51 protein-coding genes (1 of these 51 only partly in view) are annotated in these 57051 nt (G+C 66.7%); 20 read left to right on the top strand and 31 right to left on the bottom strand.

Annotated features, from left to right (window positions below):
- Together ACMX2H_RS11145 and ACMX2H_RS11140 are read left to right on the top strand one after the other, a co-directional pair.
- On the top strand, positions 1 to 952 hold the 3' portion of the coding sequence (locus tag ACMX2H_RS11145) for an ABC transporter ATP-binding protein (protein ID WP_414960559.1). Its footprint begins 146 nt before the window's first position; 952 of the gene's 1098 nt are visible here — the last part of the coding sequence; its start codon lies off the left edge, out of view; its stop codon occupies positions 950 to 952.
- On the top strand, positions 949 to 1671 hold the full coding sequence (locus ACMX2H_RS11140; protein WP_414960558.1) for a sulfite exporter TauE/SafE family protein: 723 nt from the start codon (positions 949 to 951) through the stop codon (positions 1669 to 1671). The genes ACMX2H_RS11145 and ACMX2H_RS11140 overlap by 4 nt, the downstream gene beginning before the upstream one ends.
- Positions 1672 to 1701: 30 nt before the next feature.
- Here the strand turns inward: ACMX2H_RS11140 and ACMX2H_RS11135 are convergent, their stop codons facing one another.
- Both ACMX2H_RS11135 and ACMX2H_RS11130 read right to left on the bottom strand, forming a co-directional pair.
- The gene (locus ACMX2H_RS11135) at positions 1702 to 2727 is read right to left on the bottom strand and encodes a 2-hydroxyacid dehydrogenase (protein WP_414960557.1); all 1026 of its coding nucleotides are present in this window, start codon (positions 2725 to 2727) and stop codon (positions 1702 to 1704) included.
- The gene (locus ACMX2H_RS11130; protein ID WP_414960556.1) at positions 2721 to 4043 is read right to left on the bottom strand and encodes a glucarate dehydratase family protein; all 1323 of its coding nucleotides are present in this window, start codon (positions 4041 to 4043) and stop codon (positions 2721 to 2723) included. Before ACMX2H_RS11130 ends, ACMX2H_RS11135 begins: the two co-directional genes overlap by 7 nt.
- A 108-nt stretch (positions 4044 to 4151) precedes the next feature.
- On the opposite strand from ACMX2H_RS11130, the gene ACMX2H_RS11125 reads away from it, so the two are divergent.
- Positions 4152 to 5072, top strand: a complete 921-nt coding sequence (locus ACMX2H_RS11125; RefSeq protein ID WP_414960555.1) for a LysR substrate-binding domain-containing protein — start codon at positions 4152 to 4154, stop codon at positions 5070 to 5072.
- Here ACMX2H_RS11125 and ACMX2H_RS11120 read toward each other — a convergent pair.
- Together ACMX2H_RS11120 and ACMX2H_RS11115 are read right to left on the bottom strand one after the other, a co-directional pair.
- Positions 5045 to 5308, bottom strand: coding sequence for a PLDc N-terminal domain-containing protein (locus tag ACMX2H_RS11120; RefSeq protein ID WP_414960554.1), 264 nt, complete (start codon positions 5306 to 5308; stop codon positions 5045 to 5047). The two genes, ACMX2H_RS11125 and ACMX2H_RS11120, sit on opposite strands and share 28 nt — an antisense overlap.
- Before the next feature lie 155 nt (positions 5309 to 5463).
- Positions 5464 to 6033, bottom strand: coding sequence for a DUF1697 domain-containing protein (locus ACMX2H_RS11115; RefSeq protein ID WP_414960553.1), 570 nt, complete (start codon positions 6031 to 6033; stop codon positions 5464 to 5466).
- 573 nt (positions 6034 to 6606) lie between these two features.
- Between ACMX2H_RS11115 and ACMX2H_RS11110 the strand changes: the two genes are divergently transcribed.
- The 5 genes from ACMX2H_RS11110 to ACMX2H_RS11090 all read left to right on the top strand — a co-directional run bounded on the left by ACMX2H_RS11110 (position 6607) and on the right by ACMX2H_RS11090 (position 16124).
- Positions 6607 to 8526: an Hsp70 family protein gene (locus tag ACMX2H_RS11110; protein ID WP_414960552.1), complete on the top strand. Its 1920-nt coding sequence runs from the start codon at positions 6607 to 6609 to the stop codon at positions 8524 to 8526.
- Positions 8523 to 11114 carry a LuxR C-terminal-related transcriptional regulator gene (locus ACMX2H_RS11105; protein ID WP_414960551.1) on the top strand — a complete coding sequence of 864 codons (2592 nt, stop codon included), beginning with the start codon at positions 8523 to 8525 and terminating at the stop codon, positions 11112 to 11114. The genes ACMX2H_RS11110 and ACMX2H_RS11105 overlap by 4 nt, the downstream gene beginning before the upstream one ends.
- A gap of 210 nt (positions 11115 to 11324) precedes the next feature.
- A complete protein-coding gene (locus tag ACMX2H_RS11100) occupies positions 11325 to 12593 on the top strand; it encodes an IniB N-terminal domain-containing protein (protein ID WP_414960550.1) in 1269 nt (422 codons plus the stop codon).
- A 118-nt stretch (positions 12594 to 12711) separates the two neighbouring features.
- The gene (locus ACMX2H_RS11095) at positions 12712 to 14541 is read left to right on the top strand and encodes a dynamin family protein (protein ID WP_414960549.1); all 1830 of its coding nucleotides are present in this window, start codon (positions 12712 to 12714) and stop codon (positions 14539 to 14541) included.
- Positions 14538 to 16124, top strand: a complete 1587-nt coding sequence (locus ACMX2H_RS11090) for a dynamin family protein (protein ID WP_414960548.1) — start codon at positions 14538 to 14540, stop codon at positions 16122 to 16124. The genes ACMX2H_RS11095 and ACMX2H_RS11090 overlap by 4 nt, the downstream gene beginning before the upstream one ends.
- Here ACMX2H_RS11090 and ACMX2H_RS11085 read toward each other — a convergent pair.
- The 5 genes from ACMX2H_RS11085 to ACMX2H_RS11065 all read right to left on the bottom strand — a co-directional run bounded on the left by ACMX2H_RS11085 (position 16032) and on the right by ACMX2H_RS11065 (position 22362).
- Entirely contained in the window at positions 16032 to 16595 is a 564-nt protein-coding gene (locus ACMX2H_RS11085; protein WP_414960547.1) for a hypothetical protein, read from the bottom strand. The genes ACMX2H_RS11090 and ACMX2H_RS11085 overlap by 93 nt on opposite strands.
- 114 nt (positions 16596 to 16709) lie before the next feature.
- Complete coding sequence (locus ACMX2H_RS11080) at positions 16710 to 18683, bottom strand: APC family permease (protein WP_414960546.1); 1974 nt, start codon at positions 18681 to 18683, stop codon at positions 16710 to 16712.
- Positions 18684 to 18797: 114 nt separating this feature from the next.
- Entirely contained in the window at positions 18798 to 19757 is a 960-nt protein-coding gene (locus tag ACMX2H_RS11075) for a cation diffusion facilitator family transporter (protein ID WP_414960545.1), read from the bottom strand.
- A gap of 172 nt (positions 19758 to 19929) precedes the next feature.
- Positions 19930 to 20565, bottom strand: a complete 636-nt coding sequence (locus ACMX2H_RS11070) for a uracil-DNA glycosylase family protein (RefSeq protein ID WP_414960544.1) — start codon at positions 20563 to 20565, stop codon at positions 19930 to 19932.
- Positions 20566 to 20778: 213 nt separating this feature from the next.
- Positions 20779 to 22362 (bottom strand): molybdopterin-dependent oxidoreductase, encoded by a 1584-nt coding sequence (locus tag ACMX2H_RS11065; protein WP_414960543.1) that lies wholly within the window; start codon positions 22360 to 22362, stop codon positions 20779 to 20781.
- Between the two features lie 730 nt (positions 22363 to 23092).
- Between ACMX2H_RS11065 and ACMX2H_RS11060 the strand changes: the two genes are divergently transcribed.
- The gene (locus ACMX2H_RS11060) at positions 23093 to 23635 is read left to right on the top strand and encodes a YceI family protein (protein WP_136786262.1); all 543 of its coding nucleotides are present in this window, start codon (positions 23093 to 23095) and stop codon (positions 23633 to 23635) included.
- Between the two features lie 125 nt (positions 23636 to 23760).
- Positions 23761 to 24708 (top strand): D-2-hydroxyacid dehydrogenase family protein, encoded by a 948-nt coding sequence (locus ACMX2H_RS11055; RefSeq protein WP_414960542.1) that lies wholly within the window; start codon positions 23761 to 23763, stop codon positions 24706 to 24708.
- Here the strand turns inward: ACMX2H_RS11055 and ACMX2H_RS11050 are convergent.
- Positions 24692 to 25939 carry an ROK family transcriptional regulator gene (locus ACMX2H_RS11050; protein ID WP_414960541.1) on the bottom strand — a complete coding sequence of 416 codons (1248 nt, stop codon included), beginning with the start codon at positions 25937 to 25939 and terminating at the stop codon, positions 24692 to 24694. The two genes, ACMX2H_RS11055 and ACMX2H_RS11050, sit on opposite strands and share 17 nt — an antisense overlap.
- Positions 25940 to 25991: 52 nt before the next feature.
- Between ACMX2H_RS11050 and gap the strand changes: the two genes are divergently transcribed.
- Entirely contained in the window at positions 25992 to 27011 is a 1020-nt protein-coding gene (gene gap / locus ACMX2H_RS11045) for a type I glyceraldehyde-3-phosphate dehydrogenase (RefSeq protein ID WP_414960540.1), read from the top strand.
- A gap of 177 nt (positions 27012 to 27188) precedes the next feature.
- Here gap and ACMX2H_RS11040 read toward each other — a convergent pair whose 3' ends face one another.
- The gene (locus ACMX2H_RS11040; protein WP_414960539.1) at positions 27189 to 28007 is read right to left on the bottom strand and encodes an ABC transporter permease; all 819 of its coding nucleotides are present in this window, start codon (positions 28005 to 28007) and stop codon (positions 27189 to 27191) included.
- Entirely contained in the window at positions 28004 to 28903 is a 900-nt protein-coding gene (locus tag ACMX2H_RS11035; RefSeq protein WP_414960538.1) for an ATP-binding cassette domain-containing protein, read from the bottom strand. Before ACMX2H_RS11035 ends, ACMX2H_RS11040 begins: the two co-directional genes overlap by 4 nt.
- Positions 28904 to 29046: 143 nt before the next feature.
- Between ACMX2H_RS11035 and ACMX2H_RS11030 the strand changes: the two genes are divergently transcribed.
- A complete protein-coding gene (locus ACMX2H_RS11030; protein WP_414960537.1) occupies positions 29047 to 30084 on the top strand; it encodes a TetR/AcrR family transcriptional regulator in 1038 nt (345 codons plus the stop codon).
- 59 nt (positions 30085 to 30143) lie between these two features.
- Here the strand turns inward: ACMX2H_RS11030 and ACMX2H_RS11025 are convergent, their stop codons facing one another.
- From ACMX2H_RS11025 to hpaH, 4 genes are all read right to left on the bottom strand, one after another.
- Complete coding sequence (locus ACMX2H_RS11025; protein ID WP_414960536.1) at positions 30144 to 30896, bottom strand: ArsR/SmtB family transcription factor; 753 nt, start codon at positions 30894 to 30896, stop codon at positions 30144 to 30146.
- Positions 30897 to 30944: 48 nt separating this feature from the next.
- Complete coding sequence (locus ACMX2H_RS11020) at positions 30945 to 32012, bottom strand: zinc-dependent alcohol dehydrogenase (RefSeq protein WP_414960535.1); 1068 nt, start codon at positions 32010 to 32012, stop codon at positions 30945 to 30947.
- 136 nt (positions 32013 to 32148) lie between these two features.
- On the bottom strand, positions 32149 to 32967 hold the full coding sequence (locus ACMX2H_RS11015; protein WP_414960534.1) for an HpcH/HpaI aldolase family protein: 819 nt from the start codon (positions 32965 to 32967) through the stop codon (positions 32149 to 32151).
- Entirely contained in the window at positions 32952 to 33737 is a 786-nt protein-coding gene (hpaH, locus tag ACMX2H_RS11010) for a 2-oxo-hept-4-ene-1,7-dioate hydratase (RefSeq protein WP_127512373.1), read from the bottom strand. The genes ACMX2H_RS11015 and hpaH overlap by 16 nt, the downstream gene beginning before the upstream one ends.
- 286 nt (positions 33738 to 34023) lie before the next feature.
- Here hpaH and ACMX2H_RS11005 point away from each other — a divergent pair, with 286 nt between their 5' ends.
- The 6 genes from ACMX2H_RS11005 to ACMX2H_RS10980 all read left to right on the top strand — a co-directional run bounded on the left by ACMX2H_RS11005 (position 34024) and on the right by ACMX2H_RS10980 (position 41070).
- Positions 34024 to 34641, top strand: coding sequence for a flavodoxin family protein (locus ACMX2H_RS11005; RefSeq protein ID WP_414960533.1), 618 nt, complete (start codon positions 34024 to 34026; stop codon positions 34639 to 34641).
- Between the two features lie 26 nt (positions 34642 to 34667).
- Positions 34668 to 35957 carry an MFS transporter gene (locus ACMX2H_RS11000; RefSeq protein WP_414960532.1) on the top strand — a complete coding sequence of 430 codons (1290 nt, stop codon included), beginning with the start codon at positions 34668 to 34670 and terminating at the stop codon, positions 35955 to 35957.
- Positions 35958 to 36159: 202 nt separating this feature from the next.
- The gene (locus ACMX2H_RS10995; RefSeq protein WP_414960531.1) at positions 36160 to 37851 is read left to right on the top strand and encodes an FAD-dependent oxidoreductase; all 1692 of its coding nucleotides are present in this window, start codon (positions 36160 to 36162) and stop codon (positions 37849 to 37851) included.
- Entirely contained in the window at positions 37848 to 39077 is a 1230-nt protein-coding gene (locus ACMX2H_RS10990; protein ID WP_414960530.1) for a cytochrome P450, read from the top strand. The genes ACMX2H_RS10995 and ACMX2H_RS10990 overlap by 4 nt, the downstream gene beginning before the upstream one ends.
- 166 nt (positions 39078 to 39243) lie before the next feature.
- Entirely contained in the window at positions 39244 to 40515 is a 1272-nt protein-coding gene (locus ACMX2H_RS10985) for a hypothetical protein (protein WP_414960529.1), read from the top strand.
- An 84-nt stretch (positions 40516 to 40599) separates the two neighbouring features.
- Positions 40600 to 41070 (top strand): hypothetical protein, encoded by a 471-nt coding sequence (locus ACMX2H_RS10980; protein WP_414960528.1) that lies wholly within the window; start codon positions 40600 to 40602, stop codon positions 41068 to 41070.
- A gap of 70 nt (positions 41071 to 41140) precedes the next feature.
- Here ACMX2H_RS10980 and ACMX2H_RS10975 read toward each other — a convergent pair whose 3' ends face one another.
- From ACMX2H_RS10975 to ACMX2H_RS10925, 11 genes are all read right to left on the bottom strand, one after another.
- Positions 41141 to 41740, bottom strand: coding sequence for a protoglobin domain-containing protein (locus ACMX2H_RS10975; protein ID WP_414960527.1), 600 nt, complete (start codon positions 41738 to 41740; stop codon positions 41141 to 41143).
- 108 nt (positions 41741 to 41848) lie between these two features.
- A complete protein-coding gene (locus ACMX2H_RS10970; protein ID WP_414960526.1) occupies positions 41849 to 43378 on the bottom strand; it encodes an MFS transporter in 1530 nt (509 codons plus the stop codon).
- A gap of 12 nt (positions 43379 to 43390) precedes the next feature.
- Positions 43391 to 44617, bottom strand: a complete 1227-nt coding sequence (locus tag ACMX2H_RS10965) for an amidohydrolase (RefSeq protein ID WP_414960525.1) — start codon at positions 44615 to 44617, stop codon at positions 43391 to 43393.
- A 257-nt stretch (positions 44618 to 44874) separates the two neighbouring features.
- The gene (locus ACMX2H_RS10960) at positions 44875 to 46332 is read right to left on the bottom strand and encodes a benzaldehyde dehydrogenase (RefSeq protein WP_414960524.1); all 1458 of its coding nucleotides are present in this window, start codon (positions 46330 to 46332) and stop codon (positions 44875 to 44877) included.
- Positions 46333 to 46398: 66 nt separating this feature from the next.
- Positions 46399 to 47514 (bottom strand): NAD(P)-dependent alcohol dehydrogenase, encoded by a 1116-nt coding sequence (locus tag ACMX2H_RS10955; protein WP_414960523.1) that lies wholly within the window; start codon positions 47512 to 47514, stop codon positions 46399 to 46401.
- A gap of 139 nt (positions 47515 to 47653) precedes the next feature.
- On the bottom strand, positions 47654 to 48733 hold the full coding sequence (locus ACMX2H_RS10950; protein WP_414960522.1) for a branched-chain amino acid ABC transporter permease: 1080 nt from the start codon (positions 48731 to 48733) through the stop codon (positions 47654 to 47656).
- Positions 48734 to 48735: 2 nt separating this feature from the next.
- Positions 48736 to 49602, bottom strand: a complete 867-nt coding sequence (locus ACMX2H_RS10945; protein ID WP_414960521.1) for a branched-chain amino acid ABC transporter permease — start codon at positions 49600 to 49602, stop codon at positions 48736 to 48738.
- A gap of 7 nt (positions 49603 to 49609) precedes the next feature.
- A complete protein-coding gene (locus tag ACMX2H_RS10940) occupies positions 49610 to 50338 on the bottom strand; it encodes an ABC transporter ATP-binding protein (protein WP_414960520.1) in 729 nt (242 codons plus the stop codon).
- Complete coding sequence (locus ACMX2H_RS10935) at positions 50335 to 51075, bottom strand: ABC transporter ATP-binding protein (protein WP_414960519.1); 741 nt, start codon at positions 51073 to 51075, stop codon at positions 50335 to 50337. Before ACMX2H_RS10935 ends, ACMX2H_RS10940 begins: the two co-directional genes overlap by 4 nt.
- Positions 51072 to 52379, bottom strand: coding sequence for an ABC transporter substrate-binding protein (locus ACMX2H_RS10930; RefSeq protein ID WP_414960518.1), 1308 nt, complete (start codon positions 52377 to 52379; stop codon positions 51072 to 51074). Before ACMX2H_RS10930 ends, ACMX2H_RS10935 begins: the two co-directional genes overlap by 4 nt.
- Positions 52380 to 52819: 440 nt before the next feature.
- Positions 52820 to 53410 carry a helix-turn-helix domain-containing protein gene (locus ACMX2H_RS10925; RefSeq protein ID WP_414960517.1) on the bottom strand — a complete coding sequence of 197 codons (591 nt, stop codon included), beginning with the start codon at positions 53408 to 53410 and terminating at the stop codon, positions 52820 to 52822.
- A gap of 42 nt (positions 53411 to 53452) precedes the next feature.
- Between ACMX2H_RS10925 and ACMX2H_RS10920 the strand changes: the two genes are divergently transcribed.
- The gene (locus ACMX2H_RS10920) at positions 53453 to 53944 is read left to right on the top strand and encodes a DUF2127 domain-containing protein (protein ID WP_414960516.1); all 492 of its coding nucleotides are present in this window, start codon (positions 53453 to 53455) and stop codon (positions 53942 to 53944) included.
- A 119-nt stretch (positions 53945 to 54063) separates the two neighbouring features.
- On the opposite strand, the gene ACMX2H_RS10915 is transcribed toward ACMX2H_RS10920, so the two are convergent.
- From ACMX2H_RS10915 to ACMX2H_RS10900, 4 genes are all read right to left on the bottom strand, one after another.
- On the bottom strand, positions 54064 to 54438 hold the full coding sequence (locus ACMX2H_RS10915) for a PH domain-containing protein (RefSeq protein WP_136786284.1): 375 nt from the start codon (positions 54436 to 54438) through the stop codon (positions 54064 to 54066).
- A 62-nt stretch (positions 54439 to 54500) separates the two neighbouring features.
- Entirely contained in the window at positions 54501 to 55106 is a 606-nt protein-coding gene (locus ACMX2H_RS10910; protein ID WP_414960515.1) for an isochorismatase family protein, read from the bottom strand.
- Between the two features lie 154 nt (positions 55107 to 55260).
- The gene (locus tag ACMX2H_RS10905; RefSeq protein ID WP_414960514.1) at positions 55261 to 56196 is read right to left on the bottom strand and encodes a hypothetical protein; all 936 of its coding nucleotides are present in this window, start codon (positions 56194 to 56196) and stop codon (positions 55261 to 55263) included.
- A gap of 55 nt (positions 56197 to 56251) precedes the next feature.
- Complete coding sequence (locus ACMX2H_RS10900) at positions 56252 to 56668, bottom strand: ChaB family protein (RefSeq protein WP_414960513.1); 417 nt, start codon at positions 56666 to 56668, stop codon at positions 56252 to 56254.
- Between the two features lie 143 nt (positions 56669 to 56811).
- Here ACMX2H_RS10900 and ACMX2H_RS10895 point away from each other — a divergent pair.
- Positions 56812 to 57051: hypothetical protein (locus ACMX2H_RS10895; RefSeq protein ID WP_414960512.1), on the top strand; the 240-nt coding region annotated here is incomplete at its 3' end.

Here is a 57051-nt window from a genome sequence, read left to right as displayed (position 1 = left end):
CGGGGAAACCCTGGGCCTGGTGGGCGAGTCTGGGTGCGGAAAATCCACTTTGGCTCGCACCCTGATGTTGCTGGAAAAGCCGGACTCCGGCACCGTGACCTTCGAAGGCAAGGACCCCTTCAGCCTGCGCGGGAAAGAACTGCTGGCCTGGCGCCGCCGCGTGCAAATGGTTTTCCAGGATCCGTTCGCTTCGCTGAACGCAAGGATGTCCGCTGGCGAAATCATCGCCGAGCCCTGGGCCACGCACCGAGGACTTTTCCGCACCGGGCGCGAACGGGAAGCCCGGCTGCACGAACTGCTGGAACTCGTGGGCCTGCGTGCCTCGGACGCCAAGAAGTCGCCGCAGGAATTCTCCGGCGGGCAGCGCCAGCGAATTGGCATCGCCCGGGCACTGGCGCTGAACCCGGAACTGATCATCTTGGACGAGCCGGTCTCCGCCCTGGACCTCTCGGTGCAGGCCCAGGTGCTCAACCTGCTCAACGAACTGCAGGAGAAACTGGGCGTCAGCTACATCTTTATCTCACACGATCTCTCAGTGGTCCGGCACGTCACAGACCGCGTGGCCGTGATGTACTTGGGCCGGATCATTGAGACCGGCGCCACCGAGGACGTCTTCGAACGCCCGCTGCACCCCTACACTGCAGCGTTGATGTCGGCTTCGCCGAAGCTGGACCCGGCTGAGCGCCCCGCCGAACGGATCGTGCTGCGCGGCGAACTGCCCTCGCCGCTGGACCCGCCGTCGGGCTGCCGCTTCCGGACCCGCTGCTGGAAGGCACAGGACATCTGTGCCCGGCAGGCACCGCCCGCGCAGAGAGCAGAACAAACCCATTTGGTGCAGCTTGGCGTTCCGCAACTGCGCGGTGCAGCCGCGGAGGCCCACGCCGCCGAATGCCACTTCCCGCTGGCCATAGCCGCGGACGCCGGCCTCAAGTCGCCTACGGTTGGGGAGTGAACCCCGCCGACTATCTGATTCTGGCGGTGGCGGTCTGTGCCGCCACCGCCCTGCAAGGGTCCATCGGATTCGGTGCCGGGCTGGTGGCCGCCCCGGTGATCGCCTTGGTGGCGCCGGAACTGCTCCCGGCACTGGTGGTGATGCTGGCTTGCCTGGTCACCTTGCTGGTGACCGTCCGCGAACGCGCGCATCTGGACCTCAAGGGTGCCGGTTGGGCGCTGGCAGGCCGGATCCCGGGCAGTGTCCTGGGCGCGTGGCTGGCCGTGGCGATGTCGACGGCGGCGCTTTCCTGGCTAGTGGCCGGCTGTGTCCTTGTCGGGGTCGGCTCGGCGTTCCTGGGGTGGCGTCCGGCACCGAATCGGACCAACCTGATGGCTGCCGGCGGCCTCTCCGGGGTGATGGGGACCGCGACGGCGATCGGGGGCGCTCCGATGGCCATCGTATGGCAAGGTCAGCCGCCCGCGCGGTTGCGCGGCACCATGAGCGCGTTTTTCCTGATCGGTTCGGTGGTTTCGGTCAGCCTGCTGGCGGTAGCCGGAGCCGTCACCAGCGGAACGGTGTCGGCATTCTTCTGGCTGGCCCCGGTGGTGCTGGTTGGCTTTGTGCTGTCGCGCTGGCTGAACCGTTTCCTGGATGCGCGGCGGCTGCGCTTAGTCGCGCTGATCGCCTCGGCTGGCGGGGCCGTTCTGCTGATCATCCGACTGGTCTCCGCCGGCTAGGCAGCGGCCGGAGACCAGTCGGCATCCGGGTCAGCGCACTTGGTTCCGGGGCGGCTGTCCCGCGGCAACCCGGTTAACGTTTCCCGCGATGTCGTCGGCCCGCAGCTCGAACGTGGAGCGTGCATGGCCGGAGTAATGCGGCGTCAGCACCACATTCGGCAGCTCGCTGAAGGGAAAATCGGCTGGCGGCGTTCGTCCGGCTTCCGGCGCACCCCACCAGACGTCGATTGCTGCGCCGCCGATCTGCTTGTCCAGCAACGCCCGATAGAGGGCTGCCTGATCCACCACCGGCCCGCGCGCCACATTAACCAGCACGGCATCCTGCTTCATTGCGGCGAGCTCAGCGGGGCCGATCAGCCCAGCGGTGGCGTCGTTGAGCGGGACGGTGACCACCACGGCGTCGGACTCTGCGAGCAATCGGGGAAGGTCGCCGACGCCACCGACCCAACGCGCCTGAGCCCCCTCCGGCAGGGGGATGCCGGGCCGGTTCCGCACAGCCACTACGTCCATACCGAGTGCAGCTGCCAGCCGGGCAGTTTCGCGGCCAATGCCGCCAAAGCCCACTACCCCCAGGGTCATGCTGTCCAGCGTCCGGTGCAGCGGGACCGAGTCGTCGGTGGCTATGGTCCGCCACACCCCGGCACGCAGTTCGCCGCTGACGGCGGGAAGCCGGCGGGTCAGGGCCAGGATCGACATCAACACATGTTCTGCGATGGGCCGCTCATGATGAAAGGTGTTGGCAACCGCCACGGCGGGCCGCAGCGCGGCCACCGCTACCCGGTCCAGCCCCGCGCCGGTTACCTGCACCATACGCGCGTTGCAGCTGGCAGCCTCCTTCGCGTCCATCCGCGCGCACACTACGACGTCGGCGCTTGCCACGGCACGTGACCTCACCTCAGGCGGTGCGTCGGCGAGGAAGCGCCATCGGTGCCGGGGCGCGCCGGCCAGCAGGCGTTCGGCGAAGCGGGAAATGATCGGATCGGTGACCGCCACCTCCAGCACGGCCGGTTCCGCGGACGCCGGGGCACTTGGTGTGGGGGCTTGGTGGGTTACCACCGGGGACTCTTGAGTTCGTAGCCGGGCTGGATGCGGCGCATGTAGCCCGTGTCGTCGCGTTCGGTGATGCCCACGGCGAGGTACTGCCGGTGCAGGCGTTCCAAGGCCTCCGGATCCAGCTCCACACCCAGGCCGGGCGCGGTCGGAACGTCAACGGCCCCGTCGCGGAAGGCCAGTGCGCCCGGGAGCACGATGTCTTCATCCTGACGCTTCCAGGGCCAATGGGTGTCGCAGGCGTAGTCGAGGTTAGGCGTGGCCGAGGCCAAGTGGACCATGGCGGCCAGGCTGATGCCCAGATGTGAATTTGAGTGCATGGACAGGCCAAGGCCGAACGTCTCGGCGATGCCGGCCAGGGTCTGCGACCTGCGCAACCCGCCCCAGAAATGGTGATCGGAGAGCACCACGTCCACTGCTCCAGCCGCCATGGCCGGAGGGAGGTCGTTGAAGCTGACCACGCACATGTTGGTGGCCAGTGGCAGCCTCACGTTGCGGCGTACTTCGGCCATTCCCGCGATCCCGGGCGTGGGGTCCTCCAGATACTCGAGAATTCCCTCCAGTCGGCGGCCGATCCGAATTGAGGTTTCCACCGTCCACGCGCCATTGGGGTCGATCCGCAGCGGCAGATCGGGGAATTCTGCGCGCAGGGCTTCGACCGCGGCAGCCTCGGCGTCGGGCTCAAAGACGCCGCCCTTGAGTTTGAGTGCGGTGAAGCCGTAGGCGTCGACCATGCGCCGTGCCTGCGCCACAATGCCGTCGGGATCCAGCGCCGGGCCCCAGTCGTCATTGTCCAGTCCCGGGTGGCCGGCCCACTTGTAGAAAAGGTAGCCGCTGAACGGGACAGCGTCGCGGACCGCACCGCCCAGCAGCGCACTGACCGGCAGCCCGAGCAACTTGCCCTGGATGTCCAGCGCCGCCACATCGAACGGCGAGAGTACCCGGTCCGCCGTGGAAGAGCCGGTGACCATGCCGCTCATGCCGTGGCCGCCCTCGATGCTGTCAGCGGCCAGGGCTCGGGTAACACGGGCCCGCAGGTCGTTGATGTTGAACGGGTCTGCGCCGGTGATCGCTTCGGCAGCCAGCTGCAGGCGCGCCAGGTGGCCGGCGTCCCCGTAGGTCTCGCCCAGGCCCGTGACGCCAGCATCGGTGTGAAGCTGGATGATTGCCCTTAGCGCATACGGTTCGTGGACACCCACGGTGTTCAACAGCGGAGGATCGGCAAAAGCAACGGGTGTGATGGTGACGCCGGTGACCGAGGCTTGGCCGGACGCTGAGGGGCTGTTGGTTCCGCTGGCCCGAGTTTCGAAAGCGGTGGACATCGCAGTCCTTTCTGGCGGGGACGAGAGTGTGACTCCCTTCACGCTAGAGGTGTCGATCCATGCCTGTCCAAGCTAAGATATGCACCGAATCATGCAAGGAGTGTATTGATGTTTTCGCTGATCCAACTCGAATCGTTCGTGGCCGTGGCGGAAGAACTGCACTTCGGCGCTGCCGCCGCCCGGCTGAACATGACGCAGCCCCCGTTGAGCCGTCAGATCCAGTTGCTGGAACGCGAACTCGACGCGCAATTATTCGAGCGCAGTAGCCGGAAAGTGGAACTGACGGCAGCGGGCAAGGTCCTGCTGCCCAGCGCGCGCCGGATCCTGGACCTGTGCACCAAAACGTCCCTGGACGTTCGGCGTGTTTCCACCGGCGACGCCGGTTCGATCGTCATTGGCTATACGGCGATCGCCGGGCAGGCTGCCTTGCCGAGCATCCTGCGCAAGGCCGGGGAGCAGATTGCCGGCGTGTCCCTCGTGCTGCGTGAAGCGGTGTCGGTCGACCAGATGGATGCACTCTCCCGCGGCTCAATCGATATAGGCTTGCTGCGGCCAATCGTCGCCCGGCCAGGCGTGGTCACCCGGCCGTTCATGGAGGACCGACTGGTAGTGGCGCTGCCGGAGGGACATGAACTGGCTACTGGAAACGGCGTGTTCCTCAAGCAACTGGATGGGCTGCCGCTGATGATGTATTCAACTGCCGAAGCGCGCTATTTCCACGATCTCGTCATGCGTCTCTATGAAAGCGCCGGAGTGCAAGCGAACATCACCCAGTTCGCCAGCCAAGCGCCGGCGCTCCTTGCCTTTGTGGCAGCGGGCCTTGGCGTCACCCTGGTGCCACGGTCCTCCATGGACTTCGCACCGCCGGGCGTGCGCTTCGAAGAGTTGAGGGGGCCGTCCGGCCTCGCAGATCTTAACCGGGCTGATCTGCACGTCGCGTGGGGCGAAGCCACCGCCAACCCTGCAGTGATCCGGCTGCTGGAACTTATCCTGGATCAACCTCAGGGGGCCGAAGGCTCTGTTGCCTGATGTGCCGGAGCACTGTCGGACCGGGGCAGACCTGTGGCCGACCAGAGCGATGCGGTGAGGAACCAGACCAGTGCGCCGAGAAGTGGCAGCGCCAGTACCAGCAGGGACCAGCCCGCTTGAGCGGTGCGCTGCCGGTTGCTCCGCCAAATGCTGACCAGCGCGCCGGCTGCTAAGAGAAGGGCAAACGGGCCGGCGCAGACAAGCGCCGAAATCCACGTGACTGAGTCGAACAGCAAAGGCCCCCCTCCCTGTAAAGCCCGTAGCCGGTTTGCGGCGGCTTTGGACTGCCTGCTACGAGTCTAGGAGCGTGACCCTGCGGCGGGCTATCCACCGAGAGGATGAATTCCGCTCGGTGGCGCCTCCGCCCGGGGTAGCAGGCGCGGGGTGCGAGTTAGCCTTGCGGCGGGAACTTCGCCAACACCTTGTGCATCGTGTTGAGGTTCCTGGTGGTGGTCAGCGGCTTGTACCTCGGCTTGGCCAGGTGCTTGGACAGTTTCGACTCCAAGGTGCTTCCTTTGGGGACTTCCCAGTACAGGACGTCGCCGCCGGCCGCGGCGCGCTCTTCGGGTGAAAGCCCGGGGTTGTCCTCGAGCATCTGCTTCACCACGTCCTGGCCGGTAGTGATCACTGCATAGGCATGGCGGGCAACCCCGTCGTCGGCCGGGGTGAAAGGGTAGCCGTCGATGATGGCCGCTACTTGCTCCCGGTTCTTGACGATGACCCATGCGTCGTAGCCGAAAGCTGCGCGCAAGGTGGTCTGGACGCTTTCCTTGACGGCTGCCGGATCAGCGGTCTCGGCATTCAGTACCACGTTGCCCGACGCCAGTACTGTTTGGACCTCGGCAAAGCCGGCTTCGGAGAGGACGCGGCACAGATCCTTCATCGCAATGCGAATCCCGCCGACATTGATGCCCCGCAGGAAGACCGCAAAGGTGTGGGAAGCCCGGGTTGTGACAGACATATTTTTATTCTGCACTGTGGGACTCGGGGCCGCCCGTTTTTGCTTGTATGCAGCAGGTGTAATCGGTTGACCTGACCGCCCTATGGGAAATGCAGTCGCGCAGATGCGGGTATCGGCATATGTACTAAGGGTGCCTTGCAATCACTTGGGGTTTTGAACACTTCAAAGCAACCTTTAACCACTATAAGAGTGAACCATTAACCAATTTTCCGGTGCCCGAAACGGGGGTTTAAAGCGTGAAACGTCCCTTGTTTTACCCCTGAAGCACTCCTACGCTGAACCATGTTGGAACGGCGTCGGGAAGCATGCCGCACCTACTTCTTGGGCACTGCGGCTGACAGCTGAAGGTGTCACTTCAGAGCCTTATGGACACGGGCGGGCATCCGGCCGGCGGGGGAAGCAGAGCGTGGCTCTGGACAGTATGAAAGCGGTGGGGACGTTCCTCGCTGGGCGTCCAATGGGGGATTCATGGCCTATGTACTGAGTGTCGATGTCGGCACAAGTTTTACGGCAGCAGCGACTGTCCACTATGGGGAAGGGGATCTTGACGCTCAGCAGCCGCAGCCTCTCGGCTTGGGCTCGCGTGCGGCGGCCGTGCCGTCGGTCATCTACCTAGGCGAGGACGGTACCGTCCTGGTCGGCGAGGCTGCCGAGAGACGGGGCACCAGTTCGCCTGAGCGAGTGGTTCGCGAATTCAAGCGGCGGATCGGTGACGCTGTGCCGATCATGGTGGGGGACCTGTTCGTCACGCCCGAGAGCGTTTTTGCCACCGTCGTCCGGTGGGTCGTGGACCGGACTCAGGAACGCGAAGGCCAGGCCCCGGAAAGCGTAGTGGTGTCCCATCCTGCCAGCTGGGGCGACTACAAGATCGGACTAATCCGGGGTGCCCTGGCCGCCGTCGGACTGGCCAACGTGACACTGCTGAGTGAGCCTGAAGCTGCTGCCTTGCATTATGGCTCGCAAACACGGGTGCCGGCCGGGAGCCTGATAGCGGTCTACGACTTCGGCGGCGGGACCTTTGATGCCGCCATTCTGCGCAAGGACGACACCTCCTCGTTCACCCTGCTGGGCAGGCCCGAAGGGCTGGACCGGGTGGGCGGAGCGGATGTTGACGACCTCGTCTTCGACCACGTCGCGGCCAGCCTGGACGGCGGACTCAGCGGCGTAGACCTGAGTACACCGCAGGCTCGGCTGGCGCTGGGCCGAATCAGGCGCGAATGCGTCGAAGCCAAGGAGGCTCTATCGGCTGACTCCGAGGCGACCATCCCGGTCTTGCTGCCGGAAGTGCAGACAGGTATCCGCCTGGTGCGGACGGAGTTCGAAGGCCTGATAGAGCACCTGGTGCGCGATACTGTCGGCTCCCTGAACCGGGCGCTGGAGGCAGCGAACGTTACCGCCGACGACCTGACCGCGGTTCTGCTGACCGGCGGCTCGTCCCGGATTCCGTTGGTCGCCCAGATGCTGTCGGCCACGTTGGGACGGCCCATCGCGATAGACACGGATCCCAAGGCTTCGATTAGCTTGGGTGCCGCCTACTTTGTGGCCCGGAACCAGCAGGCGCTGGCCCACGAGCAGGCTCTGGCCCTGGAGCAAGCGCTGGCCCACTCGCACAGTGCGGAAACGCTGGCAGCCAGCAAGGCGGGCGGACGGAAGCTCTCGCACGAAGGTATTCCCGCCCCGGTCGGGCAGCCGATCACCGGCGAAGAGACCACTCGCAAGCATGCTTTCTCCGTGCGCGCGGCCGCCGTGACGGTGGCTGTGGCAACCTTGACGGCGCTGACCGCCACAGCAGCCCAGAGTCCCCAAGATTTCGGTCTGTTCGGCTCGTTACCGGGCATCGCCCAAGGCAATGCCGCGGAACGGAACAGCTACATGCCCGGCGGTGTTGCCCAGCAAAGCGATGGCGCCGGGCCGGCAAACTCCGTAATGGCCGCAGAGCCGGTCCAGCCCGGCATGAGTCCCGTTGTTTCCTGGGACACCCCGGACGCAAAGGCGGCCGACAAGGCAGGCCAGGACGACGCCGACGGCACGCCCACGTCCGGCAACGCGGGGAACACCCCGCAGGATCAGACCGCGCGAACATCACCTACGACGCCGGACGGCACGCCGGGGACCGCTTCGGACGGCACACCGTCGTCTGGTGCTGGCGGCACGCCGACCGGGGCCCCCGGCACGCCAACCGCTCCCGGCGCCAACAACGGCACCGGCACACCCGCTCCGGAAAATCCTGGAACTCCAGCACCGACCCAGCCTGCACAACCGAGTCCGGCGCCCGCACCGTCCACCTCCGTGCCGGAGCCGGTTGTTACTCCGGAACCGACAACCGAACCCGAACCCCAGCCGGTGGAGACACCTCCCGCCGCCGACCCGACACCGTCCGAGCCGGCCGCCGTCGAGTCCCCGCCGGCCGACGCCCCGACATCACCGGCTTCGACCAGCCCGGAGCAACCAGCCATCCCGGCGCCCGAGCCCACTCCTTCGGTGCCGGCATGACGGCTGCGAGACAGAGCCAAGTGGCCGCCGGGCGACGGCTGGTGAACCGGAAAGCCGCGCAATTGCTGGCTGAAGCCTCGACAGATCCCCGGTCACGGTTACTGGCCAGCGTGTCCGGACCTGGCGGCTCAGGCAAGAGCACCCTGCTGGAGAACTTGGCGGTGGTCTACAGCGAGGCAGGAATCCGCGTGAGTTCGGGAAGAGACGTCCTGCAGCGCGGCGCGGTGGACGAGGGAACCACCGTCCTGATCGACGATGCACACCAGTTGAATGACCGCGACTTGGAGCACATCCATCGGCTGGTCGAGCAGCAGTCTGTCAATGTGGTCGTCGCCTACCGCATGTGGCCGCAGTTGCCCGCTTTGAAGCGGCTGACGTCAACGCTTGAGGCATACCGCCGGCCGGTCCTGTTGGGGCCCTGGACCAGGGACGACGTCGCCGCCCACCTCGCCGCCACCCACGGGGAGCCGCTTCCCGGTCCCATCATTGACCAAGTTTTCGACCTCACCGGCGGGATGCCATGGCTGGTCCAGCACGTGTTGGAAGCCCTCAATGAGTGGCACCACCCGGTGCCGAACGATCCCTTGGAGTTCGGTGGACTCGTCGACCAAATCGGCTATGAACTCGACAGGTTGGAGCCCGGCCTTCGCGAGTTGTTGCTCGCGCTGGCGGTTGGCTTCGACCCAGCAGGGCCGCTGCCGGCCGAGGTGGAGGACACGCCGGGCGGAATCGACCCGCTGATGTCGCAGGCAGCCGCAGCGGGCCTGATCCTGCCGGAAGGCACCCTTCCCGCACTGATGCGCAGCGTCCTGCTCCAGACCACCCCGCTGCACCAGGTGCGGACGGTCCAACATGCCCTGGCCGACCTCATCTCCACCGGCATGACTCCGGACCCTACTGACATAGCCCGTGGTCTGGCTCAAAGCGGACTCCAGGATCCGCGGGTGGCCAGCACACTCCAATCGGCCGGCGACAGTGCCCTGGCAACCGAGCCACAACTGGCGGCAGCGCTCTACGAAGAAGCAAGCGCTGCCGGCGCCCCGGAAGTTACGACGGCGGCGCGGCGCGCCCAGGCAGCTTTGGCCACCGGCGACCTTGATGGCGCCGGCCGGCTGGTGGACCCTGTCTTGACGCAACCCGAGGCACCTGACAAGGGCCGCGGCGCAGATGTGGCGGCGTCATTGTGGGCGCAGCGGGGCATGCTGGCGCGGAGTGCCCAGGTTTACCGCTGGGTCGACGCCCCTGCCGCAGATGCGTCCAACGCTCTCGCCGCCGTCGTGATGATCGGCACCGGCGATCGCGGCACCGCCCGGAGCCTGCTCGCCGCGGACCGGCCGGAAGGATCACCAACGCTGACGAACGTCGCCGTCTCGCTCATGGGACAGGGCATCGCGGAGTCTGTTGGTGAACACACCGAACGCGCACTTCCAGCCCTGGTACGGGCCTCCGACATGCTGACTGCCTCCGGTGCTGCGGTCCCGCTGCCGGACAGCCCGGCGGCGCTTGCCGCATTGGTGGCACTGCACGGCGGGGAGCTTTCGGTGGCCGAATCCGTGCTCGACGATGCGCTGCGCGGAGGCCAGGGCGGACCGGCCGACCGGCTCCGGTTGTTGCTCCTGCGAGCGTGGGTCGCCATGCTCCAGGACCATCCGGACAACGCCGGAGCGGCGATAGCGGAGGCTACCGCCGTCGGGATCAGCCCTACGCCGCGCGACGAATTGTTGCTGGACGCTTTGCACGTGGGTTTGGCGCGCCGAACTGATGACATGGCTGGTTTGGTGCGTGCCTGGGAGCGGGCGCGCGGGCGGCTGCTGCACGTCGCCGTCGACCTCTACAACCTGTTGCCGCTGGGCGAGCTGGCGGTGGCCGCCGCCCGCCTGCGCGATTCCGAACGGTTGCGGCCGCATATGGCTGACGCGTGGGCGCTGCTGGAGAGACTGGGCGAGCCCGCGTTATGGTCCACTCCACTGCACTGGTACGCCGTCCAGGCCGCCATCCTGGCGGAGAAGCCCAGCGAGCTGGCCCCGCACGCTTCTGCGCTGGTGCGGGCGTCAGGAAAGTATCATTTGGCGGCCGTCCTGGCGGCGGCCGGCCGGTGCTGGGTATCCGTCTTGGCGGGCAAGATTGACCCACGGGCAGTCGAAGAATCCGCCCGCGCGCTCGCGGCCGTCGGACTGACCTGGGACGGTGCACGGTTGGCCGGACACGCGGCAGCGCATGCGGAAGAGCGCAAGGACATGAGCCGGCTCTTGGCCTGTGCCCGAGACCTGCACCCTGGGACGCGCGGCACAACCGAGGCTCATCACACAGCCCCGACCGCCACCGAGGACGAAAAACCGAAGATCCCTGCCACCGGAAAACCGCCGGCCCCGGAGAGCGCGGCCTTGAGCGAGCGGGAACGCGAAGTGGCCCGGCTGGTTCTGGAGGGCAAGACCTACCGGGAGATCGGTGCCGCGATCTTCATTTCGCCGCGCACCGCCGAGCACCACATTGCGCGGATCCGCCGGCGGTTAGGGGCTGCAAACCGCTCCGAGCTGCTGACCCAGCTACGTCTTGCACTGGGCGAAGACGGCTCCCAAGGGCCGTAGTTCCGCGTCATACCGGGACCTCGACCCACCCTACCTAGTCCCCGGTAGCGGCAATCCCCCTCCAGAGGGCGGGCAGCGGGGGAGGAAGCCCCGATGCCGGCAGCAGCACCCCGACCGTAGCTTTGAAACAAGCCAAGCAACATTGCTCGGCGGGCCACCATCCATAGTTTTGGCCACATCCAGTAGGACCTAGATTGGGGAATCAACATAATGCCTACGCTTGCTAGCTCTCTTCTTGAATTCATCATGAACCTGCTCCGGGACCCGCGTGCTGCCGACGAGTTCAACGCAGACCCTGACGCGGCCTTGGCCGGCGCCGGCCTGTCCAACGTCTGCTCGGATGACGTGGACGCGATCATGCCGGTCATCCTGGACTACGCACCGGTTGGATCAGGCTCATCCTTCGACCGCGAGTACAACACCGGCGGAAACCACGGTGGTAACTCCGGCGACTGGTCCAGCGACAACAGCGGCTGGGGCGGCGGGCGAGGACGGGACGATGACGACGACGACCATGGCCATGGCCGCGGCTGGGACGACGACGCTGACGACCGCGGACGCGGCCGGGACGACGACGATGATGACCGCGGACGGGGCCGGGATGACGACGATGACGACCGCGGACGCGGCCGGGACGACGACGATGACGACCGCGGGAACGACCACGACCACGCGGTGCAGCAGTTGACCCATATCGTCAACAACTACTCCTACACCTCGATTGTGGACGACCGGGACACCATCACCGATCAGTCCGTGAACCAGAACATCTGGGCCAACGGCGACGTCACTCAGTGGTTCGACAACGACGCTGTCGTGGCGTCGGGTGATGACTCGACCGCGGCCGGCGACGATGTGGACAATTCCACCGGCGACGAGAACAACCACTCGATCAACCTGACGACCGGCGACCTCGGCGGAGGCATTGCGATCGGTAATACGGATAACTCCGTCGAGGACTCCTACAACGACGACCACTCCGTCGAGGACTCCTACAACACGGATCTCGACCTGGACGTCGACGTGGAGGATTCGTTCAACGACAATGACGGCATTGATGGCGACAACAATGCGGTGGGCAACACCGATAACAGCCAGAACAACGTCGGCAACGAAGACAACGACGTCACCGTTGGTGACGTCACCGTGGACGCTTCGCAGGACAACGACGGAATCGATGTCACCACGGGCGACATCGCCGTCGATGCCTCCACCCAGGACAACGACGGCATTGATGGCGACGGCAACGTGGTCGGCAACGACGGCAACGCCATCGGCAACGAGGACAACGATCTCATCGTCCAGGACAACGTGGTTGCCGTCGGTAACGAGGACAACGACACCACCGTCGGAGACATTGATGCAGAGTTCACCGGGATTGACGAGTCGGTCAACGATTCGGTCATCATCGCGGACAACGACAACAACGATCTGCTGACCGACAACGACGTAGTAGATGCGGATGTCACCGTCGACTAAACGACCTGACAACTGAATCACGACAGATCAGCTGTCCAGCAGGGGGCCGGGGGGACCTCCTGCTGGACGGCGTCACAGCGTTACGGTCCGGCTGGAGCCGGAAACAGGAGGGGATACGGTGGCCGAACTCGTCAAGCTGGTGGAACAGGGTCTGGAACTGGCCAGGAAGGGCGAACGCGCTGACTTGCAGCGCCGTCTGGAACAAACCCGCAAGCGGCTGAAAGACCCGACCACCAGGGTGATTGTCGTCGGTGAGTTCAAACAGGGCAAGAGCCAGCTGATCAATGCGCTGGTGCATGCGCCGGTTTGTCCCATCGACGACGACGTTGCCACCTCAGTGCCCACCGTGGTCAAGCACGGGGATCCGGCCTCGGCCGTCATCCTGGTCCCCAAGGAAGGCGCCGCTTCCGCCGACGAGGAAACGGAACTGGAACGTCGTCCGATCCCTCTTGAGGAACTGGCCCAACACGTTTCGGAACGGGGAAACCCGGGCAATGAGCGTCGGCTGGCAGCCGCGGAAGTCATGCTCCCGCGCAAGGTCCTGGACGGCGGGCTTGCCTTGGTCGACTCTCCCGGAGTCGGCGGGCTGGACTCGGCGCACTCCCTGACCACCCTCACCGCGCTGCCTACGGCGGATGCCATGCTGCTGGTCTCCGACGCATCGCAGGAGTTCACCGAACCGGAACTCCGGTTCCTGCGGCAGGCCCAGCGGATCTGCCCGAATGTTGCCGGAGTCCTGTCCAAAACGGACCTGTATCCGCAGTGGCGGCGGGTGGCTGAACTGGATCGGGGCCATTTGCAGCGGATCGGGGCGGATATGCCGCTGATGTCGGTCTCCTCGGAACTAAGGCTCCAGGCCGCCGCACTACGGGACAGTGAATTGAACGCCGAATCAGGCTTTCCGGAGCTGGTGGCCTACCTGCGGAACAACATCCTGGCCCAAACCGAGCGGCTGCAGCGGCGCTCTGTGGCGCAGGACCTGATCTCGGCCACCGACCATCTGCGGCTGTCGCTGAAGTCCGAGCTGAGCGCGCTGGAAAATCCGGACGGCACGCCCGAAATGTTGGCCGAATTGGAAGCTGCCAAAGAACGCGCCGATGAGCTCCGCCGTCGTTCTTCCCGCTGGCAGGTCACGCTCAACGACGGAATGAGCGATCTCATCTCAGACATGGAGCATGACCTGCGCGACCGACTGCGCAGTATTATGCGGGACGCCGAGCAGTCCATCGACGCCGGCGATCCTGGCCCGCAGTGGGACCAATTCGTGCACTGGCTGGAACAGCGCGTGGCATCGGCCGTCTCCGACACCTTCGTCTGGACCAACGAACGGTCGCTGTGGCTGGCGGAACGGGTCGCCGAACACTTCAACCAGGACGAGGTGACCCTGCCGCTGCTGCAGGTCGACTCCACGGATAACGTGCTGGATCCGGTGGAGGGAATCCCCAACCTGGACCCCGGCCGGATGGGGCCGGTCCAAAAGATCCTGATTGGCATGCGCGGCTCGTACGGCGGCGTGCTGATGTTCGGCCTGCTGACAGGAATCATGGGGATGGCGCTGATCAACCCGATCTCGGTGGGCGCCGGCCTGCTGCTGGGCGGCAAGGCGTACCGGGAAGACAAGGAGGCCCGGCTGAAGCGCCGCCAGCAGGAAGCCAAGGCGCTGGTGCGCAAACAGGTTGACGAGGTGGTGTTCCAGGTGGGCAAGCAGCTCAAGGACCGGCTGCGGATGGTCCAGCGGGCCACCCGGGACCATTTCACGGCCCTGGCCGAAGAGCACCACCGCTCGCTGGCCGATTCGGTGACGGCAGCGCAGAAGGCGGCGAGCAATTTCAACCAAGAGCGCGACCTGAGGATCCGGGAGATCAAAGCATCGCTGGCGCTGGTGGAATCGCTCCGCAAACAGGCTTTGGCCCTTGACGTTGCGCCGCAATTGGCGGCACAGGCATGAACGGCGCGGCAGCGGCAGCGGCAGCGGGAGCGGACGTGGACGCGGCACGGGCGCTGGTCCGGGAAGCGATGGAGGCGTACCGCGACGACCCCGCCGCTTGCCGGCTCTTGGAAGGCTATGCACGCCGGCTGGACGAGCCCTTGCGGGTCGCCATCGCCGGCATGGTGAAAGCCGGCAAGTCGACGCTGCTGAACGCCATCATTGGCGAGGAGATCGCACCGACCGACACGGGGGAGTGCACCCGCGTGGTCACCTGGTACCGCTACAGCGACACTCCGCGGATCACGCTGTACCCGCGCTTCGGACCGCCGCGGAACGTGCCGGTCAAGCGGACGGAGGGCCGGCTGGTCTTCGAGCTTGGCGGATTCGAGGCCGAGGACGTCGCCAGGCTCGTGGTGGACTGGCCGTCCAAGACGTTGCGGGACATCACGCTGATCGACACGCCGGGCATCGCCTCGCTCTCCCAGGACGTATCGGCCCGCTCCACCGAGTTCCTGGCGCCCACCGACGCGCCCTCGGAAGCGGACGCGATCATCTACTTGCTGCGGCACCTGCACGCATCCGACCTTGGCTTTCTGGAGTCGTTTCGGGACACCGCGGCCGGTCAGAGCGGCACGGTCAACGCGCTGGCGGTCTTGTCCCGCGCGGACGAGGTCGGCGCGGGCCGGATCGATGCGCTGCTCTCCGCCCGGGAGGTAGCTGCGCGCTACCGCCGCGATGGTGCCTTGCGGTCGCTGGCGCTCGGGGTGGTGCCGATCGCCGGGTTGCTGGCGCAGACAGCCCGCAGCCTGAGGCAGGCGGAGTTCTCAATCCTCACCGAACTTGCCTCCTTGGACCGGCGTGAGCGGGAGCGACTCCTGCTGTCCGCCGACCGTTTTGTCCGCCCCGGAGGGCCGCTGACGGCAACACCCAAAGCGCGCGCGGACTTGCTGGACCGCTTCGGCGTCTTCGGGCTCCGGCTGGCGGCGGCGCTGCTCCGCGGAGGCATCTCGGATCCCACCGTGCTGGCCCACGAACTGGCCCGCCGCAGCGGGCTGGACGAACTGCTGGCCGTGATGACCGGGCAGTTCCAGGCCCGCGCCGGACAGTTGAAAGCCCGCACCGCCGTGGTCGGCATTGAAAAACTGTTGACCGATCGTCCCCGCCCCGGCACCGATGCGGTAGCGGCTACCCTGGAACGGCTGCTCGCCAGTGCCCACGCGTTCCGCGAACTTCGGCTGTTGGCGGTAGCCCGTACCACCGGACTGCCGCTGGAGCCGCAGTTGGCGGCCGAAGCCGAACGTATCATCGGCGGCGAGGGTGTTTCTGCGTCAGAGCGGTTGGGACTGCCACGGGACACGGCCGACGACGAACTGCGGGAACACGCCCTGGAATGCCTGCGCCGTTGGCACGCGGTCGCGGCTGATCCGCTGCACGGCCGGGCCGTCGCCGAAGTCTGCCAGATCGTGGTCCGCAGCTGCGAGGAGCTGCTGGCCGGGATGCAGCCTGCTTCAGGCGGCCGCGCGGCCGCGCGTCTGGTTCTCGGCACGGAACCATTGGCTGGCTCCGTGCAAGACGCTGGCGACTACCGCCGCGCCGGCTAGGGCCAGCTGTATCACCAGCAGCACCCGGATGCCCACTTCCTGATCGCCGGCCGCCAGAAACGCATCTGCCACGAGCGTCACCACGCCATGGACCAACAACACGCCCAGCAGCACGAAGCGAACTTTCCCATGCCGGCGCATGAGCACAGCCAGCAGCACCGCTTCGATCAGTATGACGAGTGCCAGCATGCCCAGGGCGCCCCAAAAGACCACCACCGCGAGGGCCTCCACGGTCTCCTGGTCTTCGCCCCGTTCCAGACCGGTGATGAGCCCGCGCACGTGCTCGAGAATCTGGTCCCGGGCGAAGAACGCGAAGATTCCCGCAATCACCCCGGAAGCGAAGCTCAGGAGCCACAGGAAGCGGACTCTTTTGACGGCCGGCGGCGGCGTCGGGATCTCTCTGATCGGTGCCGGTGTGCGGTCGGACAGTGGCGGACGCGGCGGCGCGGGACGTTCCGGTTCGCCGGACATACCCCCGGTTCCCTGAGCTCCAGGCGCCCCCATCCCTGGTTCATGAGACATGCCAGTAATCTATGCCGCTACTTGTTCGCACCGCAATGGCGCTGTTGCTGCCGGAGGCGTCGATCAGCCGACATGGATTCCGGGGCGGCGGGCCGGATCGGGCTCGTTTTGACGGATGATTTCGCGGACTACGGGAGCGGTGTCCCCCTGGCCCAACAGCAGGTAGCGGAAGAGGTGGCCCAGCGGATTGCCCTCGGACCATTCGAAATAGGCGTGCGGACGGACCCCGGTCGCGTCCCGGACGGCCAAGAGGATGGACGCGATCGCGTTGGGGACAGCCGGACTGTCCGCCCGCAGCACCCGGTACCCATCGACGTCGACGCCGCGCACGCGCAGCACCTTGGTGAAGGCAGACGGGTCCACAATGTCGATTTCGAGGAACAAGACGTCCGCCGTTCCCGGGACAGCGTTCATGTACCGTTGCGAAGCCTCCTTGGCGCTGTAGTCGGCCTGGCTGCCGGGCCGGCGTTTGGCAATGATGTCCAGCGCTCCGTCATAGTCCAGCGAATCGCTGATGAACCGCCGGGCCGCCGGGTCAAACTCGATCCTTTCGGTGCGCAGTTCGGTGGTCCGGGCAACCCGGGAGACCAGCGAGACCGTGACCATGCCGAGCACGAAGAGCCCGCAGATGGCGATGCCGTCCGGCTTTTCCACAATGTTGGCCAGCAGCGCATACAGCAGCACCAAACTCAGTGCTGCGTAGCCGGCGGCGTCGCGGAGCTTCTGCCGGCGGGCAGCGGTGAAGGTTACCGCCACGGCGGCAGAGACCATCATGGCCAGGATCCCGGTGGCGTAGGCCCCGGCTTGGGCATTGACGTCGGCGTGGAAACCCAGGGTGATCAGGACGCTGACGCCGGTGTAGACCAGGACCACCGGACGGATGGCCCGGGTCCATTCGGGCGCCATGCCGAAGCGGGGCAGATAGCGCGGAACGATGTTGATCAGACCCGCCATGGCCGAGGCCCCGGCGAACCACAGGATCAGGATGGTGGCTGCGTCGTACAAGGTCCCGATTCCCTCGCCGAACATTCCGTGCGCCAGATAGGAGAGGGCCCTGCCGTCGGCGGGACCGCCGGGAGCGTAGGCGGCCGGCGGGACGAGGACCGCCGTGACGAAGCTGCTGCCCAGCAGGAAGCCGCTCATCACCACTGCCGCACAGGTGAGCAGTTTCCTGCTGTTGTGAATGCGCGAGGCCAGGCGCTGGGCCCGGGTATCGCCGGTTGACTCGACCAGCGGCATCATGCTCACGCCCGTTTCGAACCCGGACAGCCCCAGAACCAGCAGGGGGAAGGCCAACAGGAGGGACAGGGCCAGGCTGCCTGGCCCCGAGCCCGCCGCCGCCACGGCGTCAGTCCACTCGGAGAGCAGGGCAGGTTCCTGGACGATTGCTGCCAGTCCCGCGGTGATAACGATGGCGTTCATGACCAGGAACACGGAGACCAGCGGGACGGCAAGGGCCACCGCCTCGCTGAAGCCCGCGAGGAAGATGCCGCCGAGCACCAGCAGCAGCATGATGGTGACCGGAACCGCACCGCCTTGCAGGGCATCCGGGACATAGGGATTTTCGAGCACGTGGACGGTTGCATCGGCGGCGGACAGCGTGATGGTGATGATCCACGAGGTCGCGACGAAGCCGAGCAGGACGAGGATGACCACCTTTCCCTTCCAGAAGGGCAGCAGTCGGTCGAGCATCGCCACCGAACCTTGTCCGTACGGGCTCTCGGCAGCCACCCGCCGGTAGAGCGGAAGCATGCCCAGCAAGGTGAGCCCCACAATGAGCAGCGTGGCCAGCGGCGACAACGGTCCGACGGCGATCAAGGCGATGCCGGGAAGGTAGGACAGCGTGGAAAAGTAGTCCACGCCGGTCAGGCACACGACCTTCCACCAGGGATACGTTGCGGACCCGGGGGCGCTCTCCCGGCCGACCGGCGGAACCTTGTCCTTGACCAGCCAGCGGCTCAGCGGGTGGCGGAGCGGCGGCGGGGGACCCGGCCTCGGCACCACGGCCGGGACCGTATGTTCAAGCGACCAACGCACCGGATTCTCCAGTTGCCCCGGCCGGCGGACCCCGGTCTGAGGCCCTGTCGCGGGGCGCTCCCACAGTATAGATCGGTCAGGGGCCGGGCACGAGCGGTGGACGGGCCACGTGGTTCACTCGCCCAGCAGCGGCTGTTCGCCAACCGTTGCCAACGTCAGGACAGCTTCTTCGATCAGGTCGTGCTCCTCCAGGGCACGTTCCACCCGACGGAGCGCCACCGCCACATCATGTTCGGGAAGGTCGCCGGCCATGTCCACCGCGGCCACCACGTACAGCCGTGACGGGCCGACGAATTCCATGTGCAGGTAGGTCACCCGGTCCACGTCCGGATGCTGCAGCAGTAGTTTGACGACGGCGGTGCGCACCTCGCCGGTCGCGGGTTCACCCACCAGGAACTTGCGGTTCCGGTCGATCAGCACCACCGCGATGGTGCCCAGCAGCAGGCCCACCAGGATGGAACCGATGGCGTCAGGGACCGGGGATCCGGTGATTTGGTGCAGTCCGACGCCCGAGGCGGCAATGCCTATGCCGATGAGGGCGGCAAAGTCTTCGGCGAACACCGCCCGCAACGTGGGATTGGAACTGACAACAACGTACTCCAGCGTGTGGCGCCGGTAGTGCTGGGCGCCCTTCCTGGCCTGCCGCAGCGCCTGGGCAAAGGAAACCCCTTCCAGCACGAACGCCAGCGCCAGCACCACGTAGGCCACGATGAAGTCGCTGGCCGGTTCGGGGGTGATCAGAACCTGGATGCCGTGCCACACCGAGACAACCGCCCCGGCAGTAAATAAGCCGAAGGCGGCGAACATGGACCAGACGTAGGCTTCCCGCCCGTAACCAAGCGGGTGGCGTGTATCCCGCGGCTTGTTCGACCGGCGCTCGGCAATCAACAAGAAGATCTGGTTCCCGGTGTCCGCCCACGAGTGCGCTGCCTCCGCAGTCATCGACGCAGACCCGGTCAAGACCGCGGCGACAGACTTCGCCACTGCCACCAGCGCATTGGCGCAAAAGGCAATGATGACGGTCAGGACGCTCTGCTTCTCCTCCGCCTTGCCGGAGGGCGCAGGTGTCTTCATGGCCGGATCGCGGTCATCCACAAGGGCATCGGCGCTCCTCCCGTCCACGCTCAGGCTAGCGGCGGGGTGGCGAAACCGCTACGGCAGGAAAACGCGTGCCTGCCGTAAGCCGGGCGGAGCGAAGCATCGGTGGGGACCGGCGTCGTTGGTGATGCTGCCGGGGCGCCGCGTGCTACTTTCCGGGCCGGCCCAATCCGGTGCGCGCCATCGCGTCTGCATAAGCCTCATGCATGACGTCCAGCCATTCCTGCTGGCGCGCGGGCGAGCCGGCGAAGGCCCGGCCGCTGAGCGCCCGCACCTTGAATGTCTTGAAGCCGCGCCGCCAAAGCAGCGGGTTCTCGGTCTTCAGCAGCAGTGCGGCCAGCCGTTGCGCTTCGGTTCCGTGTGCCACGAGCACCGATGCCCGCGGCACCAGCGCCAACATCCGCAGCAGCGGCTTGAGCCCGGCGCTGATCTCGTTCGGCGTGAGCTTGCCGTTGGCCTCGCCCGGCGTGAACCAGGGATGCACGTTCCACGGCATGACATATTCCGGCCGCAGGCCCAGTTGCCACTGCAAGCCAAGCATCCGGGTGGCAGCCTCCGTATCGCCCGGCCAGATAAAGCCGGTGTCGGACGCCTGCCCGATGTTGGAGTACAGCGACACAATCCGGCACTCGTCAGCATTGTGGATCGGGTCCACGTAGGGAACCTCGGTGCCCGGCTTCTGCTCGCGCAGTTCATCGATCAGGTGGTTGATGTCGGCGACGCCGGAATCGTGCCGGCGGTCCATGAGGTCCTTGTGCTGATCGGATACTGCGGGGCTGGTCATCGGGGTGCGGACTCCTGGACGGGGAAGGGAAGGTGAACGTTAGGCGAATCGATGCGCCGTGAACGACGGCGATGCCCGCCTGTGGCGGGTTGGCCGCCTGCCGCGGCGGGAGGCGGCTATTGAGCATAGCAACCGAAGCTGGGACCCTCCGGCTGCCTCGGTGCGGATTTACGCGCCCGGCGCGCCTGCCCTGTGACCAAGATGACCCGGCCCTTAACCCGCAGTGAATTCAATACTGTGCCAGCCGCTGGCGCCGTTCGGGGCCGGGGGCGCCGGAGTTTCCGTTTGTAGCGTGCGGTCACCATCCCAGGCCCGCACCCGGAGCCTGTGCTGTCCAGCGGAAACGCCGTCCGGCACCCAGTACCACTGGCGCCACGTATCCACGGAAGCCTCCGCGGCCAGTTCGACGTCGGCCCAATCGCCGTCGTCTAATTGCACCTGCACTTTGGAGATGCCCCGGTGCTGCGCCCAAGCCGTTCCCGCAAAGGCTGTCTGGCCTGCCGCGATCCGGGACCCGTCGCGCGGCACATCGATCCGCGACGCTGTCTTGATCGGGCCGTGGTCCGACCAGCCGCGGCTGGTCCAGTACGCCGTCTTGTCCGCAAATCGGGTGATTTCCAGGTCCACCACCCACTTGGTTGCGGACACGTATCCGTACAGGCCCGGGACCACCATCCGCACCGGGAACCCATGCTCCAGCGGCAGCGGTTCGCCGTTCATTCCGATCGCCAGCAGCGCGTTCCGCGCATCGGTCAGCACCGTCAGCGGGGTGGAGGCCGTGAACCCATCGACGCTGGTGGACAACACCATGTCTGCCTCCGGCAGCGGGCGCGCCCGCGCCAGCAGTTCCCGCAGCGGGTAACCCAGCCAGCGCGCATTCCCCGCCAAGCCCCCGCCCACCTCATTCGAAACACACGTCAGGGTGGTGTAGCTCTCCACGAGGTCTGCCTCGAGCAAGTCCTGGAAGTTGATGCTGAAGTCTTCCTCGACCAGTCCGTGGACGCGCAGTGTCCATTGCGTTGGATCCACCGACGGAACAAACAGCGCGGTATCGATGCGGTAGAACTCAGCGTTCGGCGTGACGAACGGAATGGCCCCGTCCACCGGCGCCTGCACCCCTTCCGGCAACGGCTTGGCCGGCCGCGCCGGCGCCGGCAGGCCAAGGGTCTCTCGCACTTGCCGTGCACCGTTGCGGGCAGCCGAGACCGCACCGGCCGCGATCCCCATGACGACGGCGGCGCCCGCCATCAGTCCCGCGGTTGCCAGAAACCGGCGGCGATCAGGATCTGTCCTCTGGATGGCGGTGCCTGAATCGGCCACCGCGTTGGCCGGGGCCGGGCCGGGCAGGAGTCGGATCAGCCAGCGCAGGCAGAACAGGCCAACTGCTGTCCCCAGCGCGGTGGGGATGGCATCCGCAGGCACGGCCCCGGCCCGAGTGAGGACACACACGGCCATGCCCGTGCCTAGTGCGGCCACCACGAGAGCGCCGGCGGTCCAGTTCCGGAGGGCCAGCACGCCGATGCCCGCGGCCAGCACCGCTGCGGCGATACCCATGGCGATGAACAGGACCAGTTTGTCCGCTGTTCCGAAGGTCGAAATGGCAAATTCGGTCAGCCATGTTGGCGACAGTTCAACCACGGCGGCGCCCACGGAGCCAAACGGCGAGGCGGCGGGACCGAAGAACGCGGCGGCCAGTTCTGCCACGGCAAAGAGCACGGCGGCTGAGACGATGCCCGCCAGCATGGCCGGCATCCACGCCGTCACTACTGCGGCCTTCGACACTGGCGGTGCTGCCATGCCGGCCCTTGCCCTTCGATCGATTCCGGCCCGCGTCTCCGCACGCGGAGACGGACCCTGGTTCGATCATCTACCCGGCATGACCGCATGACAACCACTGCACGTGGAAGGGCTCAAGGGGGGTCCTCTGCCGGCTCCGTCAGTCGGCGCGACGATCAGCCAAAGGCGACTATTCCGGCGTAGACCAAGAGCATAATGGCAACAATGAGTCCTGCTGCCAGGGTCAGGGCCAACCAAATCCAGGACGTCCACCGTTTCGAACTGCGCTTGCCCGGTTGTTGGCCATGCCGGGTCGGTCCGTAGGACAACGGGTTTTCACCGGGCCGATTGCTTCCCTCCGCTCGGGAGCCTGGCTCAGGTGATTCGGGGTTCTGGCCGGTGTTCATCGTCAATCTCCTGCCTGATGGGACGTGTTGGGGAAGTCCTGCCGAGGCCCTGTCCGATCAGCGTAGATTGATGCTCAGCATGCTGTCTATATTTCCATGTTGCGCAATAAGGCTCCCCTGAATGCACCTTGGACTGGATGCGAAAGACGCTGGGCTTGCAGTGACAGTCCTGCCGAAATTGCCGATTTCGCACCACACGCGCGTGAGTGAGCGGCGCCGGACGGGGAATTTCCCGGACATTCAGAAAAAATTGGTTGACACTTCAACCATCAGGTGTTATTGTAGATGCATAAGCATGAAGTTCGCCTGAGCTTCAGAACCAGATTTCAACCAGGAGGCACCACATGGCCGCTCAGCTCACCCCAGGAACTTGGACCCTCGATAAGTCCCACACCGAGGTCGGCTTCTCTGTCCGCCACGCCGGCATCAGCAAGGTGCGCGGCCAGTTCACCGACGCCGACGCCACCCTCGTGGTGGGCGAAAGCCTGGCCTCGTCCTCGGTCGAAGCCGTCGTGAAGACCGCCTCGTTCGACTCCAACGACGACAACCGCGACGCCCACGTCAAGGGCGAGGACTTCTTCAACGTGGAGCAGTACCCGAACATGACCTTTAAGGCCACCAGCGTTGAGGGCAACCCGGAAGAGTTCAAGCTGGCCGGCGAGCTGACCATCAAGGACACCACCAAGCCCGTGGTCTTCGACGTCGAATTCGGCGGCATGGCGGTTGACCCGTTCGGTGCGACCCGCGCCGGCTTCTCCGCCACCACCCAGATTTCCCGCAAGGAATTCGGTATCACCTGGAACGCTGCCCTGGAAGCCGGCGGCGTGCTGGTGGGCGACAAGGTCACCATCACGGTGGACTCGGCCTTCGTTCTGCCGTCCAACTAATTCCCCGTGCCACGCAGGCAGGGTCCGGAAGCTCTCCGGCCCCTGCCTGCGGCGTTTAACCAGGTCGTGTGGCCCCGGCTCTGTGCTGCATCGGGGGCGGCCGGGCTTGCCGCTAGGCTGGCCTCGTGAAGATCGCGATCCTCGACGACTATCAGGACGTGGCGCTCAGCAGCGCTCCGTGGGACCAGTTGCCGGCGGGCATCGCCGTCGAACGTTTTACTGACCATCTCGACGACGTCGGTGCGCTCGCCGAGCGCCTGGTCGGCGCGCAGGTGGTGGTCACCATGCGTGAACGGACTCCGATCACCGCCGAGCTAATGGACCGGCTGCCGGACCTCAGGCTGGTCACCACCACCGGAATGCGAAACGCGTCGATCGACTTGAATGCGGCAGGCAAGCGCGGGGTGACGGTCTGCGGAACGCAGAAAGGCACCGCGGCGCCCGCTGAACTGGCCTGGGCGCTGGTGATGGCGGTGACGCGGGAGATCCCGCAGAACGACCGGGATGTGCGCGCCGGCATCTGGCAGGCCCGGATGGGGATCGATCTCGCCGGGGCCACCATTGGGCTGCTGGGCCTCGGCCGCTTGGGCCAGTTAATGGCCGGCTACGCCGCGGCCTTCGGCATGGAAGTGCTGGCCTGGAGTCCGCACCTGACCACAGAACGCGCCGCGGAACACGGGGCGGAACTGGTATCCAAGGAGGACCTGTTCCGCCGCTCTGACATTGTCAGTATCCACCTGAAGCTCGCGGAATCGACCGTGGGAATCGTCGGCGCCGCGGAGCTGGACCTGCTCGGTCCGGCGGGCCGGCTGGTCAACACCTCGCGCGGGCCGTTGGTAGATGAGGCGGCACTGATCGCGGCGCTGGCCGAGGGCAGGATTGCCGGGGCGGCCTTGGATGTCTACGACGTGGAGCCGCTGCCGGCGAACAGCCCGCTGCTCGGCGTGTCCAACCTGATCCTCAGCCCGCACATCGGTTTCGTTACCGAGGTGGCCCACCGGTTGGGGTACACCCAGATGCTCGAGGACATCCTGGCCTACCTCGAGGGCGCACCGATCAATGTCCTGACTTGACTGCGTCGGCCGGGACTAGTTCCATGGCGTGTTCCTCCACGTAGTCCAGCGCCAGCCGGACGGCGCCGGCAGCCACGATCGCATCGCCGAACTCGGAGACGGCCACGCGCGGAGGGGTTGCGGTGAGCCGGGGGAGTTCACGGGTGATGGTGGGCAGCAGGGCCGATGCCGAAGCCGCCACCGCGCCGCCAATGACCACCAGTTCGGGGTTGAAGAAGGTGCCGAGCACGGCGATGACCCGGGCCATCCGCAGGCCGATCCGTTCCAGGATCTCTTGGGCCACCTTGTCACCGCGTGCCGCCGCCTCGAACACGAAGCGCGCCGACACCCGGCTGGTTCCCGGTCCCACCAATTCACGGATCAGCGTTGGCCGCTCCGCGGCGAGGGCTTCGTTGCCCCAGTAGCGCGCAAGCCGGGCGATGCCGTCCTGGCTGCCCACCCCGTCCACCAGTTCAAGCGTCCCCACTTCGCCGGCGCCCCCGTTGCAGCCATGCAGCAGGCGGCCCGATTCAATCAGGCCGGTGCCCAGGCGCTCGCCGGCCAGCATGACGGCAAGGTCGTCGACGCCGGTTCCCACGCCGCTCCAGCGCTCGGCCAGCGCCGCCAGGTTGGCGTCGTTCTCCAGCAGCACCGGCCAGCCGTAGTCGGCGAAGACCTCGGTCTGCAGCCCGATGTCGAAGTGTTCGGACAGTTCGTGTCCGGCAGCCACGTTGCCGTGGCGGTCCACTACCGTGGAGACGCCGATGGCGGCGGCCAGGACGGCCGAGGGGGCCAGCCCGGCCTCAGTCAGGGCGCTGGCGACCACCCGCTTGATGGTGGCGCGGCGCGAGGCGGCAGTGGCCGGCGGCTTGTCGAACCGCTCGGAAACCCGGGCCAGCGTCCGGCCCCTCAAATCCGCCACCAAGGCAGTGGCGGTGGCCATGCCCACGTCCATCCCCAGCACGCAGCCGGCCGCCGGGTTGAATTCGAACCGCCGGGCCGGCCTGCCCTTCGTGGTGCCCACCAGACGTTCCCCCGGCAGTTCGCGGACCCAGCCGCGGGCGGTCAGATCGTCGCAGACCGCGATGGCCGTGGCACGGGTCAGGCCGGTGGCCTCGATCAAGTCCGTGCCGGTCACCGCGCCGTTCGCCCGCATGACAGACAGCACGGCTTTCAGATTGGCCAGCCGCAGCACTTGCGGAGTGGTGGCGGAGGTGCTCACATCGTTCCCCTTGACCTTGTAGGGCAGCATCAGGATAATAGTAATGGAACATAAATTTAGACGCTAAATAAAAGGAGTTCCCATGGCAGTGCGGGTCGGTATCAACGGTTTCGGGCGGATCGGCCGCAACTACTTCCGGGCCGCCCTCGCGCAGGGAAAGCTGGGCTCCGATCTGGAGATCGTGGCCATCAACGACCTCGGCTCGCCGGAGACCCTGGCGCACCTGCTCAAGTACGATTCCGTCGTCGGACGGCTGGCCGCGGAGGTCGCGGTTGCCGACGGCGACCTGGTGGTGGACGGCAGGGTTATCAAGGTCCTCGCCGAACGCGACCCCGGCAACCTGCCGTGGGGCGAACTCGGCGTGGATATCGTGATCGAATCAACCGGCCGCTTCACTGACGCCGCGGATGCGGAAAAGCACCTGGTGGCCGGCGCCCGCAAGGTCCTGATTTCCGCCCCGGCCAAGGGCGACGTGCTGAGCGTGGTGATGGGCGTCAACGACGGAGAGTACGACGACGGGACGCACCACATCGTCTCCAATGCCTCCTGCACCACCAACTGCCTGGCGCCGCTGGCAAAGGTGCTGCACGAGAACTTCGGCATCGAGCAGGGCTTGATGACTACCATCCACGCCTACACCGCGGACCAAAACCTGCAGGACGGCCCGCACCGGGACCTGCGCCGTGCCCGCGCCGCCGCCATCAACATGGTCCCCACCTCCACCGGCGCCGCAAAGGCGATCGGGCAGGTGCTGCCGGAGCTGAAGGGCAAGCTGGACGGGTTTGCCATCCGCGTGCCGGTGCCCACCGGCTCCGCCACGGACCTGACCGTCACCGTGGGGCGCGAGGTCACCGCGGAGGAAGTTAACGAGGCGTTCAAGGCAGCGGCTGCCGACCCGCAGTTGGCCGGCATCCTCACCTACACCGAGGATCCGATTGTCTCCTCGGACATCGTCACCGATCCGGCGTCGGCGATCTTCGACTCCGGCCTGACCAAGGTGATGGGGAACCAGGTCAAGGTTATTGGCTGGTACGACAACGAGTGGGGCTACTCCAACCGCCTGGTGGACCTGACCTCGCTGGTGGCGTCCAAGCTCTCCTAGGCTCGTCCCGCTCCACCCGGCACTCCGCTGGAGCCCGGCCCTAGGGCCCCCCGGAGCGTCAGCGGCCGCGGAACGCCACCGGACCCGAACCGACTATTCAGCAGGCGCCCTTTTCAGCCGTGAAAAGGGCGCCTGCTGATTCCTCGATCAGGTGGCTGAGGCCAAGAGTGGCCGGCGTTACCGGCGGCCGGCCCGGCGCCGGAAGGCCCATGCTCCCCAGGCCGCGCCCACGGTGGCAATCCCCAAGCACCACACCACCGCGGCAGCGCCGTACGGTTCCATTTCCGTGTCCATCAGCAGCGCCCGGATGGTTTCGTTGACTGCGGTGATGGGCTGGTACTCGGCCAGCGGCTGCAGCCACGCCGGCATCGTATCCACCGGCACGAAGGCGCTGGACAGGTATGGCAAGAACAGCAGCACAAAACCATAGCCGGAGGCTGCCTGCGGCGAACTGGCTACCACGCCGATCGCCGTGAACAGGGTGGTGATGGCCAGAATGTACAAGGCAACTATCCCTGCTGCACCCAGCCATTCCAGTGGGCCGGCCGACGGACGGAAGCCCACCAGCAGAGCAACCATGATCACGACGGCGGTGGCCACCAGGTTCCGGACCAGCGAGGCGACCGTGTGGCCGGTCAGCACCGCCGAACTCCGGATGGGCAGGGTTCGGAAGCGGTCGATGATCCCGTTCGCGAGGTCGGTGGCCGTGTCGACGGCGGCTGAGGAGGCTCCGAATCCGGCGCAGGTCAGGATGATCCCGGGGACCACATAGTCCACGTATCCGCCGTTCGGGGAGATGGCGCCACCGAACACGTAGGTGAACATCAGCATCAGGATGACGGGCAGCAGGATGGCCATCAGCAGGGCGTCGACGTTTCGGAGCGAATGGCGGAGGCTGCGGCCGATCAGGACGGCGTTGGTCACCGGCCAGGCAGGGCGGCGCCGGTGCGCCGCTAGTGATCCGGGCGTGTAGGCAGTTGTGTCGGTGGAGGTCATAGGAGTGCTTTCTGTGCAGCGGTGCCGGGTGTCGCGGCATCCGTCAGGTGCAGGAAGACGTCGTCCAGGCTGGGGGAGCGGAGCGATACCGGTGTCCCGGGTGCGGCCGAAGACCCGATCTGCTCCATCGCCGCGCGCAGCCCCTGCAACGTTCCGTCGGTAGGGATTGAAGCCAGCAGTCCGCCGTCGGCCGTCTTGAGTTCGACGACGGTCTCGCCCACCTGCGCCTTGAGCTCGCCGGGCGATCCATTCGCCACCACTCGGCCGCCGTCGATGACAACGACGGTGTCGGCGAGTTCGTCCGCCTCCTCGAGGTATTGAGTGGTCAGCAGGATTGTGGCGCCGCTGGCACGCAGTCCGTGGATGGTGTCCCACAGTGCCCTGCGGCTCCGGGTGTCCAGTCCGGTGGTCGGTTCGTCCAGGAAGATGACCGGCGGGGCCGCCACCAATCCCAAGGCCAGGTCCAGCCGTCGACGCATGCCGCCGGAGAACGTGCTCACCCGTCGGTTGGCTGCTTCCTGCAGTCCAAAGTCCTCCAGCAGAGCGCGGCTGCGCCGGCGGGCCCCGGCCCGGTCCAGCCCGTTCAGCCGGCCCAGCATCTGGAGGTTCTCGGCTGCCGTCAGGATCTCGTCCACTGCAGCGGCCTGTCCGGTCACGCTGATCGACTCGCGGACAAACGCCGGGCTGGCCGCCACGTCATGGCCGTTGACCGATGCTGTTCCGGCGTCGGGCGGGATCAGCGTTGACAGGATGTTCAGCAGCGTGGTCTTGCCGGCTCCGTTGGGGCCGAGGACGGCGGTGATGGTTCCGCGGACCACGTCCAGGTCCACTCCGTTCAGCACCGTCGTCTTGCCGAAGGCTTTACGGATTCCGCGTGCCCGAATGGTGGCTTCCATGGCTGGATCTCCAAATGATCTGATCGGGCATCCCGATGATTGAATCTGTTTATGCTATAAACTGGGTTTAAGTCATACACAGTTGTACGAAACGGTGTCAAGCGATTTCCTGCGGGCGGTGCCGCGGCGGGAAGATGGAGGTCATGAGGACAGCCGACGAAACGCCCGAACTCCCCCGCGGCATTGCCCTGGCGTGGGGGGTGGCTGCCACGCCTCAGCGTGGGCCCAAGCGGGAGCTCAGCATCGAGGGCATCGTGGACGCGGCCATGGAGATTGCCGATGCCGAGGGGCTGGCGGCCGTCTCCATGACTGCCGTAGCCGCGAAGCTCGGTTTCACTACGATGTCGCTATACCGGTATGTCTCGGCCAAAGACGACATGGTGCTGCTCATGTACGAGCAGGCGCTGGGGGTGCCGCCGCGGCGCGATCCGGAGGCCGGCTGGCGGGAGGCCGCCAAGAGTTGGTTCCATTCGCTGCTTGCCGTATACCGGGCACGGCCCTGGGTGCTCGATATCCCCATGCAGGGGGTCCCGTCAACGCCCAACAGTGTGGCCTGGATGGACGCCGGCCTAGCCACCTTCGAATCCACGCCGTTGAGTTACGCCGACCGGTTGTCGGTCACGCTGCTGTTGAGTGGCTACGGCTACTGGCAGGCGCTGATCGAACGCATGTACATGCAGGCTGCCCCGGACGACCAGGCGCTGGCCGAAGTGGAGCGGAGCCAGGAACAGGTCTTGATGTCTTTGGTGTCGCCGGAAGAGTTCCCGACGGTAGCCCATGTGCTGCAGTTGGGCCTGTTGGGCCCGGAAAGCACCAACGACCCGTTCGGCGTCGGCTTGGAGTTGGTGCTGGATGGAATAGCCGGCCGGATCGATGCCTCACAAAAGCCGGAAGCAGACGGCGCGAACGGCACACAGGGCACGCCTGCCGAAGGTGCAGAAGGCGCCTCCGCGGCAACGACTCCGGAGATCGACGCCGCCGTGTTGAAGGATCCCGGAGCCCGCGAGGCGTCCCGAAAGCGCCGCGATGCCGAAACCGCGCTGCGCCAAGCTGAACAGCAGCTGCGCGAGTCACAGCGTAAGGAGCGGGAAGCCCTGGGTAAGGCGCGTGAGCGGGCACGGAAGCAGGCCGCGAAGGCGGCCAAGCTTGCCGAAAAGGCAGGCCGCCCGACCTCCTGCTAGCGGCCGCTTGGGTGCCCGGCCCCTCGCAAGGCGGGCACCGCCGTCGTGCGTTCGCCGGCTCAGGTGTACATCAACGAACCCGGGGTGGTGAGCAGCTCGCCGGTTTCCAGCCAGGTCTTGAGCCCGGAGAGGATCATTGGCCAGCCGCCGTACAGCTGGTCATTGGCGCCTTCGCGCAGCTGGTCGTGCGTGACGGTGAGCCGGCAGGAGTCCTCCACCTGCTCGATCTCCCAGGTCACCCGCGAGGTGCCTTCGGCGATCACGTCCTCGCCCCAGAGCGCACGCATGGTCTGCACCAATTTGCGCGGTGGGTCCACTTCCAGGTTTTCGCCCTCGCCGAGCGGGGCATCCGCACGGGGATTGGTCATGGTGTAGTGGGAGCCCGGTGTCCAGTCGGTCTCGATCCCGTTGCCGAAGTTGTACTTGCTTCTGATCTCGCTGTCCGTGATGGCCTCCCAGAGCTTTTCCGGGGTGGTGCGGATGTAGATCTCGAAAATCTTTTCCATGGGATTTTCCAATCGGGATTTGAGGTCGCTGAGCCCAGCGGCCCACGGCTGTGCATACTTGCTCACCCAGCGGTCGTGGATGAGCCGGATGGGCACCGGATTGAGGAAATGGAGTTTTTCCCGGCCGCGGCGGCGGGTGACCACCAAGTTGGCCTCTTCCAATTGCCTCAGGTGCTTCATGACTCCAAAGCGCGTGATGTTGAAATGCGCTTCCAGCGCGGTGAGGGTCTGCCCGTCCTCGCGGAACAGTTCATCCAGCAGTTCTCGCCGGGTGGGATCCGCCAACGCTTTGAACACGGCATCCATAAGCCCATGATAGGTGACCAATTGGTCACATGTCGAGGCCTTTTCAGATCACAGGTTGGGCTGCAGCACGGCTTTGATGAGCGGCCGCCCGACGGCGTCGGTGCTGCCGTCAGCAGTCAGCCGGAGTGCTTCCACGGCCCGGTCCATGGGATAGGTGGTAATCAGGCGCTCGCCTAGATCCGGCAGGCTGGCGAGAAAAGCCAAGGCGTGTTCAAAGTCCGGACGGGTCGAGATGAAGCTGTGCAGCACGTCAAGGTTCTTACTGGTCCGGACCACGGGCGCCGGTGCGGTTCCGGTGGCGTACATCGCCACCATGACCAGACGGCCCAGGGGGCGCAGTTCCTCGACGGCCCGAGCCAAATGCGTACCCGCGCCGGTCGCTTCAATCCACACGTCATAGCTGTCCGGCCGCGGTCCGGTGGTGCTGTCCAGTCCCAGACTGGCGGCCAGTTCGACTCGGGCCTGGTGCCCGGGGCCCTCACGGCCGATCATCGTCACCGCGGCGCCGGCGCGCTGTGCCATCAAGCCCGCGAGCAGGCCGATGCTGCGGGTGGTCGACACCGCTACCCGCTCCCCGGGCTGGATCCGGGCCACGGTTGCCACCGCCCGCCAGGCGATGGAGGCAGGCTCGGCGAGAACCGCGGTGGTGTCAGGGACCGAGTCCGGCACGGGCACCAGGTTGCGCCACGGTACCAGCGCCCGGGAGGCTGCTTGTCCATGCTGGGTCAGCCCCAGGCCGGACCGTCTGGCGCAGAGGTGCGGCTGGTCCGCCCGGCACGCCGCACAGTGCCCGCAGCCGACGGTGGAAATCGGCACCACACGGGTCCCGGGGGCGAGCCATTCCGGTACCAGCAGCCCGGCACGGACCACCGAGCCGACCGACTCGTGGCCCAGCACCATGCCGAGCGGAACCGACGCCGCCGCCGGGTCGGCACGGTAGACAATGACGTCCGATCCGCACAATCCGCAGAGGCTGACCCTGAGCTCCACTTCGTCTGCGCCGGGCGCACGGAGCGGGTGGTCGATCAGCCCGACGCCGCCGGGCTCGGCCGAGACGCGTGCCAGGGCGGGGTTCATGGCCCGCTGACCAAGTGCGCGGCCGTGTGCAGCTGCCATTTCTCACCCTCCTCGACCACGCGCAGATTCGCTGCTCCGATCTTAACGCCGGGATCTTAACGCCGTGGCAGGACGACAGCGGTGCTTGGGTGGGCTGCGAAACCCACCCAAGCACCGCCGTCGTTGTCTGCTTCGATCAGTAACTGGCCGGCGTTCCTGCGGCGCTGTCCCCGTCCGACGGGAGGTACTTGGCGGCCAGGGCTTCGGAGCCGCGGGCCAGCAGCGCCACGTCGGCGCCGACGCCCACAAAGTCGGCGCCCCACTCCATGTAGCGGCGGGCCGAGGCTTCGGCGAAGGCATTGACCCCCACAAACTTGCCGGCCGCCTTGGCCGCCTTCAGCGCCTTCTCCACGCCGGCAACCACCTCGGGATGCTCCTGCTGCCCGATCACGCCCATCGACGCGGCGAGATCGGACGGGCCGATGAAGACGCCGTCCACGCCGTCCACCGCGGCGATCTCGGCGGCGTTCTCCACGGCCTCCGCGGACTCGATCTGCACGATCAGGGTCAGCGTTTCCTCCGCGCGGGTGAGGTAGTCCGGAATCCGGTTCCAGCGGGCCGACCGGGCCAGCGCGGACCCGACGCCGCGCACGCCGGCCGGCGGGTAGCGGGTGGCTGCCACCGCCGCCCGGGCCTGCTCGGCGGTGTGCACCATCGGGATGATCAGCGTCTGCGCGCCCAGGTCCAGGTACTGCTTGATCAGCACCGTGTCATTGACCGGCGGACGGACCACCGGGATGCCCGGGTAGCCGCGCACTGCCTGCAGTTGGGCCAGCACGGACTCCAGCCCGTTGGGGGAGTGCTCGGCGTCGATGAAGATCCAGTCGAAGCCGGCGCCGGCGCACAGCTCGGCGATCAGCGGCGAGCCGGAGCTGACCCAGATGCCGGCCAGCGGGCGGTCGGCGGCGGCCAGTGCGTCCTTGAAGGACGGATCGGGTTCTACTCGAAACGGCATGTGATGGTTCCCAGCTGTCCGTAGTCCGCGAACACGGTGTCGCCTTCGTGGACCCACATGGGGCGGGTGAAGGAGCCGGCCAGGATGGTTTCGCCGGCCTTGAGGTGGTCGCCGTGCGGGGCGATCTTGTTGGCCAGCCAGTAGACGCCGGCGGCCGGGTGGTTGAGCACGCCGGCGGCCACGCCGGTCTCCTCCACCGTCTGGTTCTTGTACAGGATGGCAGAGATCCAGCGCAGGTCCACGTCCTGCGGGCGGACCGGGTTGCCGCCGATCACCATGGCGCCCATCGCGGCATTGTCCGAGATGGTGTCCACGATGGTGCGGCCTTCCATCTCGATCCGGGAGTCCAGGATCTCCAGCGCGGGAACCACGTACTCGGTGGCATTCAGCACGTCGAAGATGGTGGCGTTGGGGCCCTTGACGTCGCGGTTGAGCACAAAGGCCAGCTCAACCTCGATGCGCGGGTGGGTGTACTGGTCCCACTTCACCGTGCAGCCGTTCTCCAGGATCATGTCATCGAAGATGATCCCGTAGTCCGGTTCGCTGATGCCGGTGGCGTACTGCATGGCCTTGGAGGTCAGCCCGATCTTGCGGCCGGCCAGAGTCCGCCCGGCAGCCTCGCTGCGCTCCCGCCACAGGTTCTGCACCTTGTAGGAGTCCTCAATGGTCATCTCCGGGTACCGGGCGGTCAGCCGCTGCACCGGCGTCCGGGTCCGCCCCGCCTCCACCAACTCGTCGGCGATGGACTCGATCGTTGACTGGTCAAGCATGCTTGTGGCACCACTTCCTTGTTCCTCAGGACCGCGACTGGCCCTTCAGCTGGGCGGCGGTGCGGTCCCGGCGCCGCACGGGAAGGGCGCCAGCACCATCTTACGGTGGCGCGTGTCACCCCTTGTAAGTTGGTTACGGCGTGGGGGAACAACGACGGCGGTGCCTCCCCGGGTGCCTCGGCCGGCCACTGCGGGGCCTCGGGTGACTCGGCTGGACGGGCATCACCGGACGGTGAGCCGGGCGCGCACCCTTCCGTGCCGGCGGCATAACCTGCAGAATGGCGCCATGGAGGAGACAAAGCTCAACGCCCTGGCCCTGGTCTGCACTTTGACGCCGTCACCTAAACCGTCCAGCAGCGAACTGCTGGCCCGGCAGGTGATCACGCAACTGTCCCGGCAGGACGTCGACTGTGAGCTGCTCCGGGTTGTGGACCATGACGTCAAGCCCGGCGTGCAGACGGACATGGGCGAGGGCGATGCCTGGCCGTCCATCCGTGCCAAGGTGCTGCAGGCGGACATCCTGGTGCTCGCCACGCCGATCTGGCTGGGCCATCCGGCCAGCCTTGCCCAGCGGGTGCTCGAACGACTGGACGCCGAGCTGTCCGAAACCGACGAGGCCGGCCGGCCCAGCATGTTCGACAAGGTCGCGCTGGTGGCGGTGGTCGGAAACGAGGACGGCGCCCACCATGTCACGGCCGAGCTCTACCAGGGACTGGCCGACGTCGGCTTCAGCATCCCGGCCCAAGGGTCGACGTACTGGGTGGGCGAAGCAATGCATGGGACCGATTTCCAGGACCTGCAGGAGACTCCCGACGTCACGGCGACGACCACCGCCACGGCGGCCCGGAACGCCGTTCATCTGGCCCGGCTGCTGCGCCGCGGCCCGTATCCTGCGCAGGTGTAGGGGCTGCCCCCGGCTAGGGTAGGCAAGTGAACTCCTTCCTTCGCAAGCCCTGGACCGGACGGATCGGTGCACTGCTGGGCATCCTGACCATGGCGCTGAGCTTGCGCGCCGCGGTCTCCGCCGTGGGCCCGCTGCTGGGTGAACTGGGCCCGGAACTGGGCTTCGATGCGACTACCATCGGCGCGCTGGCCATGCTGCCGCCGCTGGTCTTCGCGGCGGCCGGCCTGTGCACACCGGCGCTGATCCGCTGGCTCGGGCTGGAAAAGGTGCTGGTCGCGGCCGTGCTGCTGGCCGTCGCTGGCCAGGTGGGCCGCGCCGCCGTCGACGGGGTCTGGCCCTTCCTGGGCCTGAGCGCGGTGGTGATGGCCGGGTACGGCATGGGCAACGTGGTGCTGCCGCCGCTGGTGCGGAAATACTTCCCGGACCGCATCGGGGCGGTCACCGCCGGCTATGTGACGCTGCTGGCGGTGGGCACCGCGATGAGCCCGCAGTTTTCCGTCCCGTTGGCCGAGGCCGCCGGCTGGCGGGTCTCGCTGGCGCTCTGGGCGTCGGTCAGCGCCGTGGTGCTGGTCCCGTGGGCAGTGCAGGCGGCACGGGACCGCCGCAAGGGCAAGACGTACGACGGCGGCACCCCGGCTCCTGCTGCTGCCTCGCCTGCAGCCGGAAAGCTGAACCCTTGGCGCTCGCCGGTGGCTTGGGGGCTGGCTATCTTCCTGGCCGGTAATTCCGCACAGACCTACGTGTACTTCACCTGGTTGCCGCCATATCTCACCGCGCACGGCATCGACGCGGCGGCGGCGGGCTCTGCCCTGGCCTACTTCGCCATCCTGGGGCTGCCGGTCAGCCTGCTGGTGCCGCTGATCGTGCCCCGGCTGAAGCATCCGCTCGCCGCGATCCTGGTGTTCACCCTGTGCTGGATTGGCGGGCATGCGGGGCTGCTGCTGTCGCCGGAGAGCGGCACCTGGTGGTGGGTAACGCTGTCCGGGCTGGGCCAGGGCACCTTCGCCGTCGCGCTGCTGATGGTCAACCTGCGCTCGCGCACCGTCCACGGCTCGGCTGTGCTGTCCGGCTTCAGCCAGGGTCTCGGTTACGCCGGCGCCAGCGTTGCTCCGCTCCTGTTCGGAGTGGTCCACGAATCTACCGGCTCGTGGACTGCATCCTTTGCCATGCTGGGCGCCTGCATTGTGGTGATGCTGGTTGGAGCGGTCATGATCAACGGTCCGCGCTGCATTGAGGACCCCCCAGGAGCCGGCCGCAGGCGCAAGGCCGCGCTGAATCCGGCGGCCGACACGGAGCGGCAAGACGCACACCGCTGACGCAGCGCGGAGGGCCTTCCGCCGCGCCGTCCACCCGGCCTAGACTCGATTCACTTGAACATGAGTCACCTTGGGGCCCCTGCCCGGGCCCGCCTCGGGGCCTCACGGCCTGCCGGGACGGGGGCCGTCACGGTTCAGTCCTGAGAGGCACCGGCCGCATGGCGGATCACGGCCGGAAGCCGACAAGAGGAAGAAGTGCGGCATGCGGATCGCCGTCGATCTCACAAAATGCCAAGGCTACGCCCAATGCGCCTTCCTTGCCCCGGAGGTCTTCCGCATCCAGGGGGACGAGGCGCTCACCTACGACCCGGACCCGGACGAAGCGCAGCGCATCAAAATCCGTCGGGCCGCTGCCGCGTGTCCGGTCCAGGCCATCAGCCTGGAGCACACGGACGGGCCGAACGAATCGCAGCATCCGGAAGGACGGCCGGGGACGGCTGGCGTTGCCGGAGACGGCCACGGCAGCTCGTTCAAGAAAACAGGCCGGATCGTCATTGTCGGTGCATCGCTGACTGGGCTGCACGCGGCGGAGCGGCTGCGTGAGGAGGGCTTCACCGGTCCGCTGACCCTGGTCGGCGAGGAGCCCCACGAGCCCTACGACCGGCCGCCGCTGTCCAAACAACTCCTGGCCGGGACGATGAGCTCCGCAGATACTTCGTTGCCCCAACGCCGGGACATCGCTGCCAGCTGGCGGCTGGGAGTCGCGGCGACCGGGCTGGACCTGCGGGCCAAGCACGTCCGGCTCGCCGACGGGAGCCGGATCGGCTTCGACAAGGTGCTGATCGCCACCGGACTGCGCTCCCGCCCCTGGCCGAACCCTGCCGAGGCAGCGCTGGAAGGGGTCTTGACGTTGCGCACCCGGGAGGACGCTTTGAAGCTCCGGCAGTTCCTGGCCGGGCGACCCCGCCGGGTGCTGGTCATCGGCGCCGGGTTCATCGGCTGCGAGGTCGCGTCCGTGTGCCGTGAACTCGGTCTCCCGGTCACCGTTGCCGAGGCCGGGCCGGCGCCCCTGGTCGCGGCCCTCGGAGGTACGATCGGCGCCATAGCCGGCGACCTGCAGCTCGAGAAGGGCGTGGATCTGCGCTGCGGCGTCCGGGTCACTTCCCTCGAAGGGGATGCCGCAGGGCGGCTGCGCCGGGCCGTCCTGTCCGACGGGACGACGGCTGAGGCCGACGTGGCGGTCGCCGCACTGGGCTCCGTGCGCAATGTCGAATGGCTCGCAGACTCCGGGTTGGCCTGCGGTGTGTGGGGAGTCGCCTGCGACGCCGGCTGCCGCGCTTTCGACGCGAACGGCCTGGTCACCGATGACGTCTTCGTGGCCGGGGACATAGCGCGCGCCCCGCAGCCGATGTACGGCTACCAATTCCTTGCCGTGGAGCACTGGGGCAACGCCATCTCGCAGGCAGAGGTTGCTGCGCACAATATGGTCAGCCGCGAAACCGAACGCTGGCCGCATCTGGCGGTGCCGCAATTCTGGTCGGTCCAGTTCGGCACCGAAATCAAGAGCGTCGGGGTTCCCTCGGCCGCCGATGAAGTCGCCATCGTCCAAGGATCGGTGGCCCAGCGGCGCTTCCTGGCCGTCTACGGCTACAAGGGCCGCATTGTCGCGGCTGTTGCCTTCAACCAGAACAAGTGGCTCGAATTCTACGAACCGTTGATCGAACAGGCCGCGCCCTTCCCGCCCGCCTTCCACCACGTGGACGAGTCGGCCGATGGGCACGCCGTGCCGGCCGGCTTCAAACCGGCGGTCAGCCCCACCCAGGACGCAACCGTCGTCGTGACCGGCCACGACCCCAACGAACGCCGCGCCCGACTGACCCATCCTGCCGCCGGCGACACACCGTCCCGGAGGCCGGCGGAAACCGCGCAACGATCTAAGGAGCATTCGCCATGACCCACGCCAGCTCCTGGGAGCAGGTCCTCGACTACTCCAACCGGGCCAACCCCTACCCGTTTTATGCTGACCTCCGCAAAACACCGGTGACGCGGCTGCCGGACGGAACTTACCTGGTCAGCACCTACGCCGAGGTCGTCTCGCTGTTGCACGATCCGCGGGTCAGCTCCGAGATCAGCCGCAATCCTGCCGCAGCCGCCGCCGGTGTCTCCGGGGACCAGGGCGACGGCGCCGACATGACGCCAACGTTCCTGAGCATGGATCCGCCCGACCACGATAAGTTCCGCCGGATGACCATGCGCCACTTCGGGCCGCCGACGACGCCCGGCCGGATCGCCGGGATGGAGCCACGGATGAAGGAAATCGTCACCGACCTGATCGACAAGATGGCGGATCGCAGCAGGATCGACGTCGTCGATGAGCTGGCCTATCCGCTGCCGGTCACGGTGATCTGCGAGCTGCTCGGCGTGCCTGAGAGCGACGAGCAGCGCTTTCGGGTCTGGGTGGACGTTGCCCTGCAATCCACTGATCCGGGTCTGGACCCTGAAACCCAGCAGAAAAAGCGAGCGGAAGCCGGCGCGGAGCTGCGCGCCTTCATGGAAGAACTGGTGGAGTCCCACCGGAAGTCACCGGGCGACGACATGCTCTCGGCCATGGCCACCGATGAAGGGCCGGAAGGCAGCATGCCCGCGGATCAGCTGGTGGGCACCGGCCTGTTGCTGCTCATCGCCGGACACGAAACCACCGTGAACCTCATCGTCAACGGCGCCCTGACCCTGCTCCGCCACCCGGCCCAGCTGGAGCGGCTGCGCAACGACCCCGAGCTGGCCATCCCGATGGTTGAGGAACTGCTGCGTTATGAACCGCCGGTGCATTTCGTCCCCTTCCGCACAGCCCTCGACGATATCGACATCGCCGGCACCACTATCCCGGCCGGGGCCTCCTTCACGCTGCTCCTGGCCGCAGCAAACCGGGACCCGGCCCACGTCACTGACCCCGACCTCTTCATCCCGGACCGGCCCAACAACGGCCACCTGGGCTTCGGCGGCGGCATCCACCTCTGCTTCGGAGCACCCCTGGCCCGGCTGGAAGCCCAGATCGCCCTCACCGCATTCGCCAGCAGAATCAAGAACCCGAAGCTGGTGGACGACCCGCCGGCATACCGGCCCAGCCCGTTCCTGCGGGGGCCTTCCCACCTCCCGGTAGACATCGACGGCATCGCCTAACTGGAACGCGCCGAGGCCGGCCGCGGATACCCCCGACAGCCCTCCTGCTGCTGCCGCCGCAGTTCCCGCGAGGCGCCGGCCTCAGGAATTCCCAAGGTACGGGGCAGATTTTGCGGTTACTGTGAGCCATCGGTAAGAGCACATGGGGATGTTTGGGGGAACCGAAATGTTGTCTAACCGCCTTGATGAGGTGCGTCCGCAGCGCACACGCACCTCGCGGATCCTGGCTTACACGGCCGCGGCATCCGCCTTTGCGTTGACCGGGGCGTTGATCGCGGGCACCGCGGCGCCGGCTGCGCCGGGCGGCTTCTCCTCGCCGTCAGCCAGTCCATCAGCGAACCCGACCACCACGCCAGCGCCGTTGCAGCAGATCATCGCCAGCAAGGCGCTCGGGATCGGCGGATCAGCTCGCTACGGCAGTACCCTCACGGCGACCGGATCGTGGACCGCAGGAGCCGTAGTCAGCTACCAGTGGCTTCGGAACTCCACAGTTATCCAAGGGGCAACGACGCCGTCCTTGAAGCTTGGCCTCTCCGATGTGGGAGCGAAGATTGCGGTGCGGGCTGTCATCCGCAAGTCCGGCTACGCCACCCGAACCGACACGTCAGCGCTGGTCACGGTGAGTCCGGCACTCTTCACATCCGCACCTGCCCCGACGATCTCCGGGACGGCGAAGGTGGGGCACAAGCTCACGGTGTCGGCGGGAGCATGGGCGCCGGCTGCAGCAGCCCTCGCCTACCAGTGGTACCGCAACGGCCAGGCGGTCAGCGGGGCAACCGCGGTGACCTACACCTTGGCGGCGGCGGACAAAGGGGCCGACCTCAAGGTCCGGGTGCGCGCCAGCAAGGGTGGCTACACCACCACGGACCGGCACAGCGCCCCGGTCAAGGTCGCCGCAGGAACCATCAGCGCCACCAAGGCCTTCAAGATCAGCGGCACCGCCCGGTACGGCAGTACATTGAAGGTCTCGCAAGGCTGGACGCCGGGCGTCAAGATTGCCTACCAGTGGTACCGCAACGGAAAGTCGGTAAAGGGTGCCACCAAGTCGTCGTTCACCTTGTCTGCAAAGGACATCGGCGCCAAAATCACCGTCCGGGCTACCGTCACGAAGCCCGGCTACTCCTCCCGAGCAGTCACCGCCAAGGCCGTCTCCGTGGGTAAAGCGGTGTTCAGCGTGAAGACGGCGCCGAAAATCTCGGGCACCAAAAAGGCGGGGGCCATCCTGCGGACCAGCACGGGATCGTACTCGGCGAAGCCGACCTCCTACGGCCACCAGTGGTACCGCAACGGCAAACCGATCAGCGGAGCGAAGAAGTCCAGCTACAGGGTGGTGAAGGCCGACCGAGGCCAGAAGATCAGCGTCCGCGTCACCGCGAAGAAGAAGTACTACGTCAACAAGACGGCACGCAGCGCATCGGTGCGGATCGCAACCCGCTAGGCGCCGAGTGCTCCTGACCTGACGGCGACGACGGCGGGGCTGCCTTACCCGGACGTAGGATGGGTCCGGATAAGGAGGCCCATCATGGATCGCCTGCGTATTGCGGCACGGCTGGTGCTGCCGGCCCTCTGGCTGGGCCTGATCATCGGTATTTCGCTGATCGAGGCACCGCTGAAGTTCCAGGCTCCCGGCATCACCATTCCGCTGGGGCTGGGGATTGGCCGGCTGGTGTTCACCGCGATGAACGTTGTGGAGCTGGTGCTTGCCGGGCTGCTGGTGCTGTCCTTGGTGGGGCAGCGCGTGGACCGCAGATTCTGGGCTCTGGTGAGAGGCGCCGTCGTCGTGCTGTTGGCCAAAGTGATGGTGATCCGGCCGCTGCTCAACCGCCGGACTGACATGGTGCTGGCAGGCACCGACGACGGCGGGTCCGCGCTCCACTACGTGTACATCGCGGCAGACGGCTTCCTGATCATCCTGCTGGTCTTGATGCTGGTCGCCGCAGCACGCCGTTGGGTTCCGGCGCCCGCCGTCGAACCCGAGCGGCACCGGCGCTGAGCCCTGGCTGCGGGCCCGGCACCGCCAACCGGCACCGCCAACCGGCAACCGCCCGCCGGTCACCCCTCGGTTACCACTCGCCCGGGAGCGCGTAGGGCCGGGACCACAGTGCAATCTGCAGGATCACGGCCTTCAGCCAGGCCTGCATCATGGCATCCACGTCCTGCGCGGAATCACTTCCGCGGGACAGGAAAGGCCGCATGGTGGTGACCACCGGTCCGATCAGTGCGATCAGGTACCGCAGCGGGACCACCCGGGTGGAGCCCACATGGTCTGTGTCGTTCTTGTGCTCGGGAGTGTGCCGCAGGGCTATCTCGTTCTGGTAGTCCAGCCACTCCTGGTCATAGGGCTTGGTGCAGGTGTCCCGGATCCACTGGCCGAACCGCAAGCGGACTGCTCCCAGATACTCTGCGATCGGCGGGCCGTCCGGACGGGAGAAATGCTCCACCAGATGGGGCTGGCTCGCGATAAAGCCATACCAAACGTCCAGTATCTCCTCGACCTGATCGTCGAGGACCGCCCCGGCCCGGCGCAGCATGGCGGCATCCTCCTCACCAAACATCGCGCTTGCTTTGAGCTCTTCGAGTTCGGCCAGCGTGACCGGTGACTGGGGCACCGTGCCGTACTCGTAACCCGGGATGTCGGAACCGCTGGCTGCATGGACTGACATGGCAATGCCTCCGTCGAAGGGGTGAATGCATGATGCCCGAACCGTCATTAATACTCCCGCCCGGCAGCGGGGTCAACGTTCGCACCGGGCTGGTGGACCCGGACGGACCTAGTTGCCGAAAGCGGGTGGTGCGACCTCGTCCGGCCGGGCTTCTTGCTCCTTTTTGCTGCGCTCGGACGGAACGGTGACAATGATCGAGGCAATGGCGATGACCACCATGAACACGTTAAACAGCAGCCCGACGGCGCCGCCGAAGCGCAGCGCCACGTTGTCTTGGCGGCCGAGGAAGATACCCCAGGACTGGATGATTTGCGGGTCCACCGCCTGGGCAGCCACATACAGGGCAGCGGAAATGGCGACGCCGATCGCGTTGCCCAGCGACGACGCCATCTTGTAGATGCCGGAAGCGGCGCCGACTTGGGCATCCGGGACGTTGGACAGCGCAGCATCGGTGGACGGCGTGGCGTAGAAACCCAGGCCAACACCGAAGAGCGTGAATCCGATGACCGTGAGCACAATGTACTCGCCGATGCGCAGGAAGGTGGTGGAGCACAGCAGGATCCCGATCCCGGTGATCATGCTGCCCCACAGCATGGGCTTCTTCGGACCGAACCGCTGCAGCAGCTTCTCACCCACGCGGATGGTGGCCAGGATGGCGACCAGATAGCCGAGCGTCATCAGGCCCGACTGCAGCGAATTCAACCCGGCGGCGACCTGGACCAGTCCCAGTGAGACGATCAGGGTGCCTGCCGCGCCGTTCAGCAGGAAGTTGGACAACGTTGCGCCGGTGAAAGTGCCGTTGCTGAAGAGCTTCAAGTCCACGAACGCGAAGCTTCGGTGGGTCTCGATCTGCAGGAAGAGCAGGCCGAACACCACGAACGCGGCGACCAGGCTCAGCCCGGTCCAGCTGAACCAGCCGATCGCCGGGCCCTGCGAAATGTAGACGTTGATGGCCACCAGCATGATGATGAAGCAGGCCAGGCCGGCCCAGTCGAAGTGGCGTTCGCCGGCGTTCGGATCGATGGGGGCACGCGATTCCGGCGTGCCCCGGAGCAGGAACAGCGCCAGCACGGACAGCACGATCGAGATCCAGAAGATGGACCGCCAGCCTAGGAAGGAAGAGGCCATCAGCCCGCCGAACAGCGCGCAGAAACCGGACCCGCCCCAGGAGCCGATGGACCAGAACGACAGCGCACGCTGCCGGTCCTTGCCCTCGTAATAGCTCTTGATCAAAGCCATGGTGGAGGGCATGATGCACGCCGCGGAAAGTCCTTGGATCGCGCGGCCACCGAGCAGCATGAAGTCCGTCAGCCCGCCGAGGTTTTCCGGCGTCAGCGCGATCAGCAGCGACCCCAGGATGCTCAAGTAGATGCCGGCGAACATGATCTTGGCGCGGCCGATCCGGTCGGCAAGTCCGCCGGCGACCACGATGAAGATTCCGGAAAACAGCGATGTGATCGATACGGCCAGGTTGGCCAGCGTTTGTTCGACGCCGAGCTGGTCCTTGATGCCGGGGATGACATTGAGCAGGGTCTGGGCGAAGAGCCAGAAGTTAATGACGGCCAGGACGATGCCCAGCAGCCACTTGTCGGTCGGTTTCCAATCGGTGCGGACCGGGGCGGATGTTGATGAGGTCATGGGAAACAACCCCTACTGTGCAAGGTATGCCAGCGCGGCGACGACCTGCGCCTGGGTGGCGACCGAGAGCGTCGGGTCGATGGCGGGGGCGAAGAACGGTGAATGGTTCGCCGGAATGTCCCGGGAGACAGTGCCCCTCTCCACGGCTTTCCGGTAGATGTCGGCCGGCACGGAACCGACCGTCCAGTAGCTGTACGGAACCCCGAACGCGTCCGGAATCCGGCTGAAGTCCTCGGAGGCCGTGACCGGCTCGGCGTGGAAGACCCGGTCGCCACCAAAATGCTCGGTGAACGCGGCCGTGATCTTTTGGGTGGTTTCCGCGTCGTTGCTGGTCAGCGGGAACTGGTCGTAGTACTCAAACTCAGGGTCGCGGGGCGATCCGGCGGCCGCACACTCGCCCCGGACAATCCGTTCGATAGATGCCATGATCCGTTCCCGTAGCGCCACATCGTAGGTGCGCAGGTTCAGCAGCAGCTCCGCGCGGTCCGGAATGATGTTGGACTTGGTGCCCGCGTTGGAGGCGCCGATGGTCACCACCGCGAACTCGCCCGGCTTGGTTTCGCGGGACACGATGGTCTGCAGCCGCAGCACAATCGAGGCCGCCAGCACCACCGGGTCCACCGCATTGTGCGGCATCGAGCCGTGCGCCCCGCGGCCGTGGACCGTGACTTTCAGCGAGTCGCCGGCGGAGAGGATCGGTCCCGCCGTCGTGCCGACAGTGCCCGCCTCGAAAGGCATCACATGCTGGGCGAAGGCGACGTCGGGCTGGGGCAGTTTTCCGGTCAGGCCGTCTTCCACCATCGCCTGTGCCCCGGCGGCCACCTCTTCGCCGGGCTGGAAGAGCGCCACGTAGGTGCCGGCCCAGCCCTCTCGGTGCGTGGCCATCAGCTTGGCCGCTCCCAGCAAGGAGACCACGTGCAGGTCATGGCCGCAGGCGTGCATCACCCCTGCTGTTTCGGAGGCATAGTCCAGCCCGGTGGCTTCGGCTACCGGCAGCGCATCGGTATCCGCCCTGGCCAGCACCGTGCGGCCCGGACCGTTCTCCAAAACACCCACGACGCCGGTGCCGCCGATGCGCTGGACCTGGTATCCGAAGCCGGTCAGCTCGCTTTCGATCCGGCCCGCTGTGCGGTGTTCTTCCATGCTGAGCTCGGGGGCACGGTGCAGTTCTTTGTACAGGTCGCGTTGCCAGTCCAGCCCTTGATCCAGTGAAGTGAATATGTCATTCGGGATGGCCATACTGCCCTCTTCTCCTCCGCCGGCACGGGAAACGCAGGCACGCGACTCCCGGAGGCACGCCTTCCCCCTAACGTAGACCCGCGGCTGCGCGCAGACAACGACGCCGGTGCCAAGGGGGGTGCGAAACCCCACCTTGGCACCGGCGTCGTGATGGCGCACGTCAGGCGGCCTCGTGCCGCCTGACCGGCGCAGCCTGGACGGTCAGTTTGGCGACAGCTGTAGCCAGTTTGGCGCCAGCTGTAGCGCCAGCCGCCCGGTTAGAACGGGTAGTTGGCGATGTCCGGGCGGACGGTGAGCCATTGGAGTTCGGTGAAGGAGTCCATGTTGGCTTGGTGGCCGCCGATGCGGGAGCCGTTGCCGGAGTTCTTGGTGCCGCCGAACGGGGAGTTGGCTTCGTCGGAGACGGTTTGTTCGTTGATGTGGACCTTGCCGGAGTCCACCCGGTCGGCGACCTGCATGGCCAGTCCGACGTCGCCGAGGATGGACAGCGAGAGTCCGTACTCGTTGGCGTTGGCCAGTTCCACGGCTTCGTCGATGGTGGAGAACTTGATCACCGGGGCGACCGGGCCGAAGATCTCGTCCTTCCACGCGGTGTTGTCCGGGTCGAGGTCGGCGAGCACGGTGGGGGAGTAGAACGGGCCGTCGTTGGTGCCGCCGGCGGCCAGCCGGGCGCCGGCGGCGACCGCGTCCTGCACGATCGAGTCGATGCGCTTGAGCTGGTTTTCGTCGATGATCGGGCCGAGCGCGACGGTGCCGGTCTTCGGGTCGCCGACGGGCAGGTGCTGGGCCTTTTCGGCGAGAGCGGCGACGTAGTCCTCGTAGATGTCTTCGTGCACGATGTGCCGGCCGGTGGTCATGCAGATCTGGCCCTGGTGCATGAACGAGCCGAACGCGGCGGCGGACGCGGCCTTGGCCAGGTCGGCGCCGGGCAGCACGATCATGGCGTTGTTGCCGCCGAGTTCCAGGTGCGCGCGCTTGAGGTTGCGGGCGGCGGATTCGCCGATCTTGCGGCCGGCGGCGGTGGAGCCGGTGAAGGAGATGACCCGCACCTCGGGGGCCTCGACCACGGCGGCGCCGATGTCCGCGCCGCCGGGCAGCAGGGATAGCAGGCCGGCGGGCAGGCCGGCTTCTTCGAAGATCCGCACCAGGCTCACGCCGCCGCAGACGGCGGTGCGGGGGTCGGGCTTGAGCAGTACCGCGTTGCCCAGGGCCAGGGCCGGGGCGACGGCGCGGATGGAGAGGATCAGCGGGAAGTTGAACGGGGCGATCACGGAGACCACGCCGACCGGGCGGCGGCGGGCGAAGGACCAGCGGTCTTCGTTGGAGGTGAGTACGTCGCCGGCCGGCAGCGAGGGCAGCGCGGCGGCCTCGTAGCATTCGTTGGCGGCGATGTGGGTTTCCAGTCCTGCTTTGGGGCCGATGCCGCCGGATTCGCGCACGATCCAGGTCTGGATTTCCTCGGCGTGTTCTTCCCAGAGGGCGCCGGCGCGGCGCAGGACCGCGGCGCGTTCTTCGGGTTTGCGGGCGGCCCATTCCTTCTGCGCGGCGGCGGCAGCGGCGGCGGCCTCGTGCACGTCCTCGACCGAGGCCACACCGTAGCTGCCCAGGGTCTCGCCGGTGGCCGGTTCCACGGAAGCAGCGGTGCCGGCACCGCCCTCGCGCCAGCCGTTGAGGTAGATCTTGCCCTCCCACAGGGAAGCATCAAGCAGGGACATAGCCCGTCCTTTCAATCATTGGGTCGTGACATTCCGACCGCGGCGAAGCGGCCAGGGGTCTGGGTGTTAGCCGGCGATCTTCAGCACGGCCTTGATGGTGCTGCCCGAGGTGGAGTCGCCAACGGCGGTGTCGATCTGGTCGAAGTCGTAGAACTTCACCAGCTTGTCGAACGGGAACCGCCCGGCCTTGTACAGTGCGATCAGGCCGGGGATCAGCTGTGCCGAAGTGCTGGAGCCGCCCAGCGTGCCGATAATGCGCTTGCCCCAGAGCATGCGCAGGTGGTCCACCGAGAACCGCGCCTCGGCGGGCGCCCCGCCAATCAGGATCAGCGTTCCCAGCATGCCCACCGCATCCGCGGCTTCCTCCAGCACCTTGATGTTGCCGGTGCACTCCAGCACGTAGTCGGCCGGACCGCCGCAGATCCGCTGGATTTCTTCCAGTGCGTTGGTCTTGCCGGAGTTGATGGTGTGCGTGGCCCCTAGTTCGCGCGCCAGTTCCAGCCGCGAATCGTGCAGGTCGATGGCGATGATGGTGGCCGCCGGCGTGTTCTTTGCGGCCATGATGGCGGCCAGTCCCACGGCGCCGGCACCGTAGACCACCAGCGACTGGCCCGGTTCGGGCTTGGCGGTGTTGAAGACCGCGCCCGCGCCGGTGGTGATGCCGCAGGCCAGCGGTCCCACCAGTTCCAGCGGGATGTCCTGGTCCACCTTCACCAGCGAGGTTGCCAGCGCCAGCGAGTAGTCCGCGAACGAGGACTGCCCGAAGAAGTGGCCGGAAATTTTGCTGCCGTCGGCCCGGGTGTAGCCGGACTTCCCAGCGTCCGGCCCCTTGAACCGCGAACCGCTGACCAGCGCCTCGCCCAGCCGCAGGCAGTAGCGGTGCTCGCCGCGCAGACAGTTCTTGCACTCGCCGCAGTAGGGCCAGCCCATGATCACGTGGTCACCGACGGCAACGTTGGTGACGCCGGCGCCGATGGCCTCCACCACGCCGGCGCCTTCATGGCCCAGCACCCCCGGCAGCGGCAGCGGCATGTCGCCGGCCTGGGTGATCAGGTCGGTGTGGCAGAGCCCGACGGCGGCCACCTTCACCAGCACTTCGCCCGGTCCGGGCGCATCCAGTTCCAGCTGCTCGCGGACGAACGGGGCGTTTTTCTCCTCGACTACCAGCGCATTGATCTTCATGTCCTGCTCCTAGTCCTGTGGAAGTTTGTTGATACGTCAATCATTAGTCCAACGGACGACGACGGTGCAAACTCTCCGGCGCGGCGCCACCAAGGCCGATTCCATGACTCCCGGGGCGCCGGCCGGACGCCTTCCCTGTCTACCGCAGGTTCGCCGGCAACGTCCATGGCTGGTTGAGCCGGTAGCCGACGGGGAAGAGCTGGATGCCGGTTTTGTTGGTGATGGTGCCCCACAGGCCCCGGGGCAGCCAGATGGCTCCGGCTACGCCGATGGCGCCGAGGATGATCATGTACCAGGAGCCGTAGCCGGCGAGCAGTTGCTGGAGTGCGTAGAACACTATGGCGCCCAGCAGCGGGCCTTCGAGGTAGCCGATGCCGCCGATGATCACGATGAAGATCATGTAGGCGGACCATTGGACGGAGAAGATGGCGTTGGGCTGGACGCTGAGCGAGTCGATGATCAGGATGCCGCCGGCGGCGCCGCAACCGGCCGCGGAGACCAGGTAGACCAGGCGTTTGGACCACGTGACGTCCACGCCGTTGGCGCGGGCGGCGGTTTCGTCGTCGCGCACCGCGGTCAGCGCCAGGCCGGTGCGGCCGCGCATCAGCAGGTAGCAGCCCAGGATGGTCAGCGCGGCCAGGGCCAGCGCGGCCCAGTAGGTCAGGGCGCCGCGCAGCACCGGGTCCATCCCGGTCAGGCCGGGCAGGGACATGCCGCTGGGTCCGCCGAGGCCGTCGAAGCGGATGATGATCAGCCGGTAGACCTCGGCGATGACCCAGGTGCCAACGGCGAAGTAGTCGCCGCGCAGGCGGAAGGCCAGCCAGGAGGTGGGGATGGCGAACACCGCGCAGGTCAGCGCTGCCAGGGGCAATGCCACGAACGGGTTGATGCCCATGTTGGCGAAGGCCAGGACGGTGTAGGCGCCCACGCCGACGAAGGCCTGCTGGCCCACCGAGACCATGCCGCCGAAGCCGGCGAGCAGGTTCCACATGCTGGCCATGATCAGCAGTACGAAGAAGGTGACCATGGAGCTGGTGGTGCCGGCGAACGCGATGTAAGGCAGCGCGGCGAGGACGATGACGGCCAGCGCCAGCACACCGGCGCTGGCTTTGGAGGCGCGTCCGGCGCGGGTGACCAAGGCGCCTGGGAGCGGCGGGGTGGCAGAGGCGGCGACCGGCGTCGTCGTACGGTCGGTGGTTGGCGGGGTGGTGCGTGCCATGGTCACACCGTCCTTTGCGGGATCAGGCCCTGCGGGCGGAAGGCGAGCACGGCCAGGAAGACCAGGTGCCCGGCCAGGATGGTGAAGGACGGGTCCAGGTGGGCGGCGAAGGCCTGGGTCAGGCCGAGGACGACGCCGCCGGCCAGGGTGCCCCAGAGCGAACCGAGGCCGCCGATGACGACTGCCTCGAACGCGAAGATCAGCTGGGTGGGTCCGATCGACGGATCGAAGGAGGACCGTGCACCGGACATGATGCCGGCCAGCGCCACGGTGCCGAACGCGATGGCGGTGGCGATCGCGTACAGGTGCTTGGAGTTGGCGCCCACCAGCGAGGCGGTGTCGGCGTCATCGGAGACCGCGCGCATCATCTTCCCTGTCCGGGTGCGGGAGAGGAAGAGCTGCACGCCCACGATCACCACGACGGCCAGGACCAGCGTGAGCAGGCCCAGATAGGAGATGGAGAGCTGGTTGTTGAGGTGGAAGGCGCCGGTGTTCAGCACGCCCATGTCAATGGTGCGGGTGTCGGCGGAGAAGCCTTCCAGCAACCCGTTTTGGATGACGATGGACAGCCCGAACGTCACCAGCAGGGCGGAGAGCGGGCCGGCCTTGAGGCTGCGGCTGAACAGGCTGCGGTGGATTCCGTAGCCGATCACGGCGAAGAGAGGCAGGGTGACCAGCACGACCAGCCAGAGCGGGAACATGGTGCCGCCGAGCAGCACCAGGACCAGGTAGCCGGCGATCACGGCCAGGTCGCCGTGGGCCAGGTTCACCATGCGCATCACGCCGAACATGATGGACAGGCCGGCGGCGAACAGGGCGTAGAGGCCGCCGAGCATCAGCCCCTGCACCAGGGTATTGAGCAGATCCATGGGGTAGTCAGTTTCCTTCCGGGCCGCCGCCGGCATGGGCCAGGCCGAAGTAGGCCTGTTCCACTTGGGCGGGGGTCAGATCTTGCGGGCTGCCGGTGAGTACGGTGCGGCCCTCGAGCAGGCAATGCACCAGGTCCGCGGCGGCCAGGGCCTGTGAGACGTCCTGTTCGACCAGCAGCACGGCGGTGCCGCGCTCGACGATCCGCGGCAGCAGCGCGTACATCTGCTTGACCACGGCCGGGGCCAGGCCGAGGGAGAGTTCGTCGATCAGCAGCACCTTGGGGTTGGCCACCAGGGCCCGGCCGATGGCGACCGCTTGCTGCTGGCCGCCGGAGAGCGAGGCGGAGTTTTGCCGGGCGCGTTCGCGCATCCACGGGAACAGCTCCATCACGGCCGCCACGTTCCACGGGCCGCTGCCGGCCCGGTAGGTGCCGGTCTCCAGGTTCTCTTGCACGGACAGCGATTTGAACAGCCGGCGGCCCTCGGGCACCAGCGAGATGCCCTGGGCCACCCTGCGGTGGGCCGGAAGCCGGGTGATGTCTTGGCCGCCCAGCCGAATGGTGCCGGCGGTGGGCAGGTGCGAGCCGGCGATGGCCCGCATCAGGGTGGATTTACCGGCACCGTTGGCGCCGATCACCGCCACCGTGGCACCGGGTTCCACGGACAGGCTGAAGCCGCGGACGGCGTGCAGCTGGCCGTGGTGGACGTCCAGGTTTTCAACTTCCAGCAGCGTCACGCTGCCCCCTCTTCTGTTTCAGGGCCGCCGAAGTACAGTTCCAGCACCTGCGGGTCGGCCAGCACGGTGGCCGGGTCGCCGTCGGCAATGAAGCGGCCGCCGGCCAGGCACAGCAGCCGGTCCACCGACTTCACCAGGGCGTGGACCACGTGTTCGATCCACACCACGGCTACGCCGCGTGCCTTGACCTGGCCGATCAGCTCGACCAGTTCGAGCACTTCGGGCTCGGTCAGTCCGCCGGCGACCTCGTCCAGCAGCAGCAGCTTGGGTCCGGTGGCCAGGCCGCGGGCCACCTCCAGGCGTTTGCGCTGCAGCAGCGACAACGAGCCGGCACGCTGGTTGGCCGCGGCCGCCAGGCCGCATTCGGCCAGAACGTCGGCGGCCTGCTGCTGGGCGGCACGGCCGTGCAGGCCCGATCCCTGGGCGGCGGAGACCAGGACGTTTTCGAACACGGTCATTCCCTCGAAGGGCCGCGGCACCTGGTAGGTGCGGCCGATGCCGGCCCGGCAGCGCTGGTGCGCGGGACGTGCGGTGACATCCTCGCCGTCGAAAGTGACCCGGCCGGCGTCGGGCCTCAGATCCCCGGAAACCATCGCGAACAGCGATGACTTGCCGGCACCGTTGGGGCCGACGATGCCGACGGCTTCGCCTTCCCCAACGGTGAGGTCAAGCGCTTCGGCCACTACTACCTGGCCGAAGCGCTTGTCCAGTCCGGACAATTGGAGCAAAGGACTCACGCGTTGGTCGCCTCGAGGTCGCCGCCCACCGGGACGTCCGGGTTGGGGGTGTTGTCCACGATGGTGATGTCCCAGTCGAACTTGGTGCCCTTGCGCCACTGGCCGCCCACCGGGTGCTGGATGGCGATGCCCGGCTCCGGTCCCTTGGTGAAGTCCAGCGGGCCGGACATGCCCACGGTGTTCATATTGCGCAGCTTGTCCGCCACATCGTCGCGGTCCTTCGGGTCGCTGGCCTGCTTGAAGCCTTCGACCGCCAGCTCGAACAGCGAGTAGACCGAACCCAGGGCCTGGGTCCACTGGTTGCCGGTCTCCTCGGCGAAGCCATCGGCCAACTGCTGCGCGGTGGTACCGTCCAGCGAGGACTTGTACGGGTGGTACGGGCTCCACCAGATGTCGGTGGCGATGTTGTTGGACAGCTTGCCCAGCGCCTCGGCCTCGGACGGGAACAGCATCACCTTGGCGACGGTGGCCAGCTTCGGCCGGTAGTCCTGCTGTGCGGCCTGCTTCCAGAAGGTCTGGAAGTCCGGCGGGATCGGGGTGCAGGTGAACAGCTCCGCGTTCTCAGCCTTGAACTTGGCAATCTGCGAGCTGTAGTCGCTGGCGCCGTTCTGGAAGGCGCCGCCGTCGATCATCTTGAAGCCCTGGGCCTCGGCCAGCGGGGTCAGGCCCTTGCGGAAGGCGTTGGCGTCGGTGTCGTCCGGCCACAGCGCCGCGACGTTCTGGTTCGACACGTCCATGCGCTTCCACATCGGGGTGAAGCAGTCGGCGAATTCCTGCATGCCGAAGAAGAACAGGGTGGTGTATTTGAAGCCCTCGCCGGAGACGCCGCTGCGGCCGTGGAACCACGCCTCCCACGGCGCGATCGTGGTGATGTTCGGGACGCCGGACGCTTCACACTGGTCGGCGACCGGGTTGGTGGTGTCCGGGGTGCCGGAGCCGACGACGATGTCCACCTGGTCCTGGGTGATCAGTTCCTTGGTGACGGCGGTGGCGCGGGTGGAGTTGGACTGGGTGTCCTTGACCACGATTTCGATCTGCCGCGTGGAGCCGCCGGCGGTGAAGCCCTTGGCCAGCGCCTGCTGGACCTGCTTGACCACGTAGTTGTCCGCGCTGGCGAAGCTGGCCAGCGGGCCGGTCTGCGGGCTGACGAAACCGATCTTGAGAACGTCGCTGGTGCCGCTCGCCGAACCCTTGAGGCCGCCGCAGGCCGTGAGCGTGGAGGCGCCGCCGATCGCGGCGGCGCTCAGGCCCAGGACCTTGAGCAGCTGGCGGCGGTCCATGCCGCCGACGATCGTTTGGGACATACGTGTCTCCTTTGACGCACAAAAAAGTGAACGGGGATGAGCGCCGGAACACGGACCCGGCGTAACCGTCGAATGAACAAAGAACATTGCTGAATGAACACTGACCACACCAAGATATGGTGCGCATCACCGTAGGTCAAATGGTCTGGATCACATTCGCGTCACGATGCGGGAAGGCCCCCGGGCGGCGCCGTCGGGCGGTCCGGCGTCCGGCGGGGTTGTCGGGACGGCCGGTGTCCGGCGGGGTTGTTCCGCGGACAGGATGCGCCACATTGTCGCCCACTGCTAAGCAAAGCTGGCGCTGCTACAGTCCACTGGTCCAGCACCACTGCGGAGCCCCAGTGCCAGCACCAGGAAAGCTGGCCCTTCCAGGGTGCATGTGGCGCCCGCTGTACAAGCGGGGGAGTTTCTCGCCGCGGCCTTGCGCCCGCTAGCGGAGTTTAGCCGTTCTCTGGGGCCGGAACTTCCTTCAGGGCCGTGGTCCGCGGGAAGGTGTGCACGATCCACAACGTGCAGTCGCCGCCCTCGGCCTGCCAGCGGTGCGACTGGTCCGCAAGATAGGTGACGTACGTGCCGGCGTGGACCAGCACTTCCTGCCCGAGGGGTCCCAGACGGATGGAACCGGTCCGGATGAACACATGCTCGCGTGTGCCCGGGCCGTGGGAGACGGAGAGCTGCACTTTCCCGTGGTGGAACGTCTTGGCGTGGATTTCCACGGTTCCGGCGCCGACCAGTTGGCGGCGCAGCACATGGCCGACGGCGGCTTCATCAGTGATTTCCTCGCCCTCGCCATCCAGCATGATTTCAACGGCGGGAGCCTGCGGCGGCGACAGCAGTTCGGTGACGTGGATGTCGAACGTCTGCGCGATCGCCTGCAGCGTCTCGATGTTCGCGTTTGTTTGGGCCCGTTCCACCTTGAACAGGGTTCCCTTGGCCACGCCTGACTTTTCGCCCAGCTGGGACAGCGACATCCCATGGATATCGCGCAGCCGGCGGACGTTGGCAGCCAGGTGCTCCAAAAGCTCACTCATGGAAACATTCTGCACTACGCATGAAAGCTGTACATTCGGAGCGTGAGCCTGTGGAGGGGTGAGGCGAAGGACTGGTGGGACTGGCTCTTCATCGCCGGGGTGATCCTCAAGGGACTGGACGGTGCGGTCGAGATCATCGGCGGATTGCTGCTGCTGGTGGCCGATCCAGCGCAGATCCACGGTCTGGTCCTGCGGCTGACTCAGCCCGAACTCGCTGAGGACCCGCAGGACTTCATGGCCACGCATTTGCTCCACGCATCGGGCAACTTGACCGGCAGCGCCGTGGCATATGCCGCCGTCTACTTACTGGTGCACGGGGCCGTGAAGGTGGTGCTGGTGACGGCTGTACTGATGAACAAGCTCTGGGCCTATCCGTGGATGATCGCCGTCCTGTTGGTGTTTATCGGCTACCAGATCTATCAGTTCGCGGTCGCGCCCACGCCGGGCTTGGTGGCCCTGACCGTCTTTGACGCACTGGTGGTGGTGCTGACCTGGCACGAATACCGGCGGCAGCGGGAACGCCAAGCCGCCTGACCGCCAGCCGCCGGCCCTACGCCGTGGTGCCGATTTCCCGTTCCATCTCCGCGGTGCTCAGCACGCGGCCGAAGAATGCCCCGATCGCATCCGAGGCAGCGGTGCGGGCGGTTTCGAACCTAGAGCACGTGCGAGGCAATAAGCTGCGACAGCGATCGGATGTCCACGCTGCCCTTGAACTCGAGCCGGACTTTGCCCAAACCGCTGAACCACAGGTCAAGTTCCGTGTCCAGATCGAAAGTGCCCGCGGTTTCCACTGAGAACGATTGAATCTTGGAGTACGGCAGCGAGGTGTAATCGCGTTTCTTGCCGGTCATGCCCTGGGCATTCACCGCGATCAGGCGTTTGTCGGTGAAGACAACATAGTCGCGGATGCCCTTGAAGGTGGCCAGGATGTTTTCCCCGTGGATAAAAATCTGGGTGACGTCCCGGGCCACCTCTCCGGGATCGCAGGGGCCGAGCTTAACGAAGGAGGCGTTGTTGAAATCGATCATGCCGCAACGGTAGTGGAGCGGACTGACAATCCGTTGTAGCCGGCCGTCGTGGCGCCTGCTGGCTAGGCTGTAGTGCCGATTTCCCGTTCCATGTCCGCGGTGCTCAGCACGCGGCCGAAAAAGGTCCCGATCGCATCCAGGGTCGCGTTTTGGGCAGCTTCGGAGCGGCCCCCGGTGGCGTCCGAAAGGAACGCGACTTTGTAGTCGTTCATGTAGGCGCTTCGGGCCGTGGACTCGCAGCACACCTCGGTCAGCGTGCCGGCAATGATCACCGTGTCCACGGTGTTGAGCCCGCGGATGGTGGCCAGCACGCTTTTGAGCGGGGTGTTGTGAAACGCGTCGTACCGGTGCTTGTCCAGCACGTAGTCGTCGGCTTCGGGCTTCAGCTCCTCGACGACTTCCACGCCGTTGGTTCCACGGCGCATGCCGACGGTCTGCAGCCGCTGGTTGTAGGTGGTCTCCAGCGGCGACACATCAAACGAGTCGAGGAGCACGTGACGGGTGTAGATCACCGGGATGCCGGCCTGTCGGCAGGCGGCGACGGCGGTCACCATCTCGGGCAACCGCTTGCGTGCCATCGGCACCTCCATCGGTGCGCCTTCCAACACAAAGTCGTTCTGCATATCGATCATCAGCAGTGCGGACCTGGCCGCATCAATGCTCCACATGGTTCCCCCTGGCGAGGTTCGGGCCGGCGCGCGGCAGCTGACTGGACTTGAGACCTAGGTTACATGGCCCGCATGCTGCATCTGGACGAGGACCCCGCACCCTGTCCTGGACGATGGGCCCTGCGCACTCCCGCTACTTGCGGGCGGCCCGCGGCTAGACCTGCTGGTCCAACTCCCGCTTCGCGGCGGCAGCAGCTTTCCGTGTCCGGTCAGCGGTCCTGGCCGCAGACACCAGGTCTTCCTCTGCCGCTTCGATCGTGCGGTCGGTGGCTGCAACCTCGCGCGTCAGCTCCTCGATGCGCTTTTTTAGTTCACTTAGCTCGTCGGAGAGCGCATCGCGTCGGTTCTGCAACTGGTCCAGCTTGTCCAAGACCTTCTGTTCTTGGGCCTCGGCATCATCTTTTCGCCGCTCGGCTTTCTCTACCTCGGCCCGCGCCAAGCGGCGGCGCCGCTCCGCCTCCTCGGCTTCCTGCTTCGCGGCCCGGTCGGCCTTGGCAGCCCGGCGTTCGGCCAGTTCATCCCGCGCCGGAGTCTTGGTTCCGCGGCGGGTCGGGGCAGCGGACGCCGGCGCAGGCGATCCGACGGCTTCCGGCACGGCGACGATACCGTCCAAGTCCACCGGGTCCAGCCCGGTGGAAGCGAACGATGCGGTGAGCAGTCCGCTGGCCAGCGCAGCTCCCGCCGCAGGGTCGGACATCGCGGCACGCAGCGTCTGCTCCACTTCGGTGACCACGGCCGGGCTGACGGAATGGCCCAGTTCGTCGGCCAGTTGCCGGCCGCCCGACGCCATGGCAGATAAAAGCCCGCGGCGCTGATCGCCCAGCGCCCGCATCTGGCGGGGGTCCAGTTCCTGCTGCGCCTGGCTCATTGCCGCCCCCAGTTCGATGACCCCATTGATCTCATCGCGGCGGTGGACTGCCATCATGTTGAGCAGCCAAGCCGCGGCCGTGGGTTTCGACAGACTGCGCAACCGTGCAGCCAGAGCCTTGTCCCCGGCCTGCGCGGCTTCCTTGGCCTTGGCGTTGCGGGCCGCGGTGAACTCACCCGGCAGCAGCGCATACAGCTCCCGGGCCGCGCTCTCCAGATCCATGCGGCCTAGCCTAATCGGCTATGTTCCCGGTGCCTCTCAGGCACGGCGCAGCCGCCTACCGGGACTTTCGAGTCTCCCTGTTGTTGGCCTTGCGCAGCGCCTCGACCAGCTGGGACTTGTCCATTTTCGACCGGCCGGGCACGTCGAGCTTTTTCGCCAGGTCGTACAGGTGTTCCTTGGAAGCGTTCGCGTCCACCCCGCCCTTGGTTTGGCGCGAGGTGTCCTTGCCGCCCTTGGCCTGCTGGTCCGAGGGACCGTACTTCTCCTTCGGCTCCCAGTGGTCGCCGACTTTCTCGTGGGAATGCTTGAGCGCGCTGTAGGCAACGCGGTGCGCGCGTTCCTCGTCGCCGTACGTTTCGGCGGCCGAGTCATGGGCCTCCGCGAACGTCTCCTGCGCCTTCTTGCCTGAACGCTGCAGCGTGCTGGGCAGTTCGCTTTGCTTCGGCTTGCCGCTCTTGGTCGTCTTGGGCATCCGGACCACGTCCCTTCACCAGAGATTGTTTCCGTTTCCACCTCCAACGTGGCACAGTTCCCCGGCCCTGCCAAGGGACAAACCGGGCTTGTAGAGGGGAAGAAAGGCCGAGGGGCGGCATCCAACCACGGCACAATGTAAGGGTGACCCAGCCAGCCTCCCGCACCACTCAACCTCCGCGTGGCCACTATCGTCCGTTCGATCTGGCGGTCATCGGCGCGGGTCTGGTTTTCGCCGAGTCGCTGGACGGTTTGGCCGCGGCGTTGACGGTGGCGCCTGACGAGGCGACCCCCGGCGCTGCCGCAGTCGGGCCCTTCGCAGGCGGCACCGCCGTCGTGCAGGCGCCGCCGGGCACGGGCAAGACCACGTTGGTGCCGCCGCTG

Origin of the sequence: Arthrobacter sulfonylureivorans (assembly GCF_047607445.1) — a bacterium.
Taxonomy (GTDB): Bacteria; Actinomycetota; Actinomycetes; order Actinomycetales; family Micrococcaceae; genus Crystallibacter; species Crystallibacter sulfonylureivorans_A.
The sequence above is the reverse complement of the archived record's forward strand: the minus strand, read 5'-3'. Positions and strand labels throughout refer to the sequence as shown.

Coding starts and splice junctions, on each gene's coding strand:
- ACMX2H_RS11130 (WP_414960556.1), bottom strand. CDS start 4,043: ATGTCCACCGCTTTCGAAACTCGGGCCAGCGGAACCAACAGCCCCTCA.
- ACMX2H_RS11125 (WP_414960555.1), top strand. CDS start 4,152: ATGTTTTCGCTGATCCAACTCGAATCGTTCGTGGCCGTGGCGGAAGAA.
- ACMX2H_RS11115 (WP_414960553.1), bottom strand. CDS start 6,033: ATGTCTGTCACAACCCGGGCTTCCCACACCTTTGCGGTCTTCCTGCGG.
- ACMX2H_RS11105 (WP_414960551.1), top strand. CDS start 8,523: ATGACGGCTGCGAGACAGAGCCAAGTGGCCGCCGGGCGACGGCTGGTG.
- ACMX2H_RS11100 (WP_414960550.1), top strand. CDS start 11,325: ATGCCTACGCTTGCTAGCTCTCTTCTTGAATTCATCATGAACCTGCTC.
- ACMX2H_RS11090 (WP_414960548.1), top strand. CDS start 14,538: ATGAACGGCGCGGCAGCGGCAGCGGCAGCGGGAGCGGACGTGGACGCG.
- ACMX2H_RS11085 (WP_414960547.1), bottom strand. CDS start 16,595: ATGTCCGGCGAACCGGAACGTCCCGCGCCGCCGCGTCCGCCACTGTCC.
- ACMX2H_RS11075 (WP_414960545.1), bottom strand. CDS start 19,757: ATGAAGACACCTGCGCCCTCCGGCAAGGCGGAGGAGAAGCAGAGCGTC.
- ACMX2H_RS11070 (WP_414960544.1), bottom strand. CDS start 20,565: ATGACCAGCCCCGCAGTATCCGATCAGCACAAGGACCTCATGGACCGC.
- ACMX2H_RS11065 (WP_414960543.1), bottom strand. CDS start 22,362: ATGGCAGCACCGCCAGTGTCGAAGGCCGCAGTAGTGACGGCGTGGATG.
- ACMX2H_RS11060 (WP_136786262.1), top strand. CDS start 23,093: ATGGCCGCTCAGCTCACCCCAGGAACTTGGACCCTCGATAAGTCCCAC.
- ACMX2H_RS11050 (WP_414960541.1), bottom strand. CDS start 25,939: ATGCTGCCCTACAAGGTCAAGGGGAACGATGTGAGCACCTCCGCCACC.
- gap (WP_414960540.1), top strand. CDS start 25,992: ATGGCAGTGCGGGTCGGTATCAACGGTTTCGGGCGGATCGGCCGCAAC.
- ACMX2H_RS11040 (WP_414960539.1), bottom strand. CDS start 28,007: ATGACCTCCACCGACACAACTGCCTACACGCCCGGATCACTAGCGGCG.
- ACMX2H_RS11035 (WP_414960538.1), bottom strand. CDS start 28,903: ATGGAAGCCACCATTCGGGCACGCGGAATCCGTAAAGCCTTCGGCAAG.
- ACMX2H_RS11030 (WP_414960537.1), top strand. CDS start 29,047: ATGAGGACAGCCGACGAAACGCCCGAACTCCCCCGCGGCATTGCCCTG.
- ACMX2H_RS11025 (WP_414960536.1), bottom strand. CDS start 30,896: ATGGATGCCGTGTTCAAAGCGTTGGCGGATCCCACCCGGCGAGAACTG.
- ACMX2H_RS11020 (WP_414960535.1), bottom strand. CDS start 32,012: ATGGCAGCTGCACACGGCCGCGCACTTGGTCAGCGGGCCATGAACCCC.
- ACMX2H_RS11015 (WP_414960534.1), bottom strand. CDS start 32,967: ATGCCGTTTCGAGTAGAACCCGATCCGTCCTTCAAGGACGCACTGGCC.
- hpaH (WP_127512373.1), bottom strand. CDS start 33,737: ATGCTTGACCAGTCAACGATCGAGTCCATCGCCGACGAGTTGGTGGAG.
- ACMX2H_RS11005 (WP_414960533.1), top strand. CDS start 34,024: ATGGAGGAGACAAAGCTCAACGCCCTGGCCCTGGTCTGCACTTTGACG.
- ACMX2H_RS10995 (WP_414960531.1), top strand. CDS start 36,160: ATGCGGATCGCCGTCGATCTCACAAAATGCCAAGGCTACGCCCAATGC.
- ACMX2H_RS10990 (WP_414960530.1), top strand. CDS start 37,848: ATGACCCACGCCAGCTCCTGGGAGCAGGTCCTCGACTACTCCAACCGG.
- ACMX2H_RS10985 (WP_414960529.1), top strand. CDS start 39,244: ATGTTGTCTAACCGCCTTGATGAGGTGCGTCCGCAGCGCACACGCACC.
- ACMX2H_RS10980 (WP_414960528.1), top strand. CDS start 40,600: ATGGATCGCCTGCGTATTGCGGCACGGCTGGTGCTGCCGGCCCTCTGG.
- ACMX2H_RS10975 (WP_414960527.1), bottom strand. CDS start 41,740: ATGTCAGTCCATGCAGCCAGCGGTTCCGACATCCCGGGTTACGAGTAC.
- ACMX2H_RS10970 (WP_414960526.1), bottom strand. CDS start 43,378: ATGACCTCATCAACATCCGCCCCGGTCCGCACCGATTGGAAACCGACC.
- ACMX2H_RS10965 (WP_414960525.1), bottom strand. CDS start 44,617: ATGGCCATCCCGAATGACATATTCACTTCACTGGATCAAGGGCTGGAC.
- ACMX2H_RS10960 (WP_414960524.1), bottom strand. CDS start 46,332: ATGTCCCTGCTTGATGCTTCCCTGTGGGAGGGCAAGATCTACCTCAAC.
- ACMX2H_RS10955 (WP_414960523.1), bottom strand. CDS start 47,514: ATGAAGATCAATGCGCTGGTAGTCGAGGAGAAAAACGCCCCGTTCGTC.
- ACMX2H_RS10950 (WP_414960522.1), bottom strand. CDS start 48,733: ATGGCACGCACCACCCCGCCAACCACCGACCGTACGACGACGCCGGTC.
- ACMX2H_RS10945 (WP_414960521.1), bottom strand. CDS start 49,602: ATGGATCTGCTCAATACCCTGGTGCAGGGGCTGATGCTCGGCGGCCTC.
- ACMX2H_RS10930 (WP_414960518.1), bottom strand. CDS start 52,379: ATGTCCCAAACGATCGTCGGCGGCATGGACCGCCGCCAGCTGCTCAAG.
- ACMX2H_RS10925 (WP_414960517.1), bottom strand. CDS start 53,410: ATGAGTGAGCTTTTGGAGCACCTGGCTGCCAACGTCCGCCGGCTGCGC.
- ACMX2H_RS10915 (WP_136786284.1), bottom strand. CDS start 54,438: ATGATCGATTTCAACAACGCCTCCTTCGTTAAGCTCGGCCCCTGCGAT.
- ACMX2H_RS10910 (WP_414960515.1), bottom strand. CDS start 55,106: ATGTGGAGCATTGATGCGGCCAGGTCCGCACTGCTGATGATCGATATG.
- ACMX2H_RS10905 (WP_414960514.1), bottom strand. CDS start 56,196: ATGGATCTGGAGAGCGCGGCCCGGGAGCTGTATGCGCTGCTGCCGGGT.
- ACMX2H_RS10900 (WP_414960513.1), bottom strand. CDS start 56,668: ATGCCCAAGACGACCAAGAGCGGCAAGCCGAAGCAAAGCGAACTGCCC.